Here is a 57152-nt window from a genome sequence, read left to right on the forward strand (position 1 = left end):
AAGATCGCGCTCGCCATAAACCTTCGCAGCTTTCCGGTGGGCAGCAACAAAGGGTTGCCATAGCCAGGGCGCTGATTACGAATCCGGATATTCTTTTGGTTGACGAACCGACAGGCAACTTGGATGTGCCGACAGGCAAGGAAATCATGAGTATCTTGAAGGAGATAAATGAGAAATGGCGAACGACCATAGTGATGGTTACCCATAATCCGGATTTTGTGAATGAAGGGAACAAAGTCCTTTACATGGAAGACGGGAAAATTATCAAAGAGGTGCACAATCAGAAAGTTGCAGAAATTGCCAATCCGGAAGAGCCGCGAAGCAAAAATGTGAGAATTCATGCCGGGCATTTAGGAATATCTGAGATCTTGCGCCTTTCTGGAATCCATTTTTTAAGCAAAGGGCTTAGGGCTTTTTTGACTACTTTGGGCGTTGCCATGGGTGTCGGCTCGATCGTTGCCCTAGTTTCTTTGGGAATCGGTTTGCAGAAAATTACGTCAAATCAGCTAGCTTCGCTCGATATGTTAGTTTCGATTGGCGTAAGCCCAGTCAAAGATTCTAGTATCAAGCTTGATGATGAATCTCTGGGTAAAATCGCGGCAATAAAAAACATCAGCATTGTAAGCCCTGAAATCGCAATGCCTGCCAAAATTACAATCGGATCTTCAACTTCTGAAATTGTGATAAACGGATTGAAGCCAGACACTTTGGATTTCGAGAATGTGAGCCTGATTTCTGGATCAAAGTATTCTGATTCGGCCGGTTTAATAATTTCCAAATCTACTGCCAAACTCTTTGGTGGCGATCCTCAAACATTCATTGGAAAAGATGCCAAAATTTCACTAATTGTCATAGGAGATGACCCCAGCGATTTAACAGGAGCCAAGATTGTCGAGATGAATGAAAAGATTGTTGGAGTATCAGCTGACGAATCTGCGGCGGCGGCCTATATTTCACTTGCCCGCCTAATGAATGCGACAACCCAACCAAGCTACAATTCACTAAAGGTGAAGGTTGACGATCGGACCAATGTGGAACAGGTAAAAAGCTCAATTGAAAAGCTAGGATTTTCAACCAGCTCCGTTGTTGACCTTGTCGACCGCGTTGACAAAGTGTTTTTGATAACGCAAATTGCCCTTGGCATCATTGGCGGAGTTGCTCTCATAATCGCGCTGATCGGAATAATAAATATTATGACAGTCGCTTTGCTTGAGCGGACGCATGAAGTGGGAATTTTGAAGGCAATAGGCGCAAGCAATCTGGATATCAGGCGAATATTTGAATATGAAGTCCTGATGTACGGACTTGTCGGCGCAATCTTCGGCGTATTCGGCGCATGGGGGCTTGGAGAGCTAATTAACAATGCCATCGGATATCTGATGAAGGTCTCCGAAATTCCGGGCAGCATACGGCTTTTTGATACCCCATTTTCATTTGCTGCTGAGATGGTTGTTTTGACAATTCTTGCTTCACTTCTCGGTGGCTGGTATCCATCAAAAAAAGCTTCGCGCCTTTCGCCTGCGGAAGCTTTGAGATATGAATAAGACAAAATCAAAGTAAAAAATAGGATTAATTCGTTAACTTGTCAACTGAGATCTTGAAATATTCATTATCAACCTGATTCAAAGCTAACAACGTTTGGAAAGTTCAAAACATGCAAATTCGAAGCTTTCATAGAAAATCGCTTTTTAATTGCCGTACCGGGCGAATGTATTTGATATTAACGATTGCTATTATTGCACTGGCAACGGTTTTCTTATCGTTTTCTAAAACCAGGGCCAATCCTGGTACATGCTATTGGGTCGGAGATACCAGCCCTGCAAATTGGAACGATCCTTCCCACTGGTCAAATTCATCCGGTGGAGCTGGCAATACATGCGAAGGCGGCGTAAACATTCCCCAATCTGGTACAGCGGTTGTTTTTAATTCGGCAAACAACAATTCCGTTAACGTGGATACAGACGTGAATATCGCTTCAATCAGCATAGCTACCGGCGGTTACTCGGGTACGTTTGATGCAACGACGCATAACATCTATACGTCCGGCAATATCACTTTTAGCAGTGGTACTCTGCATATGGGTTCAGGAACATGGACTATTGCTGGTGGGGTGACCTTAACAAACATCAGCACTTTCGATGCCGGCTCGTCAACTCTAATTATGACCGGGACAACTAAAAATTTAATTGGGGCGGCGCAAACTTTGCATGATTTAAGTATTTCCGGAACAGTCAATGTGGCTACCTCCAATGTCTCGGTTGGGGGAATTTTATCGGTTGAAGATGGAAAAACCCTTACCATCAATTCAAACAAATTTTTAATAATGAATTCTGGGGCGGTGACAAATTTAAACAATACCGGAACAATTACAGGATCGTCAGGCTATTTAGCCCTCAATGATTCAGCCGGGGAGAATTTAAGTGCTGGTGGAACATTATCATCCAAAGTTAGGTTTGATGCCACCAGTGGGGATGTAAAGGTTCGCGCAAGAACATATGGAGCACAAGCCGAGTTTTATTCAAATTCTGCTTTATCCGCCAGGACAATTACGCTCGGCACATCCGCGTCTCAAACACTGGATTTTAGCTCAAATTTTTATGTCCTTGCAGCGAATACACAGAATATTGCTGTGTCTGCGGCTATTTATAATCCCTCTATCAATATTACTGGCAATATTGATTTTACCGGAACAGGAGCTGGCTCCGAATCGTTATCAATGGGATCGAGTGTTTGGACCTTGTCTGGCAATATTGATATGCAGGATGGCTCGGTAATAGGCGGCACATCGACACTGGTTTTTGCCGGTTCTGCTGCGGCGCAAATTTTCACGCCAAATGCTCAGACCTTTCATAACATCATAGTCAAAAACACTAATGCTGCGGGGACAATATTGAATGGTAATGGTACTCAGGGGTATAAGTCGGGAAATTTGGTAGTTTCGGGCAATCTATATCTTTCAGCAGATGGAGCATCCGATGTCCTTTTAGATGGAAATACTCACCATTGCGGCGTAACCGTTGAAGGAAGTTTAGATTTTGTTGGCGAGGGAGATGGGCAGGAGTCGATCTTGTTGGGTAATAATACTTGGATTGTTGATGGCAATGTTGATTTTACTGGCGGAACGATTAATGCAGGTAACTCCACTTTGGAATTAGCCGGAATTGATGAACAAAATTTAACACTTGCTGGGCAAACGCTAAATGACTTAAGAGTGTCTAACGAGTCTGGAAATAGCATAAATTTTATCGGTGATGTCACGGCTGTCAGCTTTGCCATAGCCTGCCCAGATACCAAAGTGGTTTTAGATGCTGGCGGAACATATAGTTTTACCAATATCAATATTGATGGCAGATCTTTAGAAACGCCCGTGAAACTAGTTAGCTCGCTTTCCGGTTCTTCTTGGAATTTTGATGTGTCAGGTATCCCTCTTGTTTCACACGTTGAGGTTTCAGACTCCAATGCCTCGGGTGGTAACAAAATTAGCGCGATCAACAGTATTGATTCAGGGCATAATTCAAATTGGGAGTTTTTAGAAGATGCGGTTGGTTTTTCTCCTGACCAGAATACCTGGCGATTTTCTTCGCCGCAGGATTATGTAATCTCCGATGCTTCTAAGATACAATTTTCAAACAGTTCAGCCAAAATAATCCCTACAGGATTTGAAACCGCATGGGGAAAGGTGTGGCACGATACCCATTTTGCCCCAAATCCCGGTGAGTCCGGCGCTGAGTCGATAATCGCCGATAGTTCTGGAAACTTCTATGTTAGCGGATATACCAGGAATGGGGCTGGCGGCAGTGATACAGGCTTTATTGTCAAACTAGACCAAGATTTAAATGAAATCTGGTATAAAAACGATTATTTCACTGATTCTTTGAAAAGCGAAGTGTATCGTATGGCTATCGCTTCGGATGGTAATATTCTTGCCCATGGCGGCTATCAAGATAGCTCTGGAAATTGCCATTCGGTTCTTATGAAATTATCTCCTTCTGATGGAAGCGTCGTCTGGTCTTCCACAATCGACCAGCCAGCAGGAGTGGTGCGATTGTCTGGTTGGGATCGTGCCGGGGGGCCGGTCATAGACAAAGAGGGCAACATTTACATTGCAGTAGCTAATCATTTAGGTGACACCCAAAATGATGCCGAACCATCAGGAATTTATAAATTTGATTCAAACGGAAACCTAATTTGGAGCCGTTCAGACTCACTTGCTTCGCGTAAGACTGGTTGGAATTGGGAAGACATGTGGGGGATGGCAATAGACAGCGAAGGTTCAGTCTATATCAGTTATAGTTGTGGCGGACCATGGCCAAGCAGCCTCTATTGGGGACTATTAAAATATGACACGGATGGCAATTACCAATGGATGAATATAAAACTTTGGTCTGGAGAAAATGAGTTCCAAGCCGCCAGGGGAATTTCAATTGACCCTGCGACTGATATCATATATCAAAATGGGAATGCCGGAGGTAGTAGCAGCTCGGGTTGTGGTTTTAGAAAAATTGATAAATATGGCAATGTATTGTTTGAGGAAATAATGCATGATATTGCGTTCGGGGGGGATACGTATTGCTGGGGGTCGATTATTGACCAGTTCGGCAACTGGAATGCAGCAGGGCAAGACGGCACAGCTGCGACTGCGACATCCTTTATTAAAAAGTATCGAGGTTTAGACGCAACGAAAATCAATGTAATCACAAATGATTTTTTGCCTCGACTTAGTCACGGGTTATACGCTAGCCGCATTACACTTGACCAATGGGGAAATGTATACGCGGCTTCATATTTTCCCGACTCGAATTACAATTCAAAATATTCGATTGCGATAACGAAAGGGGTAAATACATATCCAAACACACAACCGGACTCTGGTATTCCCCTTACTCTGGTGAACAGAATCCCGATCGAATATTCATCATTGTCCGGTTTCTCTGTTGGTTATGGACCTATGGATCAGGCAGATGTAAAATTTCAGATTTCTAATAACGGAATAGATTGGTATTTCTGGAGTGGATCAGGTTGGGAGAAAACCGATGGATATGTATCAAATACAGAAAGTGATATCAATGCGAATATTTCAAAATTTTCCGATGAACTTGGTCCCGGACAATTCTATTTCAAGGCTTTTTTGCTCACGGATGGCACAAAAGAAGTTGATTTGAAGAATGTCACAATCCAGGCAGTGTCAATTTCAGTACTGCCGCAAACAGGCAAGAATGATGATTTTAACTTAAGATTGCTGAACTTGGCAATAATGTTTTTGCCAATCACAATATTTTTTGCGGTTTTAGAAAAAAGAATTAGCACTCGTTGACTCAAAAATAGAGCACGTTATTCGATTCTAGCTTTTAGTTGACTTTCCGTATCTTCCTTTGTCGCGTTTGGCGACTTTATTGAGCGATCTGCGAGCCGCTTTATCTAGGTCAACGCCGGTACTATTGCCGAGGCAGATCAAAGTGTAAATTACATCGCCAATTTCGTCTTCCAGATCCTGCTCAAGTTCGGAAGCTTTTTTCGGTTTCTCCCCATAGAGGTGATTTAATATTCGTGCCAATTCGCCGGTTTCTTCAATTAAGCGAGTGAACTGGGCGAGCGGGTGCCAGTAATCCCAGCCTTCTTTTTTAAAATATCCGTCGAGCTCTTTTTGAAACTTATTCATAAATTAATAATATCATTATTTGTCAACTAGGTTGATTTTTTTGCCGCAACTGGGCAATATAAAATTGCAACACGCCTGAAACTGAACACCGGGAGGGGAATTAGATGCTACCAGGTCCGGAGATCATGGCTGACGAGGGTACTCGCAACGGGTGCGCCATCATGGCCGGAATCGTGATCGCCTTGCTGGGTATCGGATGGTTGGTGCAGGCGCTGGTTCTGCATGTGAATCCATAGGGGGTGGAACAATGGGCAGCCTTTGGCGGGAGTGGCGTGATGGTTGGCGTGAAAACCGCGGCGGCTGCCTTCTGGGGATTTTCTTCTTCGTTTGGGTGTCGGCGGCAATCGTAGGTTTTTTCTGGTGTGCCTCACACCCATCGCCACCGCACACACCGGGAATGTAGCAGGGGGACGAACGGGTGGGACGGGCGCATGCGCCCGTCCCTACTGGATTTATTAAGCTTAAAATGGTAATCTTAAGTGCGTATTCCGAGATCGTCTAATGGCAGGACGGCGGATTCTGGCTCCGCTAATCTAGGTTCGACCCCTAGTCTCGGAACCAAAAAAGTGGTTGTCTTTATGATGATCGCTTTTTTGGTTATAACTGGTCGAACCTGGGAAGGGGTCGGGAAACAGGAGTTTCCCGCGAGAGGAAAATAACAAAAACCGAGGGTTTTTGTAAGCAAAGACCCGAAGGGTCCCCATAGGGGCGTGTTCGACCCCAAGGCTTAAAACCAAAAAAGAGCTTGTTTTTGGCAGGTTCTTTTTTGTTGTATTAAAATGTATTTCGTCTTATAATTGTAGTGACAATTAAACCAAGTCGTCTAGGAGGGAGAATAGAGAAGCAACTAGGCACAAGAAAAGTCCAGCTCTGGGCTGTTATTTCAGTGCTATTGATAGCAGGATTTTTTGTCGTGGTTTGGAAATATTTCGATGTTGATAATGCTAAAAACACAAGGAACAACTACGATCAAGCATTTCAAGATTTATTCAACAAAAATTACGATGAGGTAATACAAAATTTGACAGATGTCGAGAAGCTTCCAGAATTACAAAAAGAGCAAGCTTACACGGCATTGGGGCAAGCTTACTTTGCAAAAGCCAATTATGATAAGGCATTGGAAAATTATCAAAAAGCAGCAAGTTTGGCTGCAAGCGATAAAAAGAAATCGTATTATAATAATCTTATGGGAAATTGTTTGAGAGAGAACAAAGACAAAGACGGGGCAGTTGCTAAATATAAGCTGTCGGTCCAGCTTGATCCTAAAAATGAATTAGCTTGGGTTAATCTGATCAACTTATATAAGCTAGATGGGGATATCGCAAATGCAAAAAATGCGGTAAAAGATGCCCTTGTTGCCATGCCGGGCAACGAAACGATCAAGGCAATCGAACAAACTCTTTAGCGAGGGGAAATGGGAGATTTTTTAAGAAAATTTAGCGCACTTACCAAGCTCAGGAGACAGAGAAAAGAGCGCAGTTTTGACATGGAAAAGTTGTCTTACGATCAAGCCAGGGAAAAATTCTCCAAAATATTTGAAGGCAAAATAACCGAGATCAAATCAGAAGCAGAAGCTATTCCGCAGAAATATTCGGAGATTAAATCTGATGCTCATGCTAAACATGGAAGAGAGCTTCGACGAATAGAGCGGCAGAAGGCCAGGGAATTAAAAAAACTTTCAAACGAAGAAAGATACGTCAGGTCTCGAATCAAGTACATCGAAGCCGGCGGAACAAAAACGACATTTTCTGTATTCAAGTCTCTTGATTCAAACTTGAAGCACCGGTTTTCTTGGTATGAAAAATGGAGTTTAAATCCGCTTTCTGCCAAGGTAAATTTATCGGCTGCAGGGATTTATATATTTGCCTTTTTGTTTGTAGTTTCCTTTTTTGCCCAGATACCAAAAGTCTCGGATGCAAGCGGGACATATGCTTGGAAATCTACCAAGGTCGCCCAGATAGATGCCAAAAGCAGCCAAGACGTGCCGAACCTTGACAATTCATCGGAACCGCAAAAATCGATCAGTGTAGATAATGTCACGGTAAATTTTTCCGATCAAAATAAAACAGCCTCGACAGAAATTGCGGCGACCATCGGCGGCAACAATGAGACTAATGCGGTGAAATTTACCCTGCTGCAATCAAGCGGAGAAAAAAGTGAGTCAGTTTCTAAAAACAGAAGCATTTGGCAGAAAATTGCTGGTATTTTTCAGGCCGAAGCTGAAGATTCCAACGAAGCTAATCCTGGAACAGGCGAGATAAAAGAAGCTACTGGTATCGAGGTAATATCAAGCGATGAGAAAAATAGCGTCACTTATAAGGTGAACGACAATCTGGATTTGGCGTATGAGGTTACGAAGGATGCTGGATCTGCAAAAATTAAAGAAACAGCAATCATAAAGGATGCAATTGCACTATCGAATGACAAATTATTGTTTGATGTGAATCTTTCTGGGCTCTCTGCGGTAGCACATGATGATGGATCGTATGATCTGGTTTCTGGGGATGGAGAATTAGTGATGCAAATTGCAGCTCCGACAATTTTTGATGCTGAACAAAATAGCGGAATGGTAAATTTGGCGATCGACGAAACTGATGGCTCGGCCACATATTCTATTGATCCGGAATTTGTTAAAACAGCCAAGTATCCACTTTATCTAGATCCGACGGTTACAATTACCACATCCACAACCACAAACCCAAATTCTTATTCCAAGGATCACACCCTGTTTGAGGCGACCAATGGTTCGATGGTAAATATCTATTCCGATGGGTCAAGCCTGTATTATACGATTTCGTCGGATCATGGCAATACTTGGGGGGCTGGTACAAAAATTCTGGATACGGCTACCGCCGATGATACTGGTTTTTCCGGTTGGATGACTGCCGACAATAAGATTCATCTGGTTTACTCAAATAACGGAACGAATTCCTATATTTTTTATCGCGCCCTGACATTTGATACTGGAACCAATGCCATAACTTCGACAGGTACTGAATACACCGTCGAATCTGCCGGTACCAGCCAGGCTTTTCCTTCGGTTACTGTGAGTACTGCCGCCACAATTTATGTTGCTTACAGATACTATGACGGGGCGAATTATACGATTAAAGTAAAACCCTCGACAGCCACGGACGGTTCAACATGGGATACTGCAGCTACAATATCATCTGGAACAAATGCTTCTGCCGCAACATATCCAGAGCTCACACTCTGGGGGGACAATCCAGCAGTGGTCTATAATTTTGCAAACGGAAGCTTCCGCTGGAATTATTATAATGGATCGGCTTGGCAGGCAGCTGGCTGGACGAATGAAAATATCTCAAATGAAGTTGATGCTGATACGGGATTAGAATTTTCCTTAAGCCAGGCAACAAGTGATCACTTTCTACACCTTGCCTGGCGGGGATCAAGTACAAATGGCATCTTGTATCGCAAGCTTGCTAGCGCATCAGATACATCAAAATGGGATTCGGCATCGCAGGCCGTTACATCTTCTCATGATGATCGTTATCCGAATCTGGGTTTGGGTTTGAATGACGCGCTATATCTATACTATAGCGAATACGTTGGAGCCAATTCATACAATGTTAAATATGTAGAAAAAGTTGGAAACACCGCCTTTGGGTCAACTAAGGTTTCTGTCACGACTGACAATGCCAATAATCTGATTCCAAAAGCAGCAATGAAGGGTACAAGCGTCCAAATTGCTGCGTATCCAGCGAGTGCTTATGATTTGAGTTTTAGTGGAAGCAGCCAGTATGTCAATATCGGCTCTGGATATGATAATTTTACATCCGGTCTAACATTTAGCATCTGGGCTTATCCAACAAATACGAACGGCTGGGGTAGATATTTTGATCTTGCCAATGGCTCTGCAAATAATAATATCATGTTCGCGCGTAACGGAACGACTACAAACTTAACTTATGATATTTACAATGGCGCAACAAGTGGAGGAAGTGTTACAGCAAATGGGGTGATCGAGCTAAATAAATGGCAACACTTTGTCGTTACCGAAACTGCGAGCGGAGTCGTAACGATCTACAAAAACGGATCAGTCGTCGGTGGATCTGCGAGTTTTATTCTTCCCAATAATATTACTAGGACATCGAATTATATTGCCAAGAGCAACTGGCCAGATCCTTACTACGCTGGGCAAATTGATGAACCACAGATTTACAATAGAGCACTTACTTCAGATGAGGTTACTGCTCTCTATAACGGCGGGTCAATTTCACAGCTATATTTTTCCTCAGGCTTAGTTGCCGGCTGGCATCTCGAAGAAAACTCTGGAACCTCAATTGCAGATTATTCAGGAAATGGTTATACAGGAGCATTACAGGGTCCACCCACATGGGTGTCTCAGGGTTCCGGTGGCGTCTATACGGTTCCTGCAATTAGTATTTCTTCTTATTCCCCGGTAGTTTTTGTTTCCGGTACCGGCCCATCTTATGATATTAATTATGCTCCAACGGTGAAGGTTTGGAGCGCGGCTGCAGATGGAAACTGGGAAACGGATGCTAATTGGACGCCAAGCGGCGCTCCGGCTGCAGGCGACATAGTATTATTTGACGGGACATCAACCAAGAATTGTACTGTTACGACTTATACCGGTAGTGCTGGAGGGATGGGTATTGCTGACGGCATAGGAAGCGTTTCCTTGAATCCCGGTTATACTGGGACGATTACATTCCAAAAAAAGCCTTCGCAAAATGCTGACCCGTACAAAATTAATATTGCGGGAGATTTTGCCATTAATGCAGGAACCGTACTATCGCAAGGAGATACCTCTGTTGCTCACGGTGGGGTGACTGATGGGCGTGGTAATGAATACGGTTCTTTGAACCTGATTATTGGTTCGTCTGGAACCTTAAGCGCAGACAGTCTCGGGTTTCCAGCGTTCTCAGGGCCTGGGTATGGTGGTACGGGTACTTATGGAGGCCAAGGTTACTATAGTTCAGCAAACACATATGGTGATTTTTCAAATCCAGTAAGTTTGGGAAGTGGGAGTGCTAATGGTATAAGTGGCGGCGTATCTGGAGGCGGAGCAATGCTTATAAGCGTTACAGATACCGCAGACATATCGGGCACAATGTCAGCAAATGGCCAAACTTCAGGCGCTTACGCTGGAGCAGGCGGATCTGGAGGCTCTGTCAACGTGTCTGCCAAGACAATATCAAATAGCAGCGGAGGTGGTGTTATCTCCACAGAAGGTGGAGATGCCACATACACCTCTGCCGGTGGCAGTCCTGGCGGCGGCGGACGAATTAGCCTTCAAGCAACAACAATCAGCTATAACGGAACTCTAACAGCCGCAGGTGGAGTTTGGAACGCCAGCCGTTATGCTTCTGCCGGTACTATATTTAAAAAGGCCGGAGGCCAGAGCTACGGAGATCTTATTATTGACAATGGCACCAATGCTCCAGACTGGCGCATCTTCGGTGCTGCTCATTTAAAGGGCATAAACGATACGGGATCATATCAATTCGACAATCTGATAATCCAAAATTATGGAAAACTCGCTATAGATACCGGTCAAACTTTTGATCTTACAGGCGGCGTAACAGGTGGGGACAAAAATGCCGGTGTTATAAACGCAGGTACAATCACAACTCCTTCGACTTGGACACTGAATTATTTTTTTGCTGACAAAAATGGTACGATTACAAACCTAGCAAACAAAGATATCATTGTCTCCTCAACCGGCCGCCTAACTCATTACGCAAACGCCAATCTTGAAACTTATAAATTAAATTGGCAAATAAATAACTTTACCGTTCAATCAGGCGGGGAAGTAATTACCTCAGGTGTCGGTTATGCGGCTGGACAAGGAACTGGTTATACAAGTGGTGCAGGTTCGAGTTATGGGGGGGATGGATACGCCGCAAGCACCACCAAAGCCTACGGAGATTATTCGAACCCAATCAATCTCGGAAGCGGCGGGTCGTATGCCGGTGGCGGCGGGGCAATTATCTTGAATGTTACAAATACACTAGACATTTCGGGGACAGGTATTATTTTGGCAGATGGCCTGAGTCATGGGTCAATGAATAATAGCGCCGGCTCTGGCGGTTCAGTTAATCTGACCGCATCTTCTATCACCAACTCCGGTGGTGGGGGCTCAATCACAGCTAATGGTGGAAATTGTACTTTTTCCGGCGGCGGTTTCCAGCCGGGCGGCGGCGGCGGACGAATAAAACTCGAGGCGACTACGATTAGCTATAACGGAACAATTACTGCGGTCGGAGGATATAACGGCAACATGTATGCCTCTGGGGGCACAATTTACAAAAAGGCCGGTGGCCAGAGTTACGGTGATCTGATTATCAATAATGGAACAAATACGCCTTTAGTGAGAAACCAGTTAAGTGCCCATCTTAAAACTTCGACCGATAATGGCACTTATCAATTTGATTCGATAACATTTTCCGGTTATGGCAGGTTGGTTGTCGACGCAAACCAAACCCTAAAACTCGACTCTGGCACGATAAGCGGTAACAAAACATCGGGAATTGTAAATGCTGGTACTATTAATGTGCCGGATAGTTGGAGCTTGAACCATTATTATTCTGACAAAGGTGGCACGATTACGAATTCGTCAAGTAAAAGTTTGACAATTACCTCAACAGGCCTTATGACCCACTATCCGAATACGACTGATGAAACATATAAATTGAACTTAAATCTTTCAGGCCTGACCGTCCAATCAACTGGCGAGATCAATGTTGGTGAGATGGGCAATCAAACCGGGTATGGAAGTGGTTATGCAGCTGGAGTCGGTGCATCTCACGGCGGTGTCGGCGGAAGCTCAACTGCAGCTAAAACTTATGGTGATTATACCAATCCGATCAATATTGGAAGCGGTGGTAGCGGTAATGGCGGTGGCGGTAATGGCGGTGGCGCAGCAATTATCAATGTAACCAATTCGCTTGATATTAGCGGAACAATTTCGGCTTCTGGCGGTACATACCCGGGAGCCTGTTATGACTATGGATCAAGCGGTGGAAGTATTAATCTAACGGCCGGACAAATTACGGGCAGCGGCTATCTGTATGCACTTGGCGGAACCGTCAATTTTGGCTGTGCTGCACGTGACGGCGGCGGCGGCGGACGAATTAAAGCAGAAGCGACATCGATAGCGGGGACTTTGCATTATTCCGCGGCAGGCGCGCCAGGGGCTGGCACCCGCGGTGGATCTGCTGGTACGATTTACAAAAAAATAACCGGGGAATCAACCGGCGATCTTATTATCGATAATTCAACTACAAGCGCTACTGCATATACTCCCCTAACGATGCCTGTTTCTCTGAAAGTTTTAACGCTGCAAAGCAATGGCAGGCTTGAGGCAAATCCGAATGCTGACTCGGGCCAAAATGCCTTTTCAATCTCAGGGGATTTGACCATTGCTTCTGGAACTACAATGAGTGTGAAAGGAGATGCTGACGGGACCCCTGCTGCAGGTTCTTGGCCGGCACTAACGGTCGGAGGTAGCGCGAGCATTGCTGGCACGCTGACAGCAACTGGCAATGGTTTCATTCACGATACCGGTCCCGAAAGTGGTAAAGGGTTAGTTGCTGGTGGAAATGGTTCCGGTGGCGGTTATGGCGGCGCGGGGGGAAATTCGGCCGGCGGCGCCGTTGGGGGCCAAACTTACGGAGATCAGAGGAACAACAATTATCTTGGCTCCGGCGGTGGAAATACGAATGGCGGATCCGGCGGCGGAATGGTCAAGCTTTCTGTGGCTGGTAACTTGGCGCTTTCGACGACAGGTATTATTTCTTCGGATGGCAATGCTGGTGGCGCAAATGGCGGTGGTGGTTCCGGCGGATCAGTCCAGATTGTTACCGGCGGTACTTTGTCCGGATCCGGAAGTGCTAAGATCACCACAAATGGGGGAGCTGGCGGTAGTGCTGGTGGCGGCGGTGGCGGCGGACGCGTTACCATTTATACGGCAAGTGATTCCTATACAGGTGCGCTGACGGCAAATGGAGGCACCAAGGGCACAGGAGCCCAGGATGGTTCTGCTGGTACCATACTGAATCAACATTCACCGACGGCACCAACAATTACTTCGCCAACCGATGCGGCAACCGGTCAAGTGCAAAGGATAGCTTTTCACTTTAATTCGACAGATATCGATACTGACTGGATTCAATACAAATTACAATTAGCTACAGATTCCGGTATTACGCAAAACGTCTCAACTTTCGACGAAACGGTTTCACAATCTCCGTCTGATGGCGGCCGATCTGCAGCTTTTTCAAATCAGAATATGACAACCGGAAAGGCGGCTGGGACCGATGGCTATGAATCGGGACGCGATGCAATTTTGACGCTAACTTCGGATTTAACTCAAGGTGCGACTTACTATTATCGCGTGTATGCCTATGACCCGGAGGGTGTTGATTCGTTTGATGGTACGCAGCACTGGTCTATCGCTTCGAGCGTACAATCATTCACGGTTGCGGCTATCGACCGCATCGCTTTTTCAACTGCACAGCAGGAAATCGTGGTGACTTTCTGTTCGGCAGAGATGACGATAAACTTGAGAAATTCAGCGAATACCAACATGAATTTGACTGCTGATGACGGCTCAAAGACAATTCATTTGGCATCAACCTCATCAGGTGGAAAATTTTATTCCGACGGCAATTGCCAATCGGAGCTTTCCGGCGCAAATGTCACAATTGCCCCGGGAAATTCAGCCTCAACCTTCTATTACAAAGACACGGTTCCGTCCGCGGTAGGAGGATATTGGAATATCACTGCGGCCGAGTCTCCATCAGCCGGCTGGACGGATGGATCGCAAAATATTCGGATCAAAGCAGGTGATTTTGGTTCTTTCGAGATTACTGGCGCACCAGCCACCATTGTTGCTGGCCAAGCCTTCTCGTCACCGGCAAACGATATTACCGTGACGGTGAAAGATGTATTTGGCAATGTAAAGAACGACTGGATCGGGGAAATTTGGTTCTATTCTTCCGATTCCCAGGCAACCTTTCCTTACAATGATTCGAGCAAATATACTTTCACATCGGGAGAGGGATTAGATAACGGCACCCACACCTTCGCGGGGACAGGATTTACTTACAAAACGAAGGGCAACCAATCTCTTGTAGTTCACAACTCGGAAGGCAGCGAACATGATGCCGTGACAAATGTGGCAGTCACGCCGGCTGCAACGGATCATTTTGGCCTTGCCAGTTATCCGAAGACCACGCAAGGATATTTTGCCATGGCCTCATTTGCCTGGAATACGCCGGGTTACTCGAATGCTCCGTATACGCCAGCAGTGACTGTTTATGACCAATTCAACAACGTCAAAGACAATTTCACCGGCAGTGTCTGGTTTGAATTATACAAATCGTCCGACACACCGGGAAATCCAGGTGACTCAACTGCCAGCTATTCTTTTGACAATGATTATACCAATCCTTATACCTTTACTTCCGGCACAGGGAATGACAACGGCGCGCACGCATTTGCCGGTAGTGGGTTTATAGTGAATTCTGCCGGATCAGATTTGCGATTCAGGGTTAAAACCACAGACAATGGCAATAAATACTCTGATTTCACAATTTCGGTAAAACCGCAGGCGATCGATCACTTTGGCATCACCGCCTCCCCGACGCTTTCCAGAGGTGGCACAGACTGGGAGAAAGCAGTGGACTCGACCTTTACTGAAGATGTGACGGTCACTGCTTATGATGCGTTTGGCAATGTAAAAACCGATTATGGATATGATGAAAATACCAAGGCGGGAATGATTTATTTTTATTCATCCGACACATATGCAGTGTTGCCATATTACAAAACCGTTTCAACCGATTCCACGCATTGTTACAATTTTCCGGCCGATAATACCGGTACTTACACATTTACCCCAGAGAATACGCCGACAAATTACTTCATGTTTCGTACTGGAGGATACCAAACAATTTCAGCATCAGAATGTATCGATCCAACCTCCGATTATGCAACCAATGTGAATACCAATCGTTATGATCCAAGGCTTGAGGGGACAAACCCATTAAAACTTGCTGCTTCGATTGGTTCTCTTCCTGCCGCGAATGCTACGCCTAACAAAGTATTTGTGTCACAGCATGTGCCAGGGTCAAATCATACAGCAACAGCCCACACAAATGATGCCAACGATCTTATTTCGGCAGCACCTGGCCACCAACAGGCAACTATCTCCTGGTACAATCCATTCGACGTGCCGTCTGATTCCAATGTTCATCCTCAGGTTTATGTTTATCGTTGTACTCTTACCGATTGTAATGATCCGGAAAATTTCCAAAAAATTATAACCAATCCTTCCGAAGTTGCCGCAACTCCATCGACTTGGGGTTCATATACCGATACCGGCCTTACAAACGGCCAGGATTACTATTATCGCCTAAGCTATGCCTACGAAAAACAAGATAGCACCTACCTCGAGAGTGGATTTTCTAATATTGTTACCGTTCAGCCGGCGGATATCGCGCCGAGAAATATTACAGCAGAACAGCTGGATGTAAGCGACCCGACCAATCCTGGAAAAATTAAAATCAATTATGATTTAAGGTGGGCTTCGACCATTTCGATTGCATATTTCGATCCTGACTTAAATTCGTGGCACAACGCATCATCTTCGGCGCAGTCTGGCGATGTCGGGGCGGGGATAACCGGGGATGAGAATCTGATCAGCCATATTGCCTATCTGGATCCGAACGTCGATTTTGATGGCAAATATCTCGAAGATTCATTTAAGATCAGGGTCAAAGCGCAGGTTAACGGGAATAACGCTTATTCTGATTCAGCGACGATGGATTTGGATTCAAAGAATCCGGTCTCGACTTTGGTAGTCGACGCAACGGCGGGGAGTACTGCCAATTTGGCTATTACCGGCACAGACGATACGGGACCGCTCAAAATGATGGTTTCGACGCATGCGGATTACAATGGGGCAAGCTGGGAATCGTTTGCAACTTCAAAATCTAATCTGGATATCACAGGTGCCACTAATGTGTATCTTAAAGTCCGCGACAACTTCAACAACATTACCGAAGTTATCACCCCATTAACCTCTGCGCCAACCAATATTCAAATCAAGGATGCGTCCGATATTACATCGGGTGATTATCGCTTGGCGATTATTTGGCATTCGGTTCCCGGCGCTGCCCATTACAATATTCTACGCACGACCGACGGCTCAACATATAACAAGATTTCTGAAGCAACTGAAAACGGATATCTGAATATGAACTTAAGCCAGGGAACGACTTATGGGTATAAGGTTACAGCTCAGGATTCTTCCGGCAATATTTCCTTGCCGGCCGGGCCGGTTTCATCCGAGCCTGGAAGTGCGCCGGATGTGACATCGCCGCCACAAGTAGAAATTTTCGGCTGGAAGCAGGATGTTGGAGTTCGCGTAAGAGTCACCTGGCATACCGATCAAAGCTCTGATTCATTTGTAGCGTATTCAACCGATCCATTGTCTTCCGGCACAGCTTTAACCACCACCAATGGCACAACCGATTCAGTAAAAGTTGTCGGTTCTCCTGATCTTAAAACAGATCATGAGATAATGCTCTACAACCTCAATCCTTCAACAAAATATTACTTCAAGGTGCTTTCCAAAAACCAAATTCAGATTACGGGAGCATCGGATGTCTACGATTTCACAACTCCAGAGCGCATTCTTCTCACAATTTCAGGCCTTAAGATATTGGATATTACAAATACCCAAGCCTTGGTATCCTGGACAACCTCCAAGCTGTCCACGACAAAATTGGAGTATGGAAAGAGCGTAAACTATGAAAGTAATATTCTCGATGAGACAATGAACACAGATCACAAGTTCCAGCTGACCAATTTAACTGCCGGTGAGTATCATTTACGTGTAAATGCGACTGATTCGGATGGGAATGTAACAATTTCTGATGATTACACCTTCACAATTCCGGAAACCCCGGTAATTTCGGGTCTTTCAATTTCAGAGGTTGGCGACAACGGCGCTACAATATCTTGGACTACCAATGTCCCCTGCGATTCGAACGTTGATTTTGTTGCCAGCGATAAGGTGGGAGGATCGCAAGGCGATGGCACCAGGCTAACCACACACAAGGTAAAATTGATCGGGTTGGATTCAAAGACAACTTATTCAATCAAAGCAAGATCGACCGACCAATATGGTAATGTGGCACTATCCGGCGAACAATCATTCACGACAACTGCAGACACACAAGCACCACAAATTTTGAACCAAAAATCGGAAGTTTCTTCGACTGGGGCAGGAGATTCTATTAAATATCAATTGATAGTCTCCTGGGAAACCGATGAACCCGCTACTTCCAAGATAGAGTATGCCGCAGGTATGGGTGAAAATTATGATTCTGCCTCGCGCGAGGATCTATCACTTAATATGACGCACGTAGTCATAATCTCTGATCTTAAGCCAAATTCGCTGTATCATTTCCGTATCAAGAGCATGGATAAAGCCGGAAATACTGCATATTCCGATGACTACACCATTACTACGCCACCAAAAGAAAAAAATATCCTGACAATTATTATCAATGCCGTAATTGGGCCGATTAATGATATTTATTCAGGGCTGATGCAAAAATTTAGATTGAGGTAAAAATGTCGAAAACAAAGGTAATTGAAGTGGAAAATATCACGAAATCATATGGTGTTGCTGATAATGTTTTTTCTGTTTTAAACGGGATTAGCTGTAGCATAGACTCGGGCGAATTCGTGATATTTTTTGGTCCCTCTGGTTGTGGCAAATCGACGCTTCTCAACGTGATTTGCGGGCTTGAGACGGTTGACTCGGGAAAAGTTAGTATTCGCGGAGAAGATATTTCAAAATTTTCGCAAAAGGAAATCGCTTTTTACCGACGAACAAAGATTGGAATTATTTTCCAGCAGTTCAACCTTTTAAAAAATCTTTCAAACAAAGGTAATGTGGCGCTTCCGCTGGTGGCGAACGGAGAACCCCTAAAGCGCGCAGAACATCGTGCCGAGCAACTTCTTACAATGTTCGGGCTACAGAAACACATAAACAAACAACCAACAGAGCTTTCTGGCGGACAGCAACAGAGAGTGGCGATGGCGAGGGCACTTGCACCGAATCCCTGGATATTGGTTGCTGATGAGCCGACAGGAAATCTGGATTCAAAATCGGCCGATGAGGTCATCGAAATTTTTAATATACTAAACCGGAAGTCAAAGAGAACGGTAATTATGGTTACGCACAATCCGGATTATCTAAAATATGCTGATCGTGTCCTTCATCTTAAAGATGGTAAAATTGTTAAAGAAGAAAAAAATAAAAATACAGCAGCGGTTAAAAATATTGAAGGGTTTGATCTTAAAGAGCATGCGTTTTCCAACTAAGGGTTTGATATGAAATTTTTTCAAATTATCAGAACAACTTGGCTAAATATTCTGGGGAAAAGAATGAGGTCTTTGCTTACTGTTATCGGCATCGCCGTTGGTATCGGGACAATTGTTTTCTTGGTTTCTTTGGGATATGGCCTTCAAGAATTTTCGGTGAAAAGAATCAGCTCGATTCAATCGCTTACTACCCTTGATGTGACACAGGGGAAAACGGCTAATTTTAAGCTTGACGAACCGACAATTGATAAGATATCAAAACTAAGCAATGTATCAGAAATTAGCCCGATTATCTCATTGGGCAGCAAGGTTGCGCTTGCTGACAAAAAAACCGATGCGGTAGCTACGGCTGTGCAAGGTGACTATTTTGTGTATGAAGACCTTAAGCTCACAAAAGGCTCTACTTTCATGGATGATGATAAAAAAGCAGTGTTGTCAACGGCCCTTTTGCAGGCGCTTGGTACGGACGAAAATTCAATAATCGGCAAAACAATCGCGTTTAATATTTCCTATAAACAAAAAGAGCAGTCTCAAAGCAAAGATTTAAGCCTTATTGTGTCTGGCGTTGTCTCCGATAACACTTCTCCCTTTGCCTACATCCCATTGTCTCAAGTTCAGGATCTGCTGGGAGAGCGCGCCATCTACTCGTCCTTAAAGGTAAAAACCGCTTCTGAAGATACTATGGGCGGCGTTCGCAAGGAAATCGAAGACATGGGGCTTTCTGTTACTTCGGTTGCTGACACAATTGCCCAAGTAAACAGCGTTTTTGGCGGGATTAGGATCGCCCTTGGCTTATTGGGTGGGATTGCCCTGGTCGTTGCGGCAATCGGAATGTTCAATACAATGACGATCGCCCTTTTGGAGAGAACTCGTGACATTGGGATAATGAAATCGGTCGGCGTTGATAACCGCGATATTTACTGGATGTTTTTGGCTGAAGCAATTATCATCTCTGGTGCAGGAGGAATTGCCGGCGCAGCATTTGGGCAGCTTCTGGCTGTGCTGATCAATGTTCTTGTTGGTAGCTTGGCTAGGATGGTTGGTGCGGAGCCAATCGTGTTGTTTTCAACCCCGTTTACATTTGTTGCCATCATTGTCGGTTTTTCGCTGGTAGTTGGGATCTCGACCGGATTTTATCCTTCAAGAAGGGCAGCTAAAATCAATCCATTGGATGCGCTGCGTTATGAATAGCGTAGCTAGTCGAAAGTCCACAAAGTTTTAAAGAGTTGATTCAGTAGTTGATACAATAGTTTATTCGGTAGTTAAAACAATTGTATTAACAATTGAATTAACGAAAAGCAGAGGAGTTATGGATCATCACCATCTAATGTATGACGAGATTTATGAAGAGCCGGAACTCATCCGCCGTCTTGTTCTTGATAGGCACAATGAAAAACTCAGAAAAGCAGCGCTATTAATAAGACAGGCAGTCTCAGAAGGCGGAGATATCTTTTTGGTGGGATCTGGCAGTTCATATCATTCGTGCATTTTTGCCAAAAATTTGTTTTCGCTTAAAAATCATATATTAGTACAAGCAATGCCGGGCAGTGAATTTTTAAATTACATTTCCTCTGTAGATAATAAATCGCTAGTTATTTTTATCTCGCAAAGTGGAGAGTCTGCTGATGAAATTGATGCCTTTTCCCATATTAAACAGCATGATCCTCAAACTATTGCGATTACAAATGACCCAGATTCAACTCTTGCTCATCTTTGCAAGGATGTTTTGCTGCTTTTCGCCGGACCAGAAAGGGCAATTCCGGCCACAAAAACATATACGGCAGAAATGTTGCAGTTTTTCCTTTTGTCCGAAGAGCTTTCCGGAGATTATTTATTTGAGATGAAAAAAGAAGAAGTACTTGCCGAAATGAACAAAATATTATCAGATGGATACCAAAGCAATATTCGTTCTGTGGCGAAGAAAATTGCAAAAGCAAAAAATATTTTTTGCCTAGGATTTGGCATTGATCTTGCCAGTGCGGCTGAAACCGCACTTAAAATTAAAGAGTGCGCAAATATCGAAACAGAGGCATTCCCGTTGCATGAGTTTATGCACGGGCCGATCGGAATGGTTTCTTCCGATTCGGCGGTCATCATCTTTGAACCAGAATCGGATGGCAATCGGGAAATCCTCGCGAAAATAATCAAGATTTCAAAGGATGCCGGAGCATCTAGTATTCTTATCGGTGGAGCTGAAAATCACGGCGCGGAAATACATCTGCCAGTAGCAGAATTTCAAACACTCTCAGTTTTCCCAGAAATCATTCCTGTACAGCTAATTGCGTACTATTTAGCAATCTTTCAATCATTGAATCCGGATAGCCCAAAGGGGCTTGCAAAAATTGTGGAATAAATCACAAAGAAATTTTGGATATTTTGGACTAAAATAACGGCGGAAGGCTGGGTGTGGTGGCGAGCTAGCGGGGCAAGCTAATGGTGCCCTGGATACCCAGCCTTCCGTGCCGTTGCGCGACTTTGTGTGTGAGCCGCGCGTTTTTGTTTACAAACGCCTCATCGGGTATTATAAACATGCATAATAATTTTCATGCTTTTTCAAATTTGTAATTTGTGGATTTGGAGCTTAGCAATCGATGTGCCTTACGATCCCGGGAAAAATTATAGATATAAAAAATGGCATGGCCTCAATTGCCGAAAACCAAAATCAAATCAAAATTGATCTCGGTTTTGTTTCTGGCGCGAAAGTAGGTGATTGGATTCTCTATGCTACTGAGCGTGCGGTAAAAATTATTGATGAAAACGAGGCAAGAGAAATTATCAATTTGCTGGAAACAAAATATAAACCGGTTGATAATCAAAAGTTGCCGGATAGGTTGAAGGAAATGATTGTTGATTTGAGGGCAAATCAACAAGGGCAAAGGGGAAAGAGAAAAGTGAAAAGGATTACAAAGCCTGATATAGAATATCTCTTGTCACTTGAAAATCCGGAGGAGCTGACGACGCTATATTCGGAAGCTAATACTTTGCGCAAATCGGAGCTCAAGGATTTCGTCTGCATTCATGGTATTATCGAATTTTCAAATTACTGCAAAAATAATTGTATGTATTGTGGAATTCAAAAAGATAACGAGAGTATTAAACGTTATCGAATGAGTGCTGATGAAATTATTGAAGCGGCCGGAGATGCGATAGAGAATGAGGGATATAAACTGGTCGTCCTGCAAAGCGGAGAGGATCTCTCGTATTCGGATGATGATATAATCGGAATTATTAGCGCGCTAAAAAATAATCATAAGGTGTTTATCTTTTTATCGGTAGGCGAGAGAAGCGAAAATTTTTACAGGAAGGCTTTTGCGGCAGGGGCGCATGGTTCACTCTTTCGATTTGAGACAAGCAATCCAAAACTTTATGCGAAATTACACCCAGGACACTCCCTGGAACAACGTTTGTCTTCTTTGCGGACGCAACAGAAGATCGGATATTACGTTGCTTCTGGCAGCCTTGTGGGGCTTCCAGGACAGACAATATCCGATATTGCGAGCGATATTTTGATGGTGAAGAAACTGGGAGTGCCGATGATCTCATCAGGGCCATTCATTCCAACAGGAGGGACGCCGCTTTACAAAATCAAAAGTCAATCCGCCAACCGGCGGACAAAAGTCAAAACTGTGGAATTATTTCTAAAATACATCGCTGTGTCGCGGCTTCTCATGCCCGAGATTAAGATTCCGGTCACCACTGCACTCGAAACTTTGGATCCGGAAAATGGGCGCCACAGGGGACTCTTGGCTGGTGCAAATGCTTTGATGTTCAATTTAACGCCCAAAAAGTATTGCAAAAATTACAAGATATACGACAATAAGTATGTCGAGAGAGAAAAGGTCTGGCAAAAATATGGCCTTTTCAAAGGAGAAGAGTCTTATGAAATGCTCGAAAAAAGATTACGTTTTTAGTCGAAAGTCCATAAAGTCTGTAAAGTCCATAAAGCGGGAGAAAATGAAAATCAATAAATTTGAAGATATATTGGCTTGGCAGAAGGCGAAAGAGCTGACTCTCTTGGTCTATACGATATTCAAGGCAAACAAGGATTTTGGTTTTCGCGATCAAATTCAAAGGGCGGTGATATCGATTATGAACAATATTGCTGAGGGTTTTGAACGTCGCGGAGATAAAGAATTTAAACATTTTTTGTATATTGCCAAAGGGTCCTGCGCTGAGGTTCGTTCAATGCTTTATATTGCTAAAGAACAAGGTTATGTCAGAAGCACAGATTTTGATAGAATCTACTTATTAACTGTCGAAATTTCAAAAATGTTATCAGGATTCATAAAGACTTTATAGACTTTTGACTTTAAGGACTTTATGGACTAATTAGCCGGAGGCGAAAATGGGTAATGAAAATGATGTGGTCGTGGTGTTGCCGAATAAAGACTTTCGAGATCAGGAATATGCCGAAACAACACGGCTTTTGCATGAATACAGCATTGGTTACAAGGTTGTGGCAATTATGCCGGGAGAATGTTTTGGCGTCGGCGGCACAGAAGTTGCTACCGATATCGAAGTTGATGAAATCGATCCGAATTCTTTCGCCGGGGTAATTTTTATCGGCGGGCCGGGAGTAGAGTCATCACTTCGAGATGAAAAGTTGATGAATCTGGCCAAAGCCTTCAATTCTGCAGGAAAGATTGTTGCTGGAATTTGCTGGGCAGTTTCAATCTTGGCAAACGCGGGAGTCCTGAATGGGAAAAAAGTTACTGCCTGGTCTGGCTGCCAATCAGATCTGGAAAAAGGCGGAGCGCTCTATACAGGAGAGCCGATAACCGTTCACCAAAATATAATTACCGCCAATGGTCCCGACAGCGCCGATGCCTTCGGTGAAAAAATTGCCCAGACAATTGCGGGATAGAAGTAACTTTAGGATTGATTTTTTAGCCAAATCGTGATATAATTTTTTCGTTTTGGCGCCATCGTATAGCGGTTAGTACGCCGCCCTCTCACGGCGGTAACAGGGGTTCGATTCCCCTTGGCGCTACCAAAAAATGAGCAACCACTGGGTTGGTCATTTTTTGTAAGGTAAAACCGAGCAATGAGGACTCGGGTCTAAATATCGGATCCGACATCATTCATACACGCTTAGTTTAGCTAGAGTGTCGTAATGGGACGAGACTGCAAAATGTAGATTTTTCCCTTTTCAAGAGCCCATTCAATATCACAAGGAAATTTATAATGATCCTCAATATCTTTAGTCATCTTTGCAAGCTCAATTATTTTTTTGCCTTCAATTTTTTGAGTCTTTTTTTGTGCACGGGGGACATCTTTACTTGATACGATGGCGCCATCAAAAATAAGCATCTTTTCTTGTTGGTTAATTTCAGCACTTAAAAAGGCGAAGTCATTTTTGTCAATCACATATTTGTCTGGGGTAATGTCTCCACCGACAACATATTCGCCAAGTCCAAAACCCGCTTCAATGAAAATTTCGTTTTTGTTTTTAGTAACAGGGTGGACCGTAAAGGCAATTCCAGCAATTTCACTGGGGACCATCTTTTGAATCACCACGGCAACCTTGATATCTCCTTCAACCATTTTTTCGAGCCTGTACGTTAACGCTCGTGGCGAATAAAGAGAAGACCAACAATCCTTGATCCTTTGTAAAAGGTCGTTTTTGTTAACATAAAGAAAGGTTTCCAGTTCACCTGCCCAAGACATTTTTGGATTGTCTTCAGCAGTGGCAGAGCTTCTAACGGCAACGTATAGCAATTTTTCCTCATCAAACAATCGGTAAATTGCTTCTTCTGTTTCCATATTTATTTCACAATTTGCAATTAACTGCTGAATTTCCTTTGCAGAATTGGCGATGTTTCCTTCTTCTAGTTTATTCAATATCTCGTTGATTTTACCTGAGATATTGTTATCATTGAGAAATTTCTCAAAGGTCTCAGAGCAAATGACAAACCCTTCAGGAACAGGAAAGCCAGCATTAGCTAGTTCTCCCAAAGCCAAACCTTTTCCACCGACAAGTAATATATCATTTGGCTTAATTTCTTCAAATTTTATTACGAGATTACTCATTTTTGCCTTCGACTAGTTGGTGTAAAACATCGTTATCGACAGAATACCTTTTATTCCTTAAAATGACTGAGATTGTTGCATTGCCATCTGAATCTGTGTCAACTTCGCTTTCCCAGCCCTCGAGTATCGCTAGAGAGCCGCCTAGTTGGTCAATATTATTAACTCTTTGCCCTTCTTCATCAATTAGGATACCAGACGTTAGAAATGGCTCCATTATGCCTCTATGCGATATATGGAATAAATCTATTTCCGAACCAGAATATAATTTTGAAGCCATTCGATTATGCCTTCGGTTAAAAAGTTGTGCAAAATTATATGCTGCCATTTCAGGAGACTGAAGTTGTGATAAATCCGTTTGACCCGATAGCCATTCTGCCAAAATAGGTTCCTCTGCTTTCTCTGCTATTTTTTCTTGCTCATCAGGAGGTAAACTCTTAAAATTGTCTGGGTCTAGGCCCATTTCTTGCATCAGTTTGGCTCGACTTTCGGTAAACTTTTTATCATATAATTCAAGAAATTCTTTCGGAAAATTAAGGGTTAGTTGTTCCCTTATGGCTATATTTCTTATTGGAACATCTGGGTTTGATTCCTGGTAACCATTAAGAATGCTTTCTGCTGTCTCTCGTGTTCTTGGTGATTCACTGACGTAAGCTTTTGCACCGTGTTGGGAAGCTTCAATTCCTCCGCCAAGCTCTTTTGCTTTGGAGGCTCCTTGTTCTGAGATGCTACTTTTACTTAATGCTCCAGCAACAATAACTTCACCGCTCTGTTTTTGAGCGTGTCTATTCCAATAATTTCTTATTTTAACATCTGAACCGTATTTGCGTAGAGTCTCATTTTCTGCATTAAAGTTTGGTATTTCACTCATAACTTTCCTTTTTGAATTATTCTTACCTCACCTTTATCAGCATCAACTTCAATAATATCGCCATCTTTAATTACTTCGGTGGCAATCTTGGTTCCGATAATACAAGGAATATTTAATTCTCTTGAAACGATTGCAGCGTGCGAGTTTATTCCACCTTCGTTGGTCACTATGGCACTAGCTTTTTTAACTGCGAGGATTAACTCTGGGCCAGTGGTTTCAGTAACAAGAATTTGTCCGTTTTCCATATTGGCGATTTCTTCCTGTATTACCTGAACTTTAGTCGTTAATCTGATAAGTTTTGCCTTACCTTTTGCAAAACCAAAATTGGCCGTATTGCCTCTGAAAGCATGCAAATCACTCTCAATAACTGGTTTGACTAACCTGATTATTCCTTTTGCTTTTTCACCAGTAGCTAATTGATATGTACCACCCTCAGGAATATAAGCAAAGCTCTCTTGTCTATCTATGATTTCTTTCAGGGGAAAATTTCCTGTTTGAAAAAGTTCCTCAATTTCTTCCACAGCCATAAATTCTAACTGGTTCATTGCAATATAAAAGCGTTTGCTGATTTCTCTGAAAAGAAGAGAGATAATGCTTTCATCGCCAAAAAATGATTTATTTAAAAGTATTCGGAGCTCAAATTTCTTCTCTTGCATCTGCCTTACCACGTTCCCAAGCCAAACTATTTCAGGGGGCAGTTCCTTTTCCAGCTTCTTTTGTTCTTCTGTTAATTTAGCAGATTGGTTCACAATATCTTTAATGAAAGATTCTGATTTATCTGTATTCTGCAAATCTTCGGAGAAAAGCTCGAGCACTTCTTCAACCGTCTGGTATTTTTTGCCATCCTTGTAATTCAGAAAGCCCCACTTTTCAGCATGCGCTTTTACGAGAGAAAAACTCTTACTTTTTCTTAGTTCATCGCAGTTTTTATTAAGTATAAGCTGTTTGGTAAACCTATCATCGTTAAGTTTTAATGCGATTTTTGACCTATCGATTTTTTCTTCAGTTAACAGATTATTTTCAGGCGGAGATGATAATAAAGCAGTCAATATGTTTGGCAAGTCTTTAGTATCAAATTTCTTTTCCAAAGCTTCGTTAATTTTTTCTTCGATTGAATCGAAAAAGAAATACTCGGTTAAGTAATAGTAATCAAGATATTCAACAATAAGAGAAATTTGCTGAGAGAAAACCTTTAAGAATTCACCCTCAGATAAAGAGCCCAAATCTAAGTTGTCAAAATCTCGAGTTAATGAAATTATCCTTTTGGTCAAGCCATCAATCTTTGCAAAAAGTTCATCTGTTTTTTCTTTGTCTGAATAGAGCTCTAGCCCTTTTTGATTTAGCTTATGTTCGTCTTCTGGTTTAGCATAATTTTCCCATACGCCATCTTGATAAATGAAGACAAAGTTGGCTTTGCCATAATCACTTTTTGCAACAAGGTCAGTGAAAGTAATGCCTGGACCAGGTGCAAATTTAAAAATAGAATTGTATTTGTTCATGATTGATCGTTTGTTCTTGCTCAAATTTTCTTTTGTGAAATTAATATCAGTTCTCAAGCACTTCGCTAACCTTAGAGGCGAGTTTTTCCGGTTCGAATTGGGCTTTGACAAAATACTCTTTAGCGCCGAGAGATCGGGCTTTGTCGGCTGAAGCCTCCTCTGGAAGATTTGTGAGCATCATTACCGGAATTGAAGATGTTTCTTTGTTGTCTTTCAGTTTTTCTAGCACGTCGAGACCGTTTTCTTGGGGCATAATTATATCAAGAAGAATTAAATCCGGCATTTCTTTCTCCGCCGCCTCTAGTGCTTCGATGCCATTTCCCGCGGTTATTACTTCGTGTCCAGTCAGCGCTTCCCCATACATTCGAAGGATTGGTTCTTCGTCATCAACTATTAAGATCTTTGCCATTAGTCTCCTTTGTCCTTTTAGGAATATTGATTAAAATTTTGGTGCCTTTTTTGGGCTTACTTTCGATATTTAATGTGCCGCCGTGTTTTTCAATGATGGTCTTGGCAATATAAACGCCAAGGCCCGTACCTTTGTTATCGATATTTATTGCTTCTTGTGTCCGGTAAAATTTTTCCCCGATTTTAAGAAGCGCATCTTGCGGAATGCCAATTCCATTATCAGAAACGATTATATCAACTGAAATTTTCTTGTCGATAACTTCGACTGAAACTTTGCCACCCGGGGCGTATTTGATCGCATTATCCATGAAGTTAATAATTGCCTGGCCCAATTTTTCGCCATCAGCAAAAATAATTAAATTTTTATCAATTTCAGAAAGGGTAAGGGTAACTTTCGATTCTTCCGCCTTAGATTCTAAATCTTTGATGATTTTATGCATCAAGTCTGACATATTAACATCTTCAAGGTTTAATTTGATCTTCTCTTGCTCGATTCTTGAAATGGACAAAAGGTTATTGGTCAGTAAAACCATTTTTTCGGTCGAACTATGAATTTCTTTTATAAATTCCGCTTGTTTTGTGCTGAGTTTCCCTTCTTTGCCAGAAATTAATAGAGAGGAGTAACCGCGGATTATTGAAAGAGGAGTATTTAGCTGGTGAGAAGTTACAGCAATAAATTCTTTATCTCTTTCAGTGAGCGCTTTTTCATATGAAACATCACGGATAACGGCAAGCGATTTTACTTTTCCGTCATTTTCGCGAATCAACGCGAAGCTTGCCTCAATGTCCGCATTTTCGCCATCTTTTGTCACGATTCTATTTTTCACGTAAGGATCGGTTCTTTTAACTTGTGGGCTTGTGAACATCAAATCTGGCAAAAGTGAGCTATTTTTTTCAGCATGAAATTTCAGAAGATTTTGGGCGAGATGCCCAAGCGCTTCTTCTTTTTTGTAGCCGGTGATTTTCTCCATGCCCGGAGAAAAATCCTCTATTCGTTGTTCATCGTCAAGCACCAATATTCCATCAGCAGAATTGTTAAATACGAGGTCGAGTGTTTTTTGGCGATTATTAATTTCTCGTTGTTTTTCGATAAGTTCCTCAGTTTTTCTCTGAGATTCTTCATAAAGAGAACGATTGTTGAGGTAGAAGAACACGGCAGCAAGTGTACCACCGATCAAAACGTATTGAAGCAAAGAAGATGCCCTGAATGCATCAAAGCGCATAAGTATATAAATCGTCGACAGAATAAATAAAACCCAAAAAATGGCTTCTATCGAACGTAAGAAATTATGCTTTCGTTTTTTTGGCATTTCCCTCCATAAGTATTATAATAAAATTAGTCCATAAAGTCGAAAGTCTATAAAGTTTGTAAAGTCAAACCGGAGAACAAATGGCTGATGAAGAGGGTTAAGCAAGGAGCCAACGTGAAGTTGAGTGGTTTACTTCGAGTAAAATCGAGAGGATCTGCAATTATCATTGCGTTCTTTCTGATGGCGGCGATAGGCGGTATTGCTTTTGCTATAGGCAGGATTTTTATTCTTGATACTTCTATTTCATCTTTGTATGAAAATGGAACAGTTGCTTACTATGCTGCTGAATCTGGAATTGAGGAAGGTATGTTGCGTTACCGTTACAACATGAACTATCAAGTGCCTGATGGGACGTCGAATGTTCGAAGATACAATCTAAGCAATGCAAGATTGAATAAATTAAGTACCGATCCTGTAGCGACATTAATCCCAAACAGCGAAAAGAAATTTTATGATTTGAATGCGATTTACAAGGCAAAATTCTATGGTGATACTGACAGAGAGGACGGTTCTTTTAATCTGCAGTTTTTCGAAAGTGACCAGTATGGTAAAAATGGCGATGCAAAGGTTTTCCGAATCCCACGCGATGAAAGCATAAAAATTGATATCAGTAATTTTGTCGGTTCCGGAAGCAATGATATGGACATGTATCTAAAAATGGATAATTTTGACGGACAGGATAATGGAAATTCTGATCCAGCGGACAAAACGCTGATAGAAGTGAAGGTGACCGGCACTTTTGGATCTGAACAAACAAAAACTTTTCTTGAGCGTAAAAAAGCGCTTGTTACTCCGACTACTGCTATTCCGATAGCGGATACCACCTCGAGGGTTATGCTTGCGCCAATGTTGTCACCAGTATGTAGGTATTGCTACTCTAAGGCTAACATTATTTCATCGGTAGCAGAATCTTCACTTGCAGTTAGTAACAAGGCAGAATTATCAATCAAGCCGGTTGGCTCCGACATTTATATCGCGCTAATACCAAGAAATAGTAGAAAAATGGCTTCACCCTGGACGACTGTAAAATCAACCGGATATTTTGGTAACGCGGCCAGAACTCTCACGGCAAATATTGACCGCCAAAGTGGTACCGTTTATGATTTATTTGACTTCGTGGTCTACAAACACAATTAGTGTATAATATTAACCAATAACTAATAACTTAAATTTGTTTGTGGAGGAGATATGCCGGAGAGTAAAACAATAATGGTGGTTGATGATGATTTAACTCTTCGTGAAATGTACGAAGAGAGATTAAAGGCAGAAGGATTTGTCGTTACTGGCGCTGCCGATGGCGAGGAGGCTTACAAAAAAGCGCAAGAGGAACATCCAAGCTTAATTATTCTTGACATTATGATGCCAAAATTAAATGGCATAGATACTTTGAAAAAGCTTCGAGCAGACGACAAAACTCAAGATATTCCTGTAATTATTTTAACTGCGCTGGTACAAGAGATAGACAAAATCAAGGAAATGATGCGCCCAAATGATTCATACCTTGTAAAATCCGAAGAAATGCCAAAAGATGTCGTCTCTAAAGTCTATATGGCTTTAAATGAAGGCGAAGCAAAAAAAGAAGAGGAAAAAGAATAGCACTACCACGATTTAGTCCACAGATTAACACAGATAATTCATATGAAAAATCAGCCCTCGAGGGCTGATTTTTCTTTCTACAGACTAAGGACTACCAAATACGAACTAATCACTAATCACTGAACAGGGACAAATGGATTATCGCGCCCATATCCGGCTTCGGTTGCGGTAACCTTCTGTCCATAATCTTTAATTTCCGTGAGTGATTTGAATTGATCGGTTTTAAGTTCAACATCTTCATTATTGCTTGTTGTCGCGGTATCACTATTTTTCATTAGGCTGGAATAGACAAAATAGCCCAATACAATACCGGCTAGCACTACGATGCAAACTGCGTATACTGATATTTTCTTTCCATCAAAACTATTTGCCATAATAAATGTTTCCTTTCAAATCAAATTGAAGCGTGCCGGCATCAACTGAATAACCGGAAATATTTACTGAGCTTAATGATGTGAACCGGGGAAATGATGCAATTTTCTGTAAAAAAGTTTTAAATCCTGGATAGGTTGTTTTAAAGGACGTAGAAAAGGGGATTCCGGTGCCAGAGTTCTTGGCTGTTGAGGTTGCTGCGGATGGTGTGGAACTAGTGCTTTCGGAGCTAGTTTTGTTTGCACTTGTGGTTTTTTCGTCCTCTTGGACCGGAGTAGCTTTTTTGGCTACTGGCTCGGTGATAGTGAGGGTGGGAAAAACAATTGATAAATCGGTACCGAGAGCCTCCATTTGCACAACGAAATCGCTTGAATTTTGAGTATCTGGCAATAGATTCTTAACTGTTTTTTCTACGCTATCGAGATCAGTTTTGTTTTTACTGTATTTACTTAGGTTTGAAATTGCCTCTTCATCTTTGGCAAGCTTGGCATTATTTTGTTCCAAGGCAATACGATTGCTTTTGAGCTCGTTAATTTTGGGTATGATACCAAAAATAATCACAGCTGCAATTAACAACACATATATTGAAAGAACATAATAGGATTTTGGAATTGAAAATTTCATTTTTTGAATACTCCGGTAAGTGAAAAAGTGAATGTGTTAGCAGTACTATCAAGAACGGAGGAGCCAAAAGCCACATTGGAGAAATAGTCGGAATCTTCAAGCTTGGTTTGCAACATTACTATTTCTCTTCTTGAAGGGGCAATGCCCGAAAGCGTAAGCTTTGTAGAAGCGCTATCTGTTTGCAGGGAGGTGATTTGAATTTTCTCAGGGACTGCCGCATCGAATTTTTGAAGAACATCAGTCCAATCAGTGCTCTGGGTTTTTAAAGTATTAAGCCTCGCTAATTTACTATTTATGGATGTAATCCGGTCCTCGATATCTTTGTAAGATTTTAGTTTAAATTCAGCATCAGCAACGCTTTGGTTTGAGATGGCCAGTTCGTTCCTCATAAAATTATCTGTAGCCCAAATAGCGCCATATACTATAAGAAGCATGACTAGAACTGCAAAAAGGGAAGTCGAGATAAGACTAACGACTCTTTTTGTCTGTTGGTTTTTTTTGATTCTGGGTGGTATGAGATTGATCGTCGCCATCATACGCTCCTTATTGCTAAACCAAATGCGGTGATAAACCGGGGTGTTATCTCGATGTTTGTCTTAAATTTTGGTTTAGCAATCACGGCTTTTATTTTTATGGCATCAGAAAAATATTTCTCGATGTCTTTAATTTCAGAGCCGCTACCGGAGAGTTTAATCTCGGAAATATCACCTGGCTTATAATCTCGATTTTGGTGATATTTTATTGCTTCAAAAATTTCATCAATGACTTCTCCAAAAATAGAGTCAAGAATTGGTTTTGTTTCCGCATTAATATTTATCTCAGATATATTTTTTAACCCCGGTATTGTTCCAGACATTGTCTCTAGTATCTTGTTCTTGCCGAGGGAGGCGGTGGTAGCAAGCCTGATTTCGCCCCTGTCCCAGACAGAAATACGTGATACTTCGGAACCGATACACACGATCACAAATGCTTGATTGGATTTGTCGGGAATAACTGCTCTGCCGATTGCAATCGGTTTGGTTTCAAGTGCAGCCAGCTCTAGATTGGCCATTTTTGCCATTTCCACGTAATCATCAACCAGTTTTTTAGGCGCAGCAGCCACAAGAACATCCGTGATAGGTTCATCCGGATGATCAATTAGGATTTGATAATCAATGTAAACTTCAGATATTGGAATTGGCAGATACTGGGCTGCTTCATTTGGGATCGCAACGGCAAGTTCGCGGTCAGGCATTTTTGGCAGCTGAATAGTTTTTGAAAACACGAATGTTTCCGGGAGGGTGGAGACAATTCGAGTTGCTTTGATTTCATGAGGTTTGGCTTTGCGGCGAGCTTCCTTGATCATATTGGCTGCCGCCGTTTTGTCTTTGATCCTGTCTTTTTCGAGAATTCTCTCTGTTAGAGGATATTCACAAGTACCAACAACCTTGACATTGTTTCCATGCCTCACAATTTCGCATAAATTTAAAGTTTCGTAACCGATGTCGAGGCCAAATACCCTGCCGAAATCGCCACCGGAAAAAAATCCAGCCACGCCCACTCCTTTTTTAGTCCGTAGTCAGTAGTTTGTCTATAGGGCAATCCACTAAGGACTAAGGACTACTTGCTACTGACTATTTTTAATTTTACATCACATTCACTAAGCCGTAAATCGGCTGCAGAACCGACATGATTATTAAGCCGATACCAGCACCCATTACAATCATCAAAATCGGCTCTAGCAAAGTGGAAAGGTTATTGGTGATATTTTCTACATCTTTATCAAAGAAATTAGCCATGCTTTCGAATACTTTATCCATGCTGCCGGATTTCTCGCCGACGGAGGCAAGCTGGCCAATGATAGCGGGGAATAGCTTGGATTCTTTAAGTACTTTTGAAACCGATTGTCCAACTTCAACTTTTTTGATCATTCGATCCAGCTCTTCTTCATAGAGCACATTACCGATTACTCTTTTCGATGTCTCAAAAATATCAAGCAGGGGAAGGCCGGCGGAAGTTAATCCAGCAAACGTTCGCGTGAATTTGGCCATATATGTTTTTTTGAATAAATTACCAAGAACCGGAATATGCAACTTCATGCTGTCAAAAAGATGCCGACCCTCTTTGGTTTTTGCAAAATAACTTATAAGAACCGATAATATCGCGATACCAATGACGATCCAAATAATGTTGTTTTTGAGAAAAAAGGATATGGCAACGATAGCTCTTGTGAGAGCGGGCAAGGGAGCCCCGGCATCATCGAAAATTAGTTTTAACTGGGGTATGATTACAATCAAAATTACTGCCATTACAACAATCAAGGTAATCATTACGAAGATGGGATAAACCATCGCCCCGCGTAACTTGGATGAAATTTCATAATCCTTTTCAAGCTGCACTGTTAAGCCATCTAAGACTGAGTCAAGTTTGCCTGATTTTTCACCTGATTTGACGGTATTGACGTAAACTTCGGAAAAAGAGTCCGGAAATTTTGCCATCGCATCTGAAAGCTGGGTGCCCCCTTTGACATCGTTGATAATTTCGCCAATTTCTTTTGCAAATTTCTTATTCGATACCTCTCCTTTCAGTGCGTCAAGGGCATCAACGACAGAGAGGCCGGACTTTATCATTACGGCAAGCTGCTGCGTTAAAATGATTTTGTCCTTAAGGCTGGTTTTGCCTGATAAGAATGAAAAGACCGATTTTCTGCCATTTTCGGAGTCTATTTTTGAAATGAACAAGCCGTTATCGCGAAGTGCTAAAATCGCCCCGGCCTCATCTGCCGATTCGATTTCCCCCTTAACTATTTCTCCTTCGCCATTTCTGGCCTGATATTTGAAACGCATTTGGTCTCCGGCCAATATAATCTGAAATTACTTCACAGAATCTTTACACAGAATGGTACAGAATTAATTACCAGAATTTTTATTTAATAACGCAGAATTTATTTCTGTGATTTTCTGTGGGCTATTCTTCTGTGACCGTCAATCTTTTGTTACTCTCCAGACTTCTTCCATTGAGGTTAAACCATCGAATGCTTTTAAGATTCCGTCTTGAATCATGGTCACCATTCCGTCTTTGACTGCTTGGTCGCAAATTTTACTCGACTGAACCCGTTCCAGAATTAATCCTTTGACTTCAGCATTTATATTCAATGCCTCGAAAAGGCCAATTCTGCCTTTGTAACCTGTGTTGTCGCAATTTTTGCATCCTTTTCCTTTAAAAAATTTCATTTCTTTTTTCTCAACAGCAGTTTTTTCGGCTGCTGGCATTTTGCTGATTTCTTCTTTGATTTTTGCTATCTCTTCGGCAGAAATTTTTATTTCTTCTTTGCAATTCTCGCAGATTTTTCTTGCTAGTCGCTGGCCGATCACGCAGTTTAGGGAAGAGGTAAGAAGAAATGGTTCGACTCCCATATCAATCATGCGTGGAGCAGCGCCTGAGGCATCATTCGTATGAAGGGTCGACAAAACTATATGTCCGGTGAGTGCCGCATGCACTGCCATGTCTGCAGTCTCAGCGTCGCGAATTTCACCGATCATTACGATATCCGGATCCTGCCGCAGGATAGACCGCAGCCCATTGGCAAATGTATAGCCGATGTCTGAATTGACTTGGCTTTGGTTAATGCCGGTCATTTGATACTCTATCGGGTCTTCGAGCGTAACGATATTGGTACTTTCGCTGTAAAGCTCATCGATCATGGCATAAAGCGATGTGGTTTTTCCTGAACCAGTCGGTCCGGTGACCAAGATCATGCCGTGACTCTTTTTCAAATTGTCGGTGAGAGTATCAAGACCGGATCCTCGCAGGCCGAGTTGCTCAATGGTGAGAATCCCGGTCTCTTTATCCAAAATTCTCATCACGATTTTTTCACCAAATGCCACCGGCATGGTTGAGACGCGGAAATCTACACGTCGATTATCAACCGTAATATTGAATCTGCCGTCCTGGGGTAATCTTTGCTCGTCTATTTTCAAATTGGATAGAATTTTGATCCTTGAAATAACCGATGACTGAATGTCTTTGGGCAAATCCACCTTCTTCTTAAGCACTCCGTCCAGCCTAAATCTCACCTCAACTTCCTTTTCTGTTGGTTCGATATGTATGTCAGATGCCTTATCGCGAATTGCCCGTTTTAGAAGTGAGGCGACAATTCTAGCAGCCGGAGCATCATCAGCGGCAGCATCTTCTTCCAGATTTGAAGATTTCCTGTCAATGACTTTTTTAGAACCTTCTTCGTCATCCTCAACTGATTCAATGGCCTGGGATACTTCGGATTCAAGCCCCTGATATTGCGAAAGAATATTGTTTATATCAGATTCTGTAGCTAAAGTAATTTCAATATTTGCGCCCAAAATTCTCTTCAAAATTTCTTTTGCTTCGATATCTTCGGGGTCAACCATCGAAACAATAACTTTGCCATCTTGCTCTTCGATTGGCACGGCTTTGTATTTTCTGGCGATATTTTCTGGAATTCTTCCCAAAATTTCCTTGGGGACAGTTGTTTTGGACAAATCTTTATATTTGATGTCGGCTTTTTGTGTCAGCCTTGTATTCAAAATAGGGGTGCTTTTTGGGGGCAATGCGCTCTCGTGTGCTTTTTCGGCTATCAAATCTTGTGCATTGGTTTCTTGAAGCTCGCCCTTAACTTTATCAATTTTTTGCTCAGCAAGTTTTCCAATAAGGGGTTTTGCTCCGAGATCTGTTCCGCCTGCCGCAGCATCGAATATTCCGCCCTCTTTTAGATTGATATGTTCAGAATCTTTTTGGGGTGCTGGCGCTTCAGAGACCTTATCTTCTGTTTTTTTGCCAAAACCAAATTTTTCTTTGAGAATCGAAAATGGGCCTTGTGCCGGTTCTGCTTTCTCTGATTTTTTTTCTGTTTCTCCTCGATGAACTCGAATGGCGTCTTTGAATGTCGAGATTTCGTGCGTGCCGTCTTTCATAATCTCATCGTAAACATTCGAATTATTCGGTTTCGGTTTCTCGGTTGTACCTTGTTGTGCATGCTTGGCCTGGTCGTATGCCTCGATGTCATCAATATCCTCAAGATTAGCTTGTTTGCTGGCATCGGTGGTGGTTTGCTTTATAACCGGAAGAGGTTTTGCTGCGTTTTTTAAGGCAGGAGAAACTACGTTTGCCGGTGTTTTCTCGTCAGAATCTTTTATTGGAACAAATTTTTCTTTAGCTTTTGTTGCTTTGTGCATTGTTGGGTTATCCAGAAGCTCAGATCCGTTCGCCAAAGCTTTAATGTTGCCAGAGGGCAGCCATTTGGCAACATTGGTCGGAAGCATCACCATTCGTTTGGAAGCACCGAATTTGGGATGGTTTATTACTTTGGAAGGATAATGCACCGTATAAAAAGTGCCGAAGTTGGAGTATACGATCTTCTCGTCGCGCTCGAGGACATCTGTTACGACAGCGCCAAAAGCAATAACCAGATTCTCTGCCTGGCGCATAGAAAGCTTAGTTCTTTTAGCAATTTCCTTTGCCAAAGATTTGCGTGTCATTGCCCCTCCGAATTACAAAAATATTCTATCATTAGCGGATTTATTTATCAAGCGTTTTTATGGGAAAAAAGGACATATTTGTAAATTTACTAGTGCTGTAGCTTATTCAACAACCAAAACTACTATTAGACAATTGCTTAGCAATAAAGCGACTAGCTATAGTGTTGATTAACTATTGAGCAATCCACAATCTGTTCACAACTCTGGGGAGAAGCTGGGGATAAAACCCCAGTTTTTAGTTGTTAGTTTTTAGTTATTCGTTATGGGAGCACTCATTTATACTCTAGTTTTCGTCATATGGGGGAGACATCTATAATGAATTTACATCCACGGAAAATCTACACAGAAAATCACGGAAAGCATTCGCGGAAAGCTAAAAAATCCAGGAGAGTTAGTTCTGTGTAATTCTGCGTGAAAATTCTGTGGGATAATTTCAAATTATAAATGGAGCGTAGCGAAATGTCTTTGTATCGAAAATACAGGCCGCAGAAATTCAATGATCTTGTTGGGCAAGATCATATTCGTGATACTCTGCTTCAAGCAGTAAAAGATAACCAGATTTCACATGCCTATCTTTTCACTGGGCCACGCGGAACCGGCAAAACCACAGCTGCAAGGCTGATTGCCAAAGTTGCAAATTGCCACGAGATTCTTGAATCAATAAAAAGCGGGAAGACATCTTCTGGTGAGCCATGCAATAATTGCGAATCTTGCAAAGACATACTTTCAAATAAATCAATCGACATCATAGAAATTGATGCTGCATCGAACAGGGGAATAGACGAGATAAGAGAGCTTCGCGAGAATGTTAAATTCACGCCGGCGAAATCAAAATACAAGGTTTATATCATAGATGAAGTTCATATGTTGACCAAAGAAGCTTTCAATGCGCTTTTGAAAACTCTGGAGGAACCGCCTGCGCATGCGATTTTCATCTTGGCGACGACCGAAGCGCACAAAGTGCCGGCAACGATTGTTTCCCGTACCCAGCGTTTTGATTTTCACCGCATCGGCAAAGATGATCTTAAAAAGAACCTTGAAAAGATCGCCAAAGCGGAAAAAATCGATATCGAACCCGAAGCAATTTCTTTGATAATTTCGGCAGCCGAAGGCGGACACCGCGATGCGATTTCGCTTCTCGACCAGGTGTCGGGAATCGAAAAAAAAGTAAGTGCAGAATCGGTCAGAAATATATTGGGACTTGTCCCAAGCGAAGAAGTGTTTGCACTTCTGGGGGCGATTTTTAATACCAATCCGGAGGAGGGATTAAAAATCGCCCATCGCTTGTTTGAAACCGGCCACGACATGGCAAACTTGAACAAGCAGATTATCGAAACACTGCGCCGGATTCTCCTTTTTTTGATGTCGGAAAAATTTCTTTTTGAAGATACAAAAGAGAATGAAATAGCTATCAAAAAAACCTGTGAAGAGTTGAACGAAAGTGGCGGTTCAACCGCCAAAATCACAGCCCTGATTGATGTTTTTATTGAATCGGGCAAGCTTCTCAAGGATGTCAACATGCCGATACTGCCAATCGAGATAGCGATTGTTGAGGGAAGCGTTCTCTTCGAGAAAATGCCAAAAGACAAATTGCAAATGACAAATAAAATATCAAATCCGAATGTCCAAGATCCAAAAACGGATAGTCATTCCGACCAATCCGCCAGCTGGCGGAGAGCGGAGGAATCTCCAAAAGAACCTGACCGCAATAATTTTCAAAAGATCTCTCCATCCCACTCCGCCGAGGTTTCGAGAGACAAGCAAAATCTAGATGACAAGAAAGAAGAATTAGAAAACCGAAATGAAAAAATCGAGATGGGAGAGGAGAAAAAAACCACATCTCACAACTCACATCCCGCAAAACCAGCCGAAGTAACTTCGGCCCCTGTTATTGAGATGACTCTGGATAGTTGGCAGAAAATTATTGCCGAGATCAAAAATGAAAACACATCGCTTGCGGCGCTTCTGCGAGATTCGAAACCAGTGGCACTCGAGGGCGAAAAGATGATTCTGGGCGTCAAATTTCCATTTCATAAAGACAAAATCTCCGAGCCGAAAAATATCCAGATCATCGAGGAAACGATCAAAAAATTGACCGGCAAAACCTATATTGTAGAAGTTAAAATTGCTGATCTGCGAGCAAAACCGAAAGAGAAAGCATCGGACGACGAACTGCAGAAAGCAGCAGAAGAGATTTTCTCATAATGTCAAAATCCGAATGTCGAATGTCAAACAAAAATATTAAATTTCCAATTTATTTGTAATTTGAAATTTGTAATTCATGTGTTGGAGGGTCTGTGCCTCGTGATAATGAAAAAAAACAGAATAATGAACGCAAAAAGAAGGTCGTCATTCCTTCCGGAGTTCGGATTCCGCCGCAAAATGTCGATGCCGAACGCTCAGTTTTGGGTGCTATTCTTATTGATAAGGATGCAATTATCAAAGTAGCCGATATCGTCCGTCCGGAAGATTTCTACGAGTTTCGCCACGAGACGATTTTTTCGGCGATGCTCGAACTTTTTGATAAGCGCCAACCGATTGATATAATCACGCTTTCCGAAACATTAGAAGCAATGGAAAAGCTTAAGGAAATTGGAGGCTCGAGTTATCTTGCGGATATTGTAAATTCTACACCCTCTGCTTCCAACATCGTTTACTATGCGCAAATTGTCCGCGACAAGGCGGTTTTGCGCCGGCTTATTGAATCGTCGGGAAACATCAATCAGCTTGGTTATGATGAAGATGCCGATATTTCCGATACGCTGGACAAAGCGGAACAGCTTCTTTTTGCCGTCTCGCAGAAATTCATGAAAGAGAAATTTACGGCGGTTAAAGATGTGCTTACAGAAGCTTTCGATCGTATCGACAAGATTCATAAGGATAAGGATAAGGGGGCAATCCGCGGCGTGCCATCCGGTTTTCGTGATCTTGACAACATCACTGCCGGCTTTCAGAATAGCGACCTTCTGATTCTTGCTGCCAGGCCTTCCATGGGTAAAACTTCCTTCGCCTTAAACCTTGCCGAACACGCGGCGATCGAGGAAAAAATTCCGGTCGGAATTTTTTCCTTGGAAATGAGCAAAGAGCAGCTCGTCGACAGGCTTCTTGCATCGCAGGCCGGGGTGGATTCCTGGAAGCTGAGAACGGGAAATTTATCAGACGAAGATTTTCCAAAAATTGGTTATGCGATGGGAGTCTTGTCGGAAGCGCCGCTCTTCATCGACGACACGCCGGGGGCAAATGTGATGGAAATTCGTGCCAAGGCTCGCCGCCTGCAGATGGAGCATGGGCTTGGGCTGGTAATCATCGACTACCTTCAGCTTATGGAAGGAAAATCCCATTCCGGTGACTCAAATCGAGTGCAGGAAATATCGGAAATATCCCGCTCACTCAAGGGCTTGGCGCGTGAGCTTAAAGTTCCGGTGATCGCACTATCACAGCTCTCCCGTGCAGTCGAGCACCGGCCTGACAAGCGACCGCAATTATCCGACTTGCGTGAATCTGGTTCTATCGAGCAAGATGCCGATATCGTGATGTTCCTTTATCGCGAAGAGTATTATGAGCCGGAAACCTCGAAGAAGGGAATTACTGAAGTCTTGATCAAGAAGCATAGAAATGGCCCGACGGGCGGGATGGAGCTCTTCTTCCAGCCTGAGCAGATGCGCTTCCGCGATCTCGAACGCGCCCGCTCCGCCGATATTTCTCCTAAAGATTTGGAACCAGTGGACTGAGTCCCAAGGGGATGAAACACTGCTTGTCCCGCGTAGCTTCAGCGAAGTGGGGAGCGCTTTCGAAGGGCCAGTATATTGAGTTCATAAAGTTCATAAGGCATGCCCCATAGTGAAATAGCAGTTTCTGCTACTGGGATCCAAAATGTCTGTAAAGTCTATCATGCTGCGATGTTGACTATTTTTGTGTTTTGATCTAATTTAGCCACGAGTAAACCATACTGCTTCGGAGGTGATTTCCGTGGCTCATCGCGGGAAGGGGGTGTTCAGGCGCAGGACCTGGGAGCCAAGGCGTCCGGTGTACATCACGCCGGAAGTAGTGGGAGGAAAGATTGCACGTGGAAAATGCCAGTGCGGCGAGCTGGTACCGACTCCGGAGAACAGCGAGTTAGCGATTTTTTGCCCGGGATGCGGGCGGAGAATTGCTGGCAGCAATCGTTTCGCCGAGCTTTCGCATTGAGTCCCGCCCTTCACCAGAGGGCGGGACTTCGACCATTAATATAAAAAAACTTGCAACAGGACATGAAAAATATCTGGCGTGTTTTTTGGCGGGGCATATTAATGGTTGACATCATTAAGTACAAAATATATAATGTTATAATCACTTTAAAAATTGAATAGTGTTAGTGCCGGAGGGGCACGATAGAATCTCAAATATCAAATATCAAAGATATGATGCGCCTCCGAACGGCGCATTTTTGTTTGCATGAGTGAGATGGGAATTGAGAAAGGTTCGCTCCCGCCTTTCTCTCCAAGGGATTAAACATCAATCGATAAAACAAGCGGTTATATTTAATCCCTCCCAGCTCATTCCTGCAAAAACAAAAAAGAAAAACAAAGAAAATCAGAAACGGAAGAAATGGAAAAAACAAAAGAACATTAAAAAAAGCAGGAAAAAATCCAAACGAGGATAGGTCAAAGCGTCTTTTGTTCGACAATAAGTCGAGTAAGGGATGCCACAACGACTTAAAATGCCATTGCGGCACGCCTCATGGGTGTGAGTTGAATCGACCGGGCAATAATTTAAAATATTTGTTCCCGATAAGCTCGAATATCACTTGCACCCAATCAAAAGAGTTCATCAATACGATGAGCTTTTTTGTTTAATTTGGCTTGAATCGGGAACTGTTCCCGACCCACACATCATTCAGGTTCGTCTCGAGTCTTGCAGTCTCGCAGTCGAAACTTCATTACGCGGGGCAGGTAAGCTCGAATATCACTTGCACCCAATCAAAAGAGTTCATCTACAAGATGAGCTTTTTTGTTTAATTTGGCTTGAATAATGTATTACTTTGCCCGTGAAGACACTCCAAAATTTAGTTGTTTCACTCCTGCAGTTTCGGGCTCTTCACTGAGAAAAGCTACTATTTTAGAATTAGATTTTTTGATTGACAATTTGTTGGATGAAAAATATAATTAACTCCAGAAGCTAAAAAATTTGAAAACGAGGGGATTTGAAAACTATTTTATCAGAGGGATCTCGGAAATTATTTTATCTTGCCACAATAATTTTGGTATTGTTCTCAACAATCTTTGGTTATCAAATTCCCAAAAAAGCTTTTGCGGCCAGTTTTTATTGGAAGGGCGGTGCGGCAGGAGATGCCAACAACTGGAGCAACGCCGATAACTGGTCAGCTACTTCAGGCGGAGCCGGTGGAGCCGGTGTTCCGGGGGCGGGAGATGCGGTTATCTTCAACGCGGCGACTAGTGCTGTCAATTGCAGTTTAACTTCATCGGTTGAGGTTGGTTCAATTACAAATATAAACACCGGCGGTTATAATGGAACTCTGGCTATTTCTAGCTACGCATTAACGATAAATGGAAATCTAGACTGGGAAAGGGGATCTTTAACTGCGACAACTGGCGCTTTGAATGTGGGCGGGGACTTCCTAACATATAGTTACACCGCCGGGACTAGCACCGTAACTTTGAGTGGCGAAAATAAACTTCTCACCCCGGGCTGTAGAACATACTACAACTTAGTCGTAGCTGGTAATATGTCCGGTTCGGGCTGCTTTACGGTCACCCATAACCTTACAATTAATTCAGGCAAAACTTTAACAACGACCAGTAGCAATGCAAGTGTGATTAGTAAAGACGCAACGCTTGTTATTGACGGAACTATGGATGGTATCGGGCTTTTGGAATTTGACGATTCTACTTCAAGTACAATTTCCGGTTCGGGAAATATAAATCTGTCGGTTGATTTTAGGCCAGTGACTGGAAATATTGTAATTCCGGCCAGAACCTATGGCGGCCGGGTACAAGTAGTTAATTATTCCAATACTGACTATTCAGCTACCTTGGGAAGTGCGGCAGGGCAGACCATCACTTGCGATGGTTTTTCGGTCACTAATCGTTACGATCCTTATCGCCAAGGTGCCGGAGATATCACAGTTCTGGGAGATACTTATAATCCAAATATGGTCATAAATGGTAGCTTGACGATGAGTGGCACGGGCACGGGCACCAGGACTCTTTCAATGGGTAGTGGCGACTGGACGGTTAGCGGAAGCGTCAATGTTGCCGGTGGCACTTTGACTAATGCTAATGGCAAGATCACCTTGGATGGGAACAACACTTATGACTGGAATGCTTTGGGCACCGGCATCGATAGCAATGTTTATTCGATGGTGGTCTGGGATAATAAGCTGGTTATTGGAACCGACTGGATGACAACTGCCGGCGGGGTGTCGGCCAATGGTGTGGCAGTCTGGGATGGATATAGTTGGAGTGCACTTGGCGATGGCATCGATGGTTACGTTTACTCTTTGGCAGTTTATAACGGCGATTTAATCGCTGCCGGCTATATCGAAGGGTCTGGAAGCACAACTATGTACGGACCGCTTAGGTGGACCGGAACTAACTGGGTCGAGCTTGGAACCTGGACCGATCCGTATGATTTCAGTGCAATGATCGTATATAATGGCAATTTGATAGTTGGTGGTGATTTTACTGATGCCGCAGGGGTTCCTGCCGATGGCGTTGCCTCATGGAACGGAACATCCTGGTCGAGCGTTGGCACTGGCTTGGTTACAAGTCCATGGGATGATATTGTCAATGCACTTGCAATCTACGATGGCCATCTTGTGGCCGCTGGATCATTTGACACAGATCACGGCTCGGTAGCCGACTGGATCGCCTATTTCGATGGAGCAAATTGGCAGAATATGGGTAACTTAGTTCCTGGTTTTTTCTCAAACTGGAGCACAATTTTCTCCCTCCTTGTAAAAGGTGGCAATTTATATATTGGCGGTGTGCTCGGGAAAACCGATTATCTTTCCGAATCCCAGCCTGTCGGAGTTTGGGACGGAGATAATTGGTCAATTTTAGGCGATGGCCAAACATATGGAGTAGGATTTTCGCTTTTGGATTTTAACGATGAAATATATGCAACGAGCGTAGTTTCAGCCCCAAGTGGCACTCCTGGAATCGGAGGAATAAGCAGGTGGAATGGCACAAGCTGGCTGCCAGTTGGTGAGGATACTGATTATTCTATGACCACTTTTTCTGCATTGGCCGAATACAACGATGAGCTCTACACTGGTGGTCCATACGCAAGAATCGGTTCGGGGAGCGCATATTATATCGCCCGTTATTCGCATCCATATTTTGTCGCTGGTTCCAACTCATTCAACGATATCACAATCTCGAGTGATTCAACTGCGCCCATAACTTTTTCAGATTCTTTAAGTATTGACGGGACATTTGCTGATAATACAGCAGGTTCAATACTTAAGTTTCACAATGGATCAACCTTTGAATTTCCAGAAGTTGATCTGGATGGTTCTTCCGGCCATCTTATTATCCTTCAAAGTACAGATAGCGGGGAGAGCTGGTTTTTAAATGTAAGCAATCCTTCTCCAAGTGTCTCATATATTGATGTCTCGGATTCAGATGCTTCCGGCGGTAGTGAAATACTGGCAACGAATAGTACCGGTGATGGCAACCAGAACTGGAATTTTGGTGAATCTGATCCGCCACAAGACGATGAACAGGTTCCGGGCGATCAAACCAATCCGATAAATAATGTTGGTGGGACAGCTATTATTTCTATTCTGCCCCAAACTGGCTGCGACTTGTATTAGATTTTGACTTGGTAATCATTATCACCTTTCGAGGTGATTTTTTGATTGATGAATAATGCCGATCGCGATATAATAAGATCTCATGGAAGATTTATTTTCAGGATTAAATTCGATGCAAAAGGAAGCGGTCCTTGCGACAGAAGGACCAGTTTTGGTATTGGCGGGTGCGGGTAGTGGAAAGACCAAAACCTTGACGCACAGGATTGCATATCTCATACGTGAAAAAAATGTTTCGCCGTACAATATTCTTTCGGTAACATTTACAAATAAGGCGGCTGGCGAAATGTCTGAACGAGTGGGTAATTTACTACTGACCACAGACCATCGGCTACAGACTAACAGATTACCTTGGATGGGAACTTTTCACTCAATTTGCGTGCGAATATTGCGGCGGGAGGCGGAACATATCGGGATGAGCCGGAATTTTACCATTTATGACGATGGCGATCAGCTTTCAATCATCAAATCCTGTATGAAAGAATTAAATATCGACCCGAAAGAATTCAATCCACGATCGATCCAGTATTTTATTTCCGGTGCAAAAAATGAGCTCATGGGTCCGGAAGAATACAAAAAATATATCAATTCGCCTTTTGAGAAGATGACCTCGCAGGTTTATGACAAGTATCAAAAATATTTACGAGAGGCAAATGCTTTCGATTTCGATGACCTAATCATGCAATGCGTGGTTCTATTTCAGAAGAATCCGCAAATACTCGAGCGATATCAGGCCCAGTTCAAATATATTCTTATCGATGAGTATCAGGACACGAATCAGGCGCAGTATATGTGGGCGAAGCTTCTCTCCGCCAAGCACAAAAACATCATGGTTGTTGGTGATGATTATCAGGCGATCTACTCTTGGCGAGGAGCGAATTTCAAGAACATTTTGAATTTTGAGAAAGATTACAAGAATGCCAAAGTAGTGAAACTTGAACAGAATTATCGCTCTACCGGAACGATCCTTGAGGCGGGGAATGAAGTTATTAAATACAATCGCAACAAGACTGACAAAAAGCTATGGACAGAAAATGATGCCGGACGGCTAATCACCGTCTACGAAGCACTAAACGAGAAGGATGAGGCGGAATTTATTGCCTGCGAACTAAGATCTTTGTGTAAAGACGGCCATTTGTCGGATTACGCAGTTTTATACCGGACAAATGCCCAGTCGCGAGCGGTGGAGGAAATCTTCATGCGTTTTGCTATTCCATACAGAGTGGTTGGAGGAGTGCGCTTTTACGAGCGAAAAGAAATCAAGGACATGATCGCATATCTGCGCTTGGTCGCGAATCCCAATGATTTTGAAGCTTTGAAACGAGTTGTTGTCGCTCCGCCGCGAGGGATTGGGGAAAAAACGCTGAGTCAGGTATCACCTGCAGGAGGGGGTATCACGTATCAGGCGGGGGAGGCAGAACTCACAAAATTACCGAAAAAAATTCAGGAATTCTATCAGATTCTTGCCGAAATCAAAAAGGCTGCTCGGGACATGGATCTTGCCGATCTTATCGAACACATCGCAATTAAAGCCGGATTTAAAAATTTCCTACTCGATGGCACCCCAGAGGGGGAGGGCAGATGGGAAAATGTGGAAGAACTTATGGGCGTTGCCGCTGACAGAGATAAAAACGAAATTGATGAAATCGATCTTGACGATTCTGAATCCGGCATGTCAAAGCTCGATAAATTTCTTGAGCGGGTGGCACTGATTCAGGACATGGACACATATGATCCAAATGCAGAATCCGTAACTTTGATGACTTTGCATTCAGCTAAGGGACTAGAATTTGAGACAGTTTTTATCATAGGAATGGAGGAGGGGATTTTTCCACATTCACGATCAACGATGGACGAGGCAGAAATGGAAGAGGAGCGAAGGCTTTGCTATGTGGGCATCACCCGGGCAAAAAAGCGGCTTTATTTACTATATGCCAATGAGCGAAATATCTATGGCAGATTCCAAAGCAACCCAAAATCGAGGTTTATTGAAAATATACCTGAGCACTTGCTCGATACGATTTAGATACATCTTGCTCAAAAATCGGTTCTAAAATACAATAGAAGGTGCATCCCTGATGCGATTATGAACCTAATTATGAAATGGATTGCGCTTATCATCGGCCCGGTGGCGATGGCGGCGGGATCCACAAATATAAATAATCTCCCGGTGGAAACTACGAGCACAAAATATGCCCAGTCATATTTTGTTGAGGAGCATTTACCGAACGGATCAGTCGGTCAAACATTTTCTGGTAAAAGCAGCGCAAAAGAGATATTTTCGGCGGTGAAAGACATCGGCGCAGCGCCATATCCCGAAGATAAACTTGAACCATTCTTCTCCAAAGATTTTGTCCTTGGAAGCTATGTGAAAATGTATCGCGCACCATCTTATGAGGTTTTTGATGGTAAAAAACATGCCACATATCGATCGTGGACAACAAATGTGGGAGAGTTGTTATCGGAAAAACATATTGAACTAGGTAAAGACGATAAGATAAATTTTGCTGCCGACTTTCCGATTGAAGAAGGGATGACGATTAGAATCACAAGGGTGGCGCACACCCAAGTTGTTGAGAATCAAGATATCGATTTTTCTGTCATCAAAAAAGATGATCCGAATTTAGATCAGGGAAAAACCACCATTAGGCAAGCTGGTAAAAAAGGTCAACGAGCCTTGACGTATGCAGTAACGCGTGAAGACGGGGTTGAAGTGGCGAGAGTTTTGATCAGCAATGAAGTTATGTCAGAACCTATTGACGAAATATTGATGATTGGAACGCGGCCGGTTATCACAACTGCCTGCAGACACAATGATACGGTGATTGCAGCCAGTATAAAATATGGCACTAAGCCAAATGAATTATGCTATCGGATGATGGCGGAAAGCCATGGCAATTCGCTGTCGGACGGAGGGGCGTACAAAGGATTATTTCAATACACCCCGTCCCTATGGGAACAGATTTCTCCGAAAGCCGGCTATTCCGGTGCGAGCATTTGGGATGCCGCAGCACAGATCTATACCACCGCTTGGGCCTGGACTCACGGATACCGCGGCCGCTGGCCGAGCCCGTAATTTTAACGAAAAGCCACTAAGTGGCCCCTTTGGGGTTAATAACTAAAAACTAATAACCAATTGAAAAAATGTTTGAATCAAAAGAAAAACTGATCCAGTATCTCAAAGAAAATCACCTCTACACCAACAAATTGCTGGGGCAGAATTTTTTGGTGGATGAAAACGCTCTGACTAAAATTATTGAAGCGGGTGATATTGAACCTGCAGATACCATTATCGAAATCGGACCTGGGTTGGGGGTACTGACGGAGAGGCTAGTAGAAAAGGCCAACAAGGTAATTTCCATTGAACTGGATCAAAAACTCGCAGAGCTTTTATCTCAAAATTCAAATCTCAAATCTCAAATTGAAATCTCAAAACTTGAAATCTTGAATGCTAATGCATTAGATTTTGATCTATCTAAGCTGCAAGCTGAAAGCTACAAGCTAATAGCTAACATTCCTTATTACATCACTTCGAAAATTCTGGAGAAATTTTTGACAGCGGAAAAAAAGCCGAAAACTATCGTTCTTCTCGTTCAGAAAGAGGTGGCGGAGAGAATTTGCGCACCGTCCGGCGCAATGTCGGTTTTATCCGTTGCGGTACAGGCATACGGAGAACCGGAAATAGTTGACATCGTTTCGGCAGCATCATTCTTTCCGGCACCGAAGGTTGACTCAGCGATCTTGAAAGTGAAAGGTATAAATTGGAAAGTGAAAAGTATTACGGAAAAAGATTTCTTTCAGGTGGTCAAGATCGGGTTTGCGGCACGGAGGAAAACGCTTCTCAATAATTTATCGGCGGCCTTAAGGCTTGACAAGGGTACTATCCTAAACATTTTAAAATCTGTAAAATTAAATGAGAATGTGCGTGCACAGGAGCTGTCGATCGCGGAGTGGCAAACACTCGCGATCAATGTCAAATTAAAAATTTCAAATGACAAATAAAATGACGAACTTTGGTCAGAATGTATCCATTGGAAATTTCATTTGAAATTAGATATTCGGATTTAGTCATTCACGCCGGAGGTGTGTTGTGAGGGGCAAGGACATTTTAGAAAAAGTAGTCGAGTCACCAGCAAAGGCGCTGGATGAAACGATTAAGGGTGGTGAGGCAGTTATCAGTGCTGTCGAGAAACAAGCGCCCGTGAAAAAGGCTGGAGAATTTTGGAATATTTTGGGTCCCGGTCTCACAACTGGTGCATCAGACGATGATCCTTCGGGTATTGCGACTTACTCGCAAACAGGCGCTAAGTATGGCTTTCAGCTTTTGTGGCTGGCGCCACTCACATTTCCGCTAATGGCGGTTGTTCAGGAAACTTGCGCTCGTATCGGTTTGGTGACCGGTCGCGGATTAGCAGCGAATATCCGCCAGCATTTTCCACGCTGGGTTCTTTACACTGCGACAATTTTGCTTTTTATTGCCAATACGTTCAATATTGGCGCCGATCTAGGCGCTCTGGCTGAGGCAGCAAGACTTTTCGTTCCAGATCTAAATTACTCATTGATTCTAATTGCTTTCGCGCTTTTCATTGTGCTTTTGCAAATATTCTCGACTTACAAAAAATATGCAACCTATCTAAAGTGGCTGGCACTGCTACTATTGTCATACGTTTTTTCGACCTTGATGATCAGGGGTCTTGATTGGAAGCAAATCGGCTTAAGCACTGTCGTGCCAAATCTTTCCCTTGGCCGTGAACAAATCATACTGATCTGCGGGATTCTGGGTACGACAATTTCGCCATATCTCTTCTTTTGGCAAACATCTCAAGAAGTCGAACAGGACATCTCTGACGGTAGGACGACGATTGCCGCGAGGCAGGCTTGCGCTGATCCGAAACAAATATCCGATATGAGAATCGATGTCTGGTCGGGTATGTTTCTCTCGAACATGGTAATGTTTTTCATTGTCACTGCTTGTGCTGCAACCCTAAATGTTCAAGGAATCACGGAAATAGGCACTGCGGCCCAGGCGGCAGAAGCCCTGCGGCCACTTGCGGGAGACGCGGCTTATCTGCTTTTTGCGATCGGAATTTTTGGCACAGGTCTCCTTGGGATTCCAGTTCTTGCCGGTTCGGCGGCTTATGCTATTTCTGAGAGTTATGGCTGGCGCTCAGGCTTAAACTATAAACTACGCCAAGCCTCGGCATTTTATGGAGTCCTGATCATCTCAATTATGATCGGCGTCGGCCTTAATTTCATCGGCCTTGACCCGATTCGGGCGCTCATTTATTCTGCTGTTGCTAATGGCTTAGTCGCGCCGGTCGTACTGGTTCTCATAGTTCTCCTTGCATCAAGCAAAAAAATCATGGGTCGTTGGGTTTCCGGGCCGGTAACAAGAGTTATCGGCTGGATTGCAACTTCTCTCATGATTATTGCAGGACTCGCAACTATTTACTCGATATTTTGGGGGTAGGGGGTGTAGACCGGACTGCAAGCGCTGTGCGCGATGCTTTTGTGTCCGGTCTACGGGTCTGCGCTCAGTATTGCTGCGTTTAGATCTCGCAGCTGAAGTTGTGCTGGCTTGCCTTCCGGTGTTTGGGCCGGTAGGCTTATAGCGTATCTTCCGGGGTCAAAGGTTGCTCCGTGAAACGGGTTGTGCCCTTGTCCCTTGATGCCCTCTCCATTTCTGATGAAGCCGAGAAACCTGACAATTGTGGCCGGGTTCGCCATGTTACCGTCCCAATCGACCTCAAAAACGATTTTGGGGTCGGACGGTCCGGACGGAACGAGTCGAGCCGCGATCATATAGATTGCCATACTGACCCCCTTTCTTCTGAGCGCGGCTTGATAATAGCACTAAAATAAAAAATGTGCTATACTTTTAAATTAATTCAAAAGTCAATCCGCCAGCTGGCGGACAAACGTCAAAATTGCAACTCAAAATTAATCAATTTTTTGGGTAAATGGACATCGCAGATCAAAAATTCGGAACATTATATATCGTCGCAACACCAATCGGGAATATGGGCGATATCACTTTGCGTGCGATCGAAACGCTGAAATCGGTCGATTTGATCGCTTGCGAAGATACGCGGGTATCGAAAAAGCTTCTCGATCATCTTGGCATCCAGAAAAAAATGATTTCACTGCACCAACATTCCGGCGAAGACAAATTTAATTTGATTCTTCGGGCTCTTACGAGGGGAGTTAATGTCGCGTACATCACCGATGGTGGCACCCCAGGAATTTCTGATCCGGGGCAAGAATTAGCTAAGAACTTAAAACTAAAAACTAATAACTTAGTGAAGGTAATTCCAATACCGGGACCGTCAGCTGTTGTTGCAGCGATTTCTGTCTCAGGAATGGTCGAAAAAGAATTCTACTTTGTCGGATTTTTGCCGAAGAAAAAAGGCAGGCAAACCACGTTCAAATTTTTTGAATCGTTGAATTGTCCAATTGTTATTTACGAATCAGCGATCCGGCTTCAGAAGACATTAGAAGACGTCAAGAACTATCTCGGAGGGGATACCGAAGTCTTCATTGCGCGCGAGATGACAAAAATGTTCGAGGAATATTGGGGAGGCAATATCGAACATGTCATTTCTGAACTAAAAAACCACACGCTAAAAGGGGAGATAGTGCTAATAGTCAGAAAGTCCGTAAAGTCCGTAAAGTCAATAAAGTCGAATGACAACTAAAAATTCAAAAAATGAGGGAATAAAAATCGTAGAACCGATCACAGAGCAAGACTTTTTGGATTCTATCGAGCTGGTCAGAAAAACTTTGTTCTGGGAAAAAGGGCTTCTAAATGAATTTAAGAGTTTGTCATCAGGCGAACTACTGATTGCAAAGGATAAAAATAAAATTGTGGGTGTTTTATCACAACGCAGGCCTGGGAAAATTTTTACAGATTGGCCGGAAGAATATTTTGATCTTGAAAATATTAAAAGCTCTAAAGAAGACATTGGCTATATTGCAATCATTGCCGTTGATAAAAAATCTCAGGGAAAAGGCGTCGGCAAAAAAATGATTGCGAGCGCGCTGAAATTACAAGAAGAGTTTGGATCAAAAGCAATCGCAGTTCATGTTTCACAAAATTCTCCGGGTGGAGCATCGGAGAAACTTTTTAGATCATTCGGTTTTGAGCCGGTTAAATTGTACGAAAAGCCGTGGGAAGAAATCTCGAAGGAAAAGGGGTTGGAAGGTTTTGTTTGCGCTTTTTGTGGCAATCCCTGCGTTTGCGACGAACTTGAGATGATCAAATATCTTAAATAACAAACAACCCCGAAGGGGCCCCGTTGGGGCTAATAACCCCGAGCCAAAGGAGCCAATGGCTACCCGTTGGGTCTTCCCTTCGGAAAAGGGGTCCCTTTGGGACTTAGAACTAATAGCTATAAGTGTTGATTGAAAAAACGGACCGCCCACCCCGGAACTTCGGGTGGGCGGCGGTGCGTCGCGGCCTAGCTGTCGTCGGTAGATTGAGTCTCGTCCTTGGGTTCTTTGAGTTCGCCATCGCAAGGGTCCCCGCCGTGCCCATGCTCAGGCAGAACATAGCAGGCCTGGCCCTGTGAGTCTCGGCCCTTGATGAGAGTCGCTTCGTATCCACAAATGCTGCATTTTCCCGACGGCATCCATGATACCTCCTGTGTGTGTGCTTACGACTTGGATATGTTAGCACTTTTGAGTGATCCGGTCAACGATACCGGCTTCATATTGTGGAATTTATTTAGCTTTGATAAGATCAAGTAAACTCAAGTTAGGAGATGTTTTTTATGTCCGAGAAAAAAGTTTTTGTGACAACAGCAATCGATTATGTAAATGCTAAGCCGCATATTGGCCATGCTTTGGAAAAGATTCAAGCCGATGTTCTTGTTCGCTGGAATCGTGATTCTCTTCGCAACAGCACTTATTTTCTGTCTGGAACCGATGAAAATGGGCTCAAGAACGTCCAAACTGCAAAAGCCGAAAATATGCCGGTGAAGAAATATGTTGATAGAAATTCAACTTATTTTACTGCGCTTAAGTCGATGCTAAATCTTACATATGATCAGTTTATTCGTACAACAGAGGCAAAACATTTTGAAGGATCACAAAAATTGTGGAAAGCGTTCAAGCCGGAGGACATCTGCAAGAAAAAGTATAAAGGCTTATATTGTGTAGGTTGTGAGGAATTTAAGACAGAGAAGGATCTTGTCGATGGCAAGTGCCCCGAGCACAATTGCCCGCCCGAAGCTGTGGAAGAGGAAAATTACTTTTTTAAGTTATCGAATTACCAAGAGCAAATTCTTGATCTGATTAGGACTGATAAAGTAAAAATTTTGCCGGAATACAGGAAAAATGAGGTTATCAACTTCATCGAATCGGGATTAAACGATCTTTCAATCTCCCGATCTGCCGAGCGGGTAGAAAATTGGGGCGTTCCAGTGCCCGGTGACGATTCCCAAATCATGTATGTCTGGATCGATGCGCTCGCCAATTACATTACGGCGCTCGATTACGACAAAAACGGCGAACTGTTTGAAAAATACTGGTTAAATGGCAATGAGCGAATTCATATAGTAGGCAAGGGGATTCTACGTTTTCATGCAATTTATTGGATCGCGATGTTGCTCTCGGCTGGTCTGCCGTTGCCAACGGCTGTGCTATCACATGAATATTTGACGATCAATGGCAAGAAAATTTCCAAGTCTCTTGGCAATGTCATTAATCCGGAGGAAGTGGTTGAAAAATATGGCGTCGACGGTGCGCGTTACGTTCTTCTGACATCACTTCCATGGAGCAAGGATGGCGATATAACCTGGGAGAGGATGAGCGAGAAATATGCTTCCGATCTTTCAAACAACATCGGAAATCTGGTTCAGCGAACGATTGCGATGATCAAGAAATACGATGTGAAAGTCGAAAGTCCCGAGTCGAAAGTCCATAAAGTCGAAGGTGAGGACAATAACTTTTTTAATGAGTCAGAATTCAAAGAAGAGATCGAATCGTTGAAGATGGAGTTGGCTCTGAAGCGAGTTATTGCTTCTGCCCAATCGCTAAACCAATACATCGATGAAAATAAGCCCTGGTCCCTTGCAAAAACCGACATGGAAAAGTGTACCGAGGTTTTAAATAATGTCCGAGATAATCTAATTTATCTTTCAGATTTTATAATGCCATTTATGCCTGAAGCAGGGAAAGGGATGAAAAAGCAGCTCGAAACTTTGGAACCAGAGCCGCTATTTCCGCGCATCGAGAAATAAATTGAGTGTTCCCCCTTCGCCCTTTGGGCTTCGGAGGGACGAAACAAACTATTATATAATCAATGTGTTTCGGAGGGTTAATGCTCGAAGCAGTTATCGCTTCAATTGGATATGCGGGGGGAGTCGTTGCAGATAAAATCATTTTGTGCCGGCACAGAGTTCCGGTACTCCGATTCATTCCGTTGCTTTTCATTTGGCTTGCAATTATTTCCGCAATATTCTTACCGCTTTATGGATCGATCAATTGGAATGGCCTTTTGACTGCACAATATATTATTCTCTTTATCTTGCTCATTGTGGTTGCGGTGACCTGGAATATTTTTTATTACAAAGGAATTCAAAAAGAGGAGATTCACGAGTTTGAACTCATTATGCTCTTATCTCCGCTGGTTACGATTCTTCTTGCCACGATATTTTTGCCAAAGGAGCGCGATTGGACAATATTCGTCGCCGCGGTTGTCGCTTCGGGAGCTCTTCTTGCTACGAGATTTCGCCATCACCATATGAAAATAGGCCGGACGGCTTGGCAAACAATGTTGGCAATGGTGCTCATGTCGGCAGAATCAATATTTATCAAGGAAATGCTTGCGGTGATGTCACCAGTTACCCTCTATTTCATCCGGACTGCAATAGTCGGGTTGGTTTTCTTGATCGCATACCGGCCAAAATTGTTCTCAATGCCGAGAACCGCTTACGGGCTGACGATAATCTCAGCGATTTTTGGCGTGGTCCAAATGGTCTTGAAATTTTACGGATTCGATTCGCTCGGAGTTGTCGAGACGACCATGATTTTGGTTCTTGGCCCATTTCTTGTGTATTTTGCTTCATCCTATTATTTCAAAGAGCAGCTTTATAAACGCGATATTTTTGCTGCAGTAATCGTGATACTTTGCATCTTATTTGTGACATTCAAAAACAGCTTTTTGTAAAAAACGGAGCTATCAGTTATTAACTTTTGAGTTAAATTATGTATATCGACACGCATGCACATTTGGATTTTCCAGAATATAAGGCCGAAGTCACTGCTGTTTTGGGCAGGGCGAAAGAGTCGGGAGTCGGGAAAATAATAAATGTTGGAGTAGATTTTGCTACGAGCAAAAAATCGGTCGAAATCGCACGACAGAATCCGGAGGTTTATGCGGCAATCGGCCTGCATCCGGATTCGGCAGGGGATCTGGATATGGAAACAAGATCACTTCTAACTACGCTTGCCGGACAGAAAAAAGTCGTAGCAATCGGCGAGATCGGGCTTGATTATTATTATTTGAAACGTGCTTCGAGATTTGCCAAATATCCCAAAAGAGAAGAGCAGATTTTTTGTTTCGAACAAATGCTGGATCTGGCAATTGAACTACGCCTTCCGGTAATCGTTCATTCCCGTGAGTCCGAAGCTGATACTATTTCGATACTCAAAAGTTACAAAGATAGCATTCGGGCAGTGATGCATTGTTTTTCGGGCGATTATGAGTATGCCGCGAAGATTTTAGATATGGGTTTTCTTATATCTTTTACGGGAAATATAACTTTCAATAAAAATACGCAAGCGGCCGATGTGATAAAAAAGATTCCGCTTGGCTCAATAATGATCGAGACAGATAGCCCCTTCCTTGCGCCAGAACCTCACCGGGGAGATAGAAACGAGCCTGCATTTGTGGTAGAAGTTGCAAGGAAAATCTCTGAGATAAAAGACCTCCCGCTAGCTGAGGTTGAGAGGTCTACTACAAAGCGTGCTGAAAGTTTCTTTCGGCTTACCTAATTAGATGCTCCTGTTCTATATTTCTTATTCAATTTCTTTTGTCCCGGAAGCTCTCCCTGTGGTACAATTAGATTGACATTTTGATAGTCCCACTCTGGGGAGGGGAAATGATTGAGAAAAAGCAACGTTCGCGTTACTTATTCTGCCTCTTTTGGTAGTATTTTTTGATATTAATTTTAATCATTGGAATGACAACTGTGGAGCTTGACAGGGAAATAATGAACGTACAAAAAAGCACGAGAACCACATTCTCCCGATTTTCTCCATGGCACAATGCTCTGCGGATGAAATCCCGTTGGTATTATCGTTGGCACCTGAATAATATCGCTTCGCCAATCCATTGGGGAATATTGGTTCTATATGTTGCGATAGTTGCTAGCTTTGGATTCATGATAGTTCGTCCGTCAGATATCATAAATCCTAAATCAGCTCGTGCCGCTGATAGTTATTCAATGGCGGGATTGGTCGAGCATTCAGCCTATAATGGAACATGGGTGGATAGCGGCAACACTTATAATAGCTCGCCTTATTATGAAAATGGTTCACTATATGTTTTTAGAATGGAATGGGGAAATTGGTATGCCGGGTCCTCATTAGGTGACACTTCAGTTCTTATTGGGCCTAGCTCTGCTAGCCCTGACGGCAGTTATACCTATATGTCGGAAACAGGCGTTCTTTCTTTGGTTCCTTCCACCATAACTATCTCCGGAACTTGCAAACAATATGACGAAGCAACAAATTGCTCTGATGGGGAGACAATCAAAATAGCAGTCAATGGAACTATCCAAACTCAAACCGGAACTACAACCAGCGGAACATGGTCCGTGGCAGATGTACCAACCAATTCAGGGGATATGATTACTGCTTTTGTCCATAACGTTCCCGATGCCAACGAAGCTAATGCTGTAACCAAATATGACGGCACAGGCGATATCACCGGCATCAATTTGTATGAAAAACACTTATCTATCGGTTCTGATGATAATCAAACTATATCTAACGCTGATCTGTCTAATTATGATAGCTCTGTTTCGCAGAATGAAGACATCTTCTTTGATGTCGATGCTTCGAATAATCTGACTTTGCCGGCAACCGGAACC

The 57152-nt window shown here is 43.0% G+C and carries 39 protein-coding genes and 2 tRNA genes; 28 read left to right on the plus strand and 13 right to left on the minus strand.

Going from position 1 to position 57152, the window contains the following annotated elements; genetic code table 11:
- The coding region (locus tag WC080_04385) for an ABC transporter permease (protein MFA7244493.1) at nucleotides 1–1544 on the plus strand (1544 nt) is incomplete at its 5' end.
- 164 nt (nucleotides 1545–1708) lie between these two features.
- Nucleotides 1709–5314, plus strand: coding sequence for a hypothetical protein (locus WC080_04390; GenBank protein ID MFA7244494.1), 3606 nt, complete (start codon nucleotides 1709–1711; stop codon nucleotides 5312–5314).
- Nucleotides 5315–5341: 27 nt separating this feature from the next.
- On the opposite strand, the gene WC080_04395 is transcribed toward WC080_04390, so the two are convergent.
- Nucleotides 5342–5659 carry a nucleotide pyrophosphohydrolase gene (locus tag WC080_04395; GenBank protein MFA7244495.1) on the minus strand — a complete coding sequence of 106 codons (318 nt, stop codon included), beginning with the start codon at nucleotides 5657–5659 and terminating at the stop codon, nucleotides 5342–5344.
- A 487-nt stretch (nucleotides 5660–6146) separates the two neighbouring features.
- Between WC080_04395 and WC080_04400 the strand changes: the two genes are divergently transcribed.
- The 10 genes from WC080_04400 to WC080_04445 all read left to right on the plus strand — a co-directional run bounded on the left by WC080_04400 (nucleotide 6147) and on the right by WC080_04445 (nucleotide 24038).
- Nucleotides 6147–6220 (plus strand) — tRNA-Gln (locus WC080_04400).
- Nucleotides 6221–6461: 241 nt separating this feature from the next.
- Nucleotides 6462–7064, plus strand: a complete 603-nt coding sequence (locus tag WC080_04405; protein ID MFA7244496.1) for a hypothetical protein — start codon at nucleotides 6462–6464, stop codon at nucleotides 7062–7064.
- Between the two features lie 9 nt (nucleotides 7065–7073).
- Complete coding sequence (locus tag WC080_04410; protein ID MFA7244497.1) at nucleotides 7074–18287, plus strand: LamG-like jellyroll fold domain-containing protein; 11214 nt, start codon at nucleotides 7074–7076, stop codon at nucleotides 18285–18287.
- A 2-nt stretch (nucleotides 18288–18289) separates the two neighbouring features.
- The gene (locus WC080_04415; protein MFA7244498.1) at nucleotides 18290–19045 is read left to right on the plus strand and encodes an ABC transporter ATP-binding protein; all 756 of its coding nucleotides are present in this window, start codon (nucleotides 18290–18292) and stop codon (nucleotides 19043–19045) included.
- Between the two features lie 9 nt (nucleotides 19046–19054).
- Nucleotides 19055–20236: an ABC transporter permease gene (locus WC080_04420; GenBank protein ID MFA7244499.1), complete on the plus strand. Its 1182-nt coding sequence runs from the start codon at nucleotides 19055–19057 to the stop codon at nucleotides 20234–20236.
- 118 nt (nucleotides 20237–20354) lie between these two features.
- On the plus strand, nucleotides 20355–21398 hold the full coding sequence (locus WC080_04425; protein MFA7244500.1) for an SIS domain-containing protein: 1044 nt from the start codon (nucleotides 20355–20357) through the stop codon (nucleotides 21396–21398).
- 238 nt (nucleotides 21399–21636) lie between these two features.
- Complete coding sequence (gene hydE, locus WC080_04430) at nucleotides 21637–22956, plus strand: [FeFe] hydrogenase H-cluster radical SAM maturase HydE (GenBank protein ID MFA7244501.1); 1320 nt, start codon at nucleotides 21637–21639, stop codon at nucleotides 22954–22956.
- A 43-nt stretch (nucleotides 22957–22999) separates the two neighbouring features.
- Nucleotides 23000–23344, plus strand: a complete 345-nt coding sequence (locus tag WC080_04435) for a four helix bundle protein (GenBank protein MFA7244502.1) — start codon at nucleotides 23000–23002, stop codon at nucleotides 23342–23344.
- 46 nt (nucleotides 23345–23390) lie between these two features.
- The gene (locus tag WC080_04440) at nucleotides 23391–23909 is read left to right on the plus strand and encodes a DJ-1/PfpI family protein (protein ID MFA7244503.1); all 519 of its coding nucleotides are present in this window, start codon (nucleotides 23391–23393) and stop codon (nucleotides 23907–23909) included.
- Between the two features lie 54 nt (nucleotides 23910–23963).
- Nucleotides 23964–24038, plus strand: a tRNA-Glu gene (locus tag WC080_04445).
- A 107-nt stretch (nucleotides 24039–24145) separates the two neighbouring features.
- Here the strand turns inward: WC080_04445 and WC080_04450 are convergent.
- The 5 genes from WC080_04450 to WC080_04470 are packed head-to-tail and all read right to left on the minus strand — an operon-like array spanning nucleotide 24146 to nucleotide 29160.
- Entirely contained in the window at nucleotides 24146–25075 is a 930-nt protein-coding gene (locus WC080_04450) for a PEP/pyruvate-binding domain-containing protein (protein MFA7244504.1), read from the minus strand.
- Nucleotides 25068–25943, minus strand: coding sequence for a hypothetical protein (locus WC080_04455; GenBank protein ID MFA7244505.1), 876 nt, complete (start codon nucleotides 25941–25943; stop codon nucleotides 25068–25070). Before WC080_04455 ends, WC080_04450 begins: the two co-directional genes overlap by 8 nt.
- Nucleotides 25940–27442, minus strand: a complete 1503-nt coding sequence (locus tag WC080_04460; GenBank protein MFA7244506.1) for a PEP-utilizing enzyme — start codon at nucleotides 27440–27442, stop codon at nucleotides 25940–25942. The genes WC080_04455 and WC080_04460 overlap by 4 nt, the downstream gene beginning before the upstream one ends.
- A 46-nt stretch (nucleotides 27443–27488) precedes the next feature.
- Nucleotides 27489–27851: a response regulator gene (locus WC080_04465; GenBank protein MFA7244507.1), complete on the minus strand. Its 363-nt coding sequence runs from the start codon at nucleotides 27849–27851 to the stop codon at nucleotides 27489–27491.
- A complete protein-coding gene (locus WC080_04470) occupies nucleotides 27829–29160 on the minus strand; it encodes an ATP-binding protein (GenBank protein MFA7244508.1) in 1332 nt (443 codons plus the stop codon). Before WC080_04470 ends, WC080_04465 begins: the two co-directional genes overlap by 23 nt.
- 87 nt (nucleotides 29161–29247) lie before the next feature.
- On the opposite strand from WC080_04470, the gene WC080_04475 reads away from it, so the two are divergent.
- Complete coding sequence (locus WC080_04475) at nucleotides 29248–30297, plus strand: pilus assembly PilX N-terminal domain-containing protein (GenBank protein MFA7244509.1); 1050 nt, start codon at nucleotides 29248–29250, stop codon at nucleotides 30295–30297.
- Nucleotides 30298–30348: 51 nt separating this feature from the next.
- On the plus strand, nucleotides 30349–30756 hold the full coding sequence (locus WC080_04480) for a response regulator (GenBank protein ID MFA7244510.1): 408 nt from the start codon (nucleotides 30349–30351) through the stop codon (nucleotides 30754–30756).
- Nucleotides 30757–30872: 116 nt separating this feature from the next.
- On the opposite strand, the gene WC080_04485 is transcribed toward WC080_04480, so the two are convergent.
- From WC080_04485 to WC080_04510, 6 genes are all read right to left on the minus strand, one after another.
- Nucleotides 30873–31130: a hypothetical protein gene (locus WC080_04485; protein ID MFA7244511.1), complete on the minus strand. Its 258-nt coding sequence runs from the start codon at nucleotides 31128–31130 to the stop codon at nucleotides 30873–30875.
- Complete coding sequence (locus tag WC080_04490) at nucleotides 31120–31752, minus strand: hypothetical protein (GenBank protein MFA7244512.1); 633 nt, start codon at nucleotides 31750–31752, stop codon at nucleotides 31120–31122. The genes WC080_04485 and WC080_04490 overlap by 11 nt, the downstream gene beginning before the upstream one ends.
- A complete protein-coding gene (locus WC080_04495) occupies nucleotides 31749–32285 on the minus strand; it encodes a PilN domain-containing protein (protein ID MFA7244513.1) in 537 nt (178 codons plus the stop codon). The genes WC080_04490 and WC080_04495 overlap by 4 nt, the downstream gene beginning before the upstream one ends.
- Nucleotides 32285–33286 carry a pilus assembly protein PilM gene (pilM, locus tag WC080_04500; protein MFA7244514.1) on the minus strand — a complete coding sequence of 334 codons (1002 nt, stop codon included), beginning with the start codon at nucleotides 33284–33286 and terminating at the stop codon, nucleotides 32285–32287. Before pilM ends, WC080_04495 begins: the two co-directional genes overlap by 1 nt.
- Before the next feature lie 91 nt (nucleotides 33287–33377).
- Complete coding sequence (locus WC080_04505) at nucleotides 33378–34577, minus strand: type II secretion system F family protein (protein MFA7244515.1); 1200 nt, start codon at nucleotides 34575–34577, stop codon at nucleotides 33378–33380.
- 138 nt (nucleotides 34578–34715) lie between these two features.
- Nucleotides 34716–37244 carry an ATPase, T2SS/T4P/T4SS family gene (locus WC080_04510; GenBank protein MFA7244516.1) on the minus strand — a complete coding sequence of 843 codons (2529 nt, stop codon included), beginning with the start codon at nucleotides 37242–37244 and terminating at the stop codon, nucleotides 34716–34718.
- 444 nt (nucleotides 37245–37688) lie between these two features.
- Here WC080_04510 and dnaX point away from each other — a divergent pair, with 444 nt between their 5' ends.
- The 8 genes from dnaX to WC080_04550 all read left to right on the plus strand — a co-directional run bounded on the left by dnaX (nucleotide 37689) and on the right by WC080_04550 (nucleotide 50527).
- On the plus strand, nucleotides 37689–39449 hold the full coding sequence (gene dnaX, locus WC080_04515; GenBank protein ID MFA7244517.1) for a DNA polymerase III subunit gamma/tau: 1761 nt from the start codon (nucleotides 37689–37691) through the stop codon (nucleotides 39447–39449).
- Between the two features lie 92 nt (nucleotides 39450–39541).
- Entirely contained in the window at nucleotides 39542–40975 is a 1434-nt protein-coding gene (dnaB, locus tag WC080_04520; GenBank protein ID MFA7244518.1) for a replicative DNA helicase, read from the plus strand.
- Nucleotides 40976–41213: 238 nt separating this feature from the next.
- The gene (locus WC080_04525) at nucleotides 41214–41432 is read left to right on the plus strand and encodes a hypothetical protein (GenBank protein MFA7244519.1); all 219 of its coding nucleotides are present in this window, start codon (nucleotides 41214–41216) and stop codon (nucleotides 41430–41432) included.
- A 994-nt stretch (nucleotides 41433–42426) separates the two neighbouring features.
- Nucleotides 42427–45060, plus strand: coding sequence for a hypothetical protein (locus tag WC080_04530; protein ID MFA7244520.1), 2634 nt, complete (start codon nucleotides 42427–42429; stop codon nucleotides 45058–45060).
- Nucleotides 45061–45142: 82 nt separating this feature from the next.
- Nucleotides 45143–47083 carry a UvrD-helicase domain-containing protein gene (locus tag WC080_04535; GenBank protein ID MFA7244521.1) on the plus strand — a complete coding sequence of 647 codons (1941 nt, stop codon included), beginning with the start codon at nucleotides 45143–45145 and terminating at the stop codon, nucleotides 47081–47083.
- Between the two features lie 60 nt (nucleotides 47084–47143).
- Entirely contained in the window at nucleotides 47144–48133 is a 990-nt protein-coding gene (locus tag WC080_04540) for a G5 domain-containing protein (protein ID MFA7244522.1), read from the plus strand.
- 68 nt (nucleotides 48134–48201) lie between these two features.
- A complete protein-coding gene (gene rsmA / locus WC080_04545; protein MFA7244523.1) occupies nucleotides 48202–49059 on the plus strand; it encodes a 16S rRNA (adenine(1518)-N(6)/adenine(1519)-N(6))-dimethyltransferase RsmA in 858 nt (285 codons plus the stop codon).
- Between the two features lie 88 nt (nucleotides 49060–49147).
- Nucleotides 49148–50527: a divalent metal cation transporter gene (locus tag WC080_04550; protein ID MFA7244524.1), complete on the plus strand. Its 1380-nt coding sequence runs from the start codon at nucleotides 49148–49150 to the stop codon at nucleotides 50525–50527.
- 50 nt (nucleotides 50528–50577) lie between these two features.
- Here WC080_04550 and WC080_04555 read toward each other — a convergent pair whose 3' ends face one another.
- On the minus strand, nucleotides 50578–50784 hold the full coding sequence (locus tag WC080_04555; protein MFA7244525.1) for a hypothetical protein: 207 nt from the start codon (nucleotides 50782–50784) through the stop codon (nucleotides 50578–50580).
- Nucleotides 50785–51017: 233 nt separating this feature from the next.
- On the opposite strand from WC080_04555, the gene rsmI reads away from it, so the two are divergent.
- From rsmI to WC080_04585, 6 genes are all read left to right on the plus strand, one after another.
- Nucleotides 51018–51752: a 16S rRNA (cytidine(1402)-2'-O)-methyltransferase gene (rsmI, locus tag WC080_04560; protein ID MFA7244526.1), complete on the plus strand. Its 735-nt coding sequence runs from the start codon at nucleotides 51018–51020 to the stop codon at nucleotides 51750–51752.
- A complete protein-coding gene (locus WC080_04565; GenBank protein MFA7244527.1) occupies nucleotides 51742–52329 on the plus strand; it encodes a GNAT family N-acetyltransferase in 588 nt (195 codons plus the stop codon). The genes rsmI and WC080_04565 overlap by 11 nt, the downstream gene beginning before the upstream one ends.
- A 497-nt stretch (nucleotides 52330–52826) precedes the next feature.
- Entirely contained in the window at nucleotides 52827–54296 is a 1470-nt protein-coding gene (metG, locus tag WC080_04570) for a methionine--tRNA ligase (protein ID MFA7244528.1), read from the plus strand.
- Nucleotides 54297–54376: 80 nt separating this feature from the next.
- Nucleotides 54377–55225 (plus strand): DMT family transporter, encoded by an 849-nt coding sequence (locus WC080_04575; GenBank protein ID MFA7244529.1) that lies wholly within the window; start codon nucleotides 54377–54379, stop codon nucleotides 55223–55225.
- 38 nt (nucleotides 55226–55263) lie between these two features.
- The gene (locus tag WC080_04580; GenBank protein ID MFA7244530.1) at nucleotides 55264–56052 is read left to right on the plus strand and encodes a TatD family hydrolase; all 789 of its coding nucleotides are present in this window, start codon (nucleotides 55264–55266) and stop codon (nucleotides 56050–56052) included.
- Nucleotides 56053–56270: 218 nt separating this feature from the next.
- On the plus strand, nucleotides 56271–57152 hold an 882-nt coding region (locus WC080_04585), incomplete at its 3' end, for a hypothetical protein (GenBank protein MFA7244531.1).

Source organism: Patescibacteria group bacterium, from assembly GCA_041674405.1.
Taxonomy (GTDB): domain Bacteria; phylum Patescibacteriota; class UBA1384; order XYA2-FULL-43-10; family XYA2-FULL-43-10; genus JBAYVT01.

What these genes read in the sequence shown, in the direction of transcription:
- WC080_04390 (MFA7244494.1), top strand. Translation starts at nt 1,709, where the DNA reads ATGTATTTGATATTAACGATTGCTATTATTGCACTGGCAACGGTTTTC.
- WC080_04395 (MFA7244495.1), bottom strand. Translation starts at nt 5,659, where the DNA reads ATGAATAAGTTTCAAAAAGAGCTCGACGGATATTTTAAAAAAGAAGGC.
- WC080_04410 (MFA7244497.1), top strand. Translation starts at nt 7,074, where the DNA reads ATGGGAGATTTTTTAAGAAAATTTAGCGCACTTACCAAGCTCAGGAGA.
- WC080_04415 (MFA7244498.1), top strand. Translation starts at nt 18,290, where the DNA reads ATGTCGAAAACAAAGGTAATTGAAGTGGAAAATATCACGAAATCATAT.
- WC080_04420 (MFA7244499.1), top strand. Translation starts at nt 19,055, where the DNA reads ATGAAATTTTTTCAAATTATCAGAACAACTTGGCTAAATATTCTGGGG.
- WC080_04425 (MFA7244500.1), top strand. Translation starts at nt 20,355, where the DNA reads ATGGATCATCACCATCTAATGTATGACGAGATTTATGAAGAGCCGGAA.
- hydE (MFA7244501.1), top strand. Translation starts at nt 21,637, where the DNA reads ATGTGCCTTACGATCCCGGGAAAAATTATAGATATAAAAAATGGCATG.
- WC080_04435 (MFA7244502.1), top strand. Translation starts at nt 23,000, where the DNA reads ATGAAAATCAATAAATTTGAAGATATATTGGCTTGGCAGAAGGCGAAA.
- WC080_04440 (MFA7244503.1), top strand. Translation starts at nt 23,391, where the DNA reads ATGGGTAATGAAAATGATGTGGTCGTGGTGTTGCCGAATAAAGACTTT.
- WC080_04450 (MFA7244504.1), bottom strand. Translation starts at nt 25,075, where the DNA reads ATGAGTAATCTCGTAATAAAATTTGAAGAAATTAAGCCAAATGATATA.
- WC080_04455 (MFA7244505.1), bottom strand. Translation starts at nt 25,943, where the DNA reads ATGAGTGAAATACCAAACTTTAATGCAGAAAATGAGACTCTACGCAAA.
- WC080_04460 (MFA7244506.1), bottom strand. Translation starts at nt 27,442, where the DNA reads ATGAACAAATACAATTCTATTTTTAAATTTGCACCTGGTCCAGGCATT.
- WC080_04465 (MFA7244507.1), bottom strand. Translation starts at nt 27,851, where the DNA reads ATGGCAAAGATCTTAATAGTTGATGACGAAGAACCAATCCTTCGAATG.
- WC080_04470 (MFA7244508.1), bottom strand. Translation starts at nt 29,160, where the DNA reads ATGCCAAAAAAACGAAAGCATAATTTCTTACGTTCGATAGAAGCCATT.
- WC080_04475 (MFA7244509.1), top strand. Translation starts at nt 29,248, where the DNA reads ATGAAGAGGGTTAAGCAAGGAGCCAACGTGAAGTTGAGTGGTTTACTT.
- WC080_04480 (MFA7244510.1), top strand. Translation starts at nt 30,349, where the DNA reads ATGCCGGAGAGTAAAACAATAATGGTGGTTGATGATGATTTAACTCTT.
- WC080_04485 (MFA7244511.1), bottom strand. Translation starts at nt 31,130, where the DNA reads ATGGCAAATAGTTTTGATGGAAAGAAAATATCAGTATACGCAGTTTGC.
- WC080_04490 (MFA7244512.1), bottom strand. Translation starts at nt 31,752, where the DNA reads ATGAAATTTTCAATTCCAAAATCCTATTATGTTCTTTCAATATATGTG.
- WC080_04495 (MFA7244513.1), bottom strand. Translation starts at nt 32,285, where the DNA reads ATGGCGACGATCAATCTCATACCACCCAGAATCAAAAAAAACCAACAG.
- WC080_04505 (MFA7244515.1), bottom strand. Translation starts at nt 34,577, where the DNA reads ATGCGTTTCAAATATCAGGCCAGAAATGGCGAAGGAGAAATAGTTAAG.
- WC080_04510 (MFA7244516.1), bottom strand. Translation starts at nt 37,244, where the DNA reads ATGACACGCAAATCTTTGGCAAAGGAAATTGCTAAAAGAACTAAGCTT.
- dnaX (MFA7244517.1), top strand. Translation starts at nt 37,689, where the DNA reads ATGGAGCGTAGCGAAATGTCTTTGTATCGAAAATACAGGCCGCAGAAA.
- WC080_04535 (MFA7244521.1), top strand. Translation starts at nt 45,143, where the DNA reads ATGGAAGATTTATTTTCAGGATTAAATTCGATGCAAAAGGAAGCGGTC.
- WC080_04540 (MFA7244522.1), top strand. Translation starts at nt 47,144, where the DNA reads ATGAACCTAATTATGAAATGGATTGCGCTTATCATCGGCCCGGTGGCG.
- rsmA (MFA7244523.1), top strand. Translation starts at nt 48,202, where the DNA reads ATGTTTGAATCAAAAGAAAAACTGATCCAGTATCTCAAAGAAAATCAC.
- WC080_04555 (MFA7244525.1), bottom strand. Translation starts at nt 50,784, where the DNA reads ATGGCGAACCCGGCCACAATTGTCAGGTTTCTCGGCTTCATCAGAAAT.
- rsmI (MFA7244526.1), top strand. Translation starts at nt 51,018, where the DNA reads ATGGACATCGCAGATCAAAAATTCGGAACATTATATATCGTCGCAACA.
- WC080_04565 (MFA7244527.1), top strand. Translation starts at nt 51,742, where the DNA reads ATGACAACTAAAAATTCAAAAAATGAGGGAATAAAAATCGTAGAACCG.
- metG (MFA7244528.1), top strand. Translation starts at nt 52,827, where the DNA reads ATGTCCGAGAAAAAAGTTTTTGTGACAACAGCAATCGATTATGTAAAT.
- WC080_04575 (MFA7244529.1), top strand. Translation starts at nt 54,377, where the DNA reads ATGCTCGAAGCAGTTATCGCTTCAATTGGATATGCGGGGGGAGTCGTT.
- WC080_04580 (MFA7244530.1), top strand. Translation starts at nt 55,264, where the DNA reads ATGTATATCGACACGCATGCACATTTGGATTTTCCAGAATATAAGGCC.